The 56,860-nt window shown below is 64.3% G+C and carries 51 protein-coding genes and 1 pseudogene (1 of these 52 cut by a window edge); 34 read left to right on the forward strand and 18 right to left on the reverse strand.

Features of this window, described 5'->3' with window-relative positions; translation table 11 throughout:
* Positions 1–246: 246 nt before the first annotated feature.
* Positions 247–570, reverse strand: a complete 324-nt coding sequence (locus AC3WLD_RS07125) for a DUF1476 domain-containing protein (protein WP_492556255.1) — start codon at positions 568–570, stop codon at positions 247–249.
* Positions 571–1,497: 927 nt separating this feature from the next.
* A complete protein-coding gene (rpoH, locus tag AC3WLD_RS07130; protein WP_492556256.1) occupies positions 1,498–2,358 on the reverse strand; it encodes an RNA polymerase sigma factor RpoH in 861 nt (286 codons plus the stop codon).
* A gap of 590 nt (positions 2,359–2,948) precedes the next feature.
* On the opposite strand from rpoH, the gene AC3WLD_RS07135 reads away from it, so the two are divergent.
* The 3 genes from AC3WLD_RS07135 to AC3WLD_RS07145 all read left to right on the forward strand — a co-directional run bounded on the left by AC3WLD_RS07135 (position 2,949) and on the right by AC3WLD_RS07145 (position 5,909).
* Complete coding sequence (locus AC3WLD_RS07135) at positions 2,949–3,275, forward strand: hypothetical protein (RefSeq protein ID WP_492556257.1); 327 nt, start codon at positions 2,949–2,951, stop codon at positions 3,273–3,275.
* Positions 3,276–3,306: 31 nt separating this feature from the next.
* The gene (locus AC3WLD_RS07140) at positions 3,307–4,740 is read left to right on the forward strand and encodes a glutamate synthase subunit beta (RefSeq protein WP_492556258.1); all 1,434 of its coding nucleotides are present in this window, start codon (positions 3,307–3,309) and stop codon (positions 4,738–4,740) included.
* 218 nt (positions 4,741–4,958) lie between these two features.
* Positions 4,959–5,909, forward strand: coding sequence for an LptA/OstA family protein (locus AC3WLD_RS07145; RefSeq protein ID WP_492556259.1), 951 nt, complete (start codon positions 4,959–4,961; stop codon positions 5,907–5,909).
* Positions 5,910–6,042: 133 nt separating this feature from the next.
* Here AC3WLD_RS07145 and AC3WLD_RS07150 read toward each other — a convergent pair.
* Positions 6,043–6,154: pseudogene (locus tag AC3WLD_RS07150) on the reverse strand (histidine phosphatase family protein); the annotation flags it as partial.
* Between the two features lie 107 nt (positions 6,155–6,261).
* Complete coding sequence (locus AC3WLD_RS07155) at positions 6,262–6,921, reverse strand: HdeD family acid-resistance protein (protein ID WP_492556260.1); 660 nt, start codon at positions 6,919–6,921, stop codon at positions 6,262–6,264.
* A 203-nt stretch (positions 6,922–7,124) separates the two neighbouring features.
* On the opposite strand from AC3WLD_RS07155, the gene AC3WLD_RS07160 reads away from it, so the two are divergent.
* Positions 7,125–7,820: a Crp/Fnr family transcriptional regulator gene (locus AC3WLD_RS07160; protein WP_492556261.1), complete on the forward strand. Its 696-nt coding sequence runs from the start codon at positions 7,125–7,127 to the stop codon at positions 7,818–7,820.
* Positions 7,821–7,845: 25 nt separating this feature from the next.
* On the opposite strand, the gene AC3WLD_RS07165 is transcribed toward AC3WLD_RS07160, so the two are convergent.
* Positions 7,846–8,478 carry a hypothetical protein gene (locus tag AC3WLD_RS07165; RefSeq protein WP_492556262.1) on the reverse strand — a complete coding sequence of 211 codons (633 nt, stop codon included), beginning with the start codon at positions 8,476–8,478 and terminating at the stop codon, positions 7,846–7,848.
* Positions 8,479–8,806: 328 nt separating this feature from the next.
* Here AC3WLD_RS07165 and AC3WLD_RS07170 point away from each other — a divergent pair, with 328 nt between their 5' ends.
* Positions 8,807–8,992 (forward strand): hypothetical protein, encoded by a 186-nt coding sequence (locus AC3WLD_RS07170; RefSeq protein ID WP_066211525.1) that lies wholly within the window; start codon positions 8,807–8,809, stop codon positions 8,990–8,992.
* Positions 8,993–9,321: 329 nt separating this feature from the next.
* Here the strand turns inward: AC3WLD_RS07170 and AC3WLD_RS07175 are convergent, their stop codons facing one another.
* Positions 9,322–9,882: an Hsp20/alpha crystallin family protein gene (locus AC3WLD_RS07175; protein ID WP_492556263.1), complete on the reverse strand. Its 561-nt coding sequence runs from the start codon at positions 9,880–9,882 to the stop codon at positions 9,322–9,324.
* Between the two features lie 347 nt (positions 9,883–10,229).
* Between AC3WLD_RS07175 and AC3WLD_RS07180 the strand changes: the two genes are divergently transcribed.
* From AC3WLD_RS07180 to AC3WLD_RS07190, 3 genes are read left to right on the forward strand one after another with little or no spacing between them, the layout of a single operon-like run.
* The gene (locus AC3WLD_RS07180; RefSeq protein ID WP_492556498.1) at positions 10,230–10,703 is read left to right on the forward strand and encodes an Hsp20 family protein; all 474 of its coding nucleotides are present in this window, start codon (positions 10,230–10,232) and stop codon (positions 10,701–10,703) included.
* Positions 10,704–10,756: 53 nt separating this feature from the next.
* On the forward strand, positions 10,757–11,320 hold the full coding sequence (locus AC3WLD_RS07185; protein WP_492556264.1) for an NADH dehydrogenase ubiquinone Fe-S protein 4: 564 nt from the start codon (positions 10,757–10,759) through the stop codon (positions 11,318–11,320).
* Positions 11,313–11,678, forward strand: coding sequence for an SPW repeat domain-containing protein (locus AC3WLD_RS07190; protein ID WP_492556265.1), 366 nt, complete (start codon positions 11,313–11,315; stop codon positions 11,676–11,678). The genes AC3WLD_RS07185 and AC3WLD_RS07190 overlap by 8 nt, the downstream gene beginning before the upstream one ends.
* 107 nt (positions 11,679–11,785) lie before the next feature.
* Here AC3WLD_RS07190 and AC3WLD_RS07195 read toward each other — a convergent pair whose 3' ends face one another.
* Both AC3WLD_RS07195 and clpB read right to left on the reverse strand, forming a co-directional pair.
* Positions 11,786–12,244, reverse strand: a complete 459-nt coding sequence (locus AC3WLD_RS07195; RefSeq protein WP_492556266.1) for a thioredoxin family protein — start codon at positions 12,242–12,244, stop codon at positions 11,786–11,788.
* Between the two features lie 71 nt (positions 12,245–12,315).
* Positions 12,316–14,934, reverse strand: coding sequence for an ATP-dependent chaperone ClpB (gene clpB / locus AC3WLD_RS07200; RefSeq protein WP_492556267.1), 2,619 nt, complete (start codon positions 14,932–14,934; stop codon positions 12,316–12,318).
* Between the two features lie 488 nt (positions 14,935–15,422).
* Here clpB and AC3WLD_RS07205 point away from each other — a divergent pair, with 488 nt between their 5' ends.
* Both AC3WLD_RS07205 and AC3WLD_RS07210 read left to right on the forward strand, forming a co-directional pair.
* On the forward strand, positions 15,423–16,589 hold the full coding sequence (locus tag AC3WLD_RS07205; RefSeq protein ID WP_492556268.1) for an acetate/propionate family kinase: 1,167 nt from the start codon (positions 15,423–15,425) through the stop codon (positions 16,587–16,589).
* A 133-nt stretch (positions 16,590–16,722) separates the two neighbouring features.
* Positions 16,723–17,229: a hypothetical protein gene (locus AC3WLD_RS07210; RefSeq protein ID WP_492556269.1), complete on the forward strand. Its 507-nt coding sequence runs from the start codon at positions 16,723–16,725 to the stop codon at positions 17,227–17,229.
* Positions 17,230–17,360: 131 nt separating this feature from the next.
* Here the strand turns inward: AC3WLD_RS07210 and AC3WLD_RS07215 are convergent, their stop codons facing one another.
* Complete coding sequence (locus AC3WLD_RS07215) at positions 17,361–18,038, reverse strand: BON domain-containing protein (protein ID WP_066211555.1); 678 nt, start codon at positions 18,036–18,038, stop codon at positions 17,361–17,363.
* A 463-nt stretch (positions 18,039–18,501) separates the two neighbouring features.
* On the opposite strand from AC3WLD_RS07215, the gene AC3WLD_RS07220 reads away from it, so the two are divergent.
* The gene (locus tag AC3WLD_RS07220) at positions 18,502–18,993 is read left to right on the forward strand and encodes a Dps family protein (protein ID WP_492556270.1); all 492 of its coding nucleotides are present in this window, start codon (positions 18,502–18,504) and stop codon (positions 18,991–18,993) included.
* Between the two features lie 138 nt (positions 18,994–19,131).
* Positions 19,132–20,550 carry a cardiolipin synthase gene (gene cls / locus AC3WLD_RS07225; protein WP_492556271.1) on the forward strand — a complete coding sequence of 473 codons (1,419 nt, stop codon included), beginning with the start codon at positions 19,132–19,134 and terminating at the stop codon, positions 20,548–20,550.
* Positions 20,551–20,635: 85 nt separating this feature from the next.
* Here the strand turns inward: cls and AC3WLD_RS07230 are convergent, their stop codons facing one another.
* Both AC3WLD_RS07230 and AC3WLD_RS07235 read right to left on the reverse strand, forming a co-directional pair.
* Positions 20,636–21,466, reverse strand: coding sequence for a universal stress protein (locus AC3WLD_RS07230; RefSeq protein WP_492556272.1), 831 nt, complete (start codon positions 21,464–21,466; stop codon positions 20,636–20,638).
* Positions 21,467–21,516: 50 nt separating this feature from the next.
* Positions 21,517–23,286, reverse strand: coding sequence for a cation:proton antiporter domain-containing protein (locus AC3WLD_RS07235; protein ID WP_492556273.1), 1,770 nt, complete (start codon positions 23,284–23,286; stop codon positions 21,517–21,519).
* Between the two features lie 73 nt (positions 23,287–23,359).
* On the opposite strand from AC3WLD_RS07235, the gene AC3WLD_RS07240 reads away from it, so the two are divergent.
* Together AC3WLD_RS07240 and AC3WLD_RS07245 are read left to right on the forward strand one after the other, a co-directional pair.
* Positions 23,360–25,822, forward strand: coding sequence for an NAD-dependent epimerase/dehydratase family protein (locus AC3WLD_RS07240; protein WP_492556274.1), 2,463 nt, complete (start codon positions 23,360–23,362; stop codon positions 25,820–25,822).
* A 419-nt stretch (positions 25,823–26,241) separates the two neighbouring features.
* A complete protein-coding gene (locus AC3WLD_RS07245) occupies positions 26,242–27,051 on the forward strand; it encodes a universal stress protein (RefSeq protein WP_492556275.1) in 810 nt (269 codons plus the stop codon).
* A gap of 52 nt (positions 27,052–27,103) precedes the next feature.
* Here AC3WLD_RS07245 and AC3WLD_RS07250 read toward each other — a convergent pair whose 3' ends face one another.
* Positions 27,104–27,739 (reverse strand): helix-turn-helix domain-containing protein, encoded by a 636-nt coding sequence (locus AC3WLD_RS07250; RefSeq protein WP_492556276.1) that lies wholly within the window; start codon positions 27,737–27,739, stop codon positions 27,104–27,106.
* A 453-nt stretch (positions 27,740–28,192) separates the two neighbouring features.
* Between AC3WLD_RS07250 and AC3WLD_RS07255 the strand changes: the two genes are divergently transcribed.
* From AC3WLD_RS07255 to AC3WLD_RS07285, 7 genes are all read left to right on the forward strand, one after another.
* Positions 28,193–28,531 carry a DUF5335 domain-containing protein gene (locus AC3WLD_RS07255; RefSeq protein WP_492556277.1) on the forward strand — a complete coding sequence of 113 codons (339 nt, stop codon included), beginning with the start codon at positions 28,193–28,195 and terminating at the stop codon, positions 28,529–28,531.
* Between the two features lie 37 nt (positions 28,532–28,568).
* Positions 28,569–29,492: a YfdX family protein gene (locus AC3WLD_RS07260; RefSeq protein ID WP_492556278.1), complete on the forward strand. Its 924-nt coding sequence runs from the start codon at positions 28,569–28,571 to the stop codon at positions 29,490–29,492.
* 196 nt (positions 29,493–29,688) lie between these two features.
* Entirely contained in the window at positions 29,689–31,176 is a 1,488-nt protein-coding gene (locus AC3WLD_RS07265; protein ID WP_492556279.1) for an ATPase domain-containing protein, read from the forward strand.
* Complete coding sequence (locus AC3WLD_RS07270; protein ID WP_492556280.1) at positions 31,148–32,839, forward strand: ATP-binding protein; 1,692 nt, start codon at positions 31,148–31,150, stop codon at positions 32,837–32,839. The genes AC3WLD_RS07265 and AC3WLD_RS07270 overlap by 29 nt, the downstream gene beginning before the upstream one ends.
* 114 nt (positions 32,840–32,953) lie before the next feature.
* On the forward strand, positions 32,954–33,913 hold the full coding sequence (locus AC3WLD_RS07275) for a DnaJ C-terminal domain-containing protein (RefSeq protein WP_492556281.1): 960 nt from the start codon (positions 32,954–32,956) through the stop codon (positions 33,911–33,913).
* A gap of 59 nt (positions 33,914–33,972) precedes the next feature.
* Positions 33,973–34,557, forward strand: a complete 585-nt coding sequence (locus AC3WLD_RS07280; RefSeq protein WP_492556282.1) for an NADPH-dependent FMN reductase — start codon at positions 33,973–33,975, stop codon at positions 34,555–34,557.
* Positions 34,558–35,054: 497 nt separating this feature from the next.
* Positions 35,055–35,294, forward strand: coding sequence for a glutaredoxin family protein (locus AC3WLD_RS07285; RefSeq protein WP_492556283.1), 240 nt, complete (start codon positions 35,055–35,057; stop codon positions 35,292–35,294).
* Between the two features lie 106 nt (positions 35,295–35,400).
* Here the strand turns inward: AC3WLD_RS07285 and AC3WLD_RS07290 are convergent, their stop codons facing one another.
* The gene (locus tag AC3WLD_RS07290; protein ID WP_492556284.1) at positions 35,401–36,342 is read right to left on the reverse strand and encodes a YfdX family protein; all 942 of its coding nucleotides are present in this window, start codon (positions 36,340–36,342) and stop codon (positions 35,401–35,403) included.
* A gap of 438 nt (positions 36,343–36,780) precedes the next feature.
* Between AC3WLD_RS07290 and AC3WLD_RS07295 the strand changes: the two genes are divergently transcribed.
* Both AC3WLD_RS07295 and AC3WLD_RS07300 read left to right on the forward strand, forming a co-directional pair.
* Positions 36,781–37,008, forward strand: a complete 228-nt coding sequence (locus AC3WLD_RS07295; RefSeq protein ID WP_492556285.1) for a hypothetical protein — start codon at positions 36,781–36,783, stop codon at positions 37,006–37,008.
* 222 nt (positions 37,009–37,230) lie between these two features.
* Positions 37,231–37,404, forward strand: coding sequence for an AlpA family phage regulatory protein (locus AC3WLD_RS07300; protein WP_492556286.1), 174 nt, complete (start codon positions 37,231–37,233; stop codon positions 37,402–37,404).
* Here AC3WLD_RS07300 and AC3WLD_RS07305 read toward each other — a convergent pair.
* The gene (locus AC3WLD_RS07305; RefSeq protein ID WP_492556287.1) at positions 37,334–38,614 is read right to left on the reverse strand and encodes a tyrosine-type recombinase/integrase; all 1,281 of its coding nucleotides are present in this window, start codon (positions 38,612–38,614) and stop codon (positions 37,334–37,336) included. The genes AC3WLD_RS07300 and AC3WLD_RS07305 overlap by 71 nt on opposite strands.
* 252 nt (positions 38,615–38,866) lie before the next feature.
* On the reverse strand, positions 38,867–39,967 hold the full coding sequence (locus AC3WLD_RS07310; RefSeq protein WP_492556288.1) for an acyltransferase family protein: 1,101 nt from the start codon (positions 39,965–39,967) through the stop codon (positions 38,867–38,869).
* Between the two features lie 233 nt (positions 39,968–40,200).
* On the opposite strand from AC3WLD_RS07310, the gene AC3WLD_RS07315 reads away from it, so the two are divergent.
* Positions 40,201–41,691, forward strand: a complete 1,491-nt coding sequence (locus AC3WLD_RS07315) for a lipopolysaccharide biosynthesis protein (protein ID WP_492556289.1) — start codon at positions 40,201–40,203, stop codon at positions 41,689–41,691.
* On the opposite strand, the gene AC3WLD_RS07320 is transcribed toward AC3WLD_RS07315, so the two are convergent.
* A complete protein-coding gene (locus AC3WLD_RS07320; protein ID WP_492556290.1) occupies positions 41,688–42,449 on the reverse strand; it encodes a class I SAM-dependent methyltransferase in 762 nt (253 codons plus the stop codon). The genes AC3WLD_RS07315 and AC3WLD_RS07320 overlap by 4 nt on opposite strands.
* Before the next feature lie 109 nt (positions 42,450–42,558).
* On the opposite strand from AC3WLD_RS07320, the gene AC3WLD_RS07325 reads away from it, so the two are divergent.
* Genes AC3WLD_RS07325 through AC3WLD_RS07335 form a run of 3 tightly spaced genes read left to right on the forward strand, consistent with a single transcriptional unit; the run spans position 42,559 to position 45,103 of the window.
* Positions 42,559–44,082: a phospholipase D-like domain-containing protein gene (locus tag AC3WLD_RS07325; RefSeq protein WP_492556291.1), complete on the forward strand. Its 1,524-nt coding sequence runs from the start codon at positions 42,559–42,561 to the stop codon at positions 44,080–44,082.
* A 13-nt stretch (positions 44,083–44,095) separates the two neighbouring features.
* A complete protein-coding gene (folE, locus tag AC3WLD_RS07330; protein WP_492556292.1) occupies positions 44,096–44,704 on the forward strand; it encodes a GTP cyclohydrolase I FolE in 609 nt (202 codons plus the stop codon).
* A gap of 24 nt (positions 44,705–44,728) precedes the next feature.
* Positions 44,729–45,103, forward strand: coding sequence for a VOC family protein (locus AC3WLD_RS07335; RefSeq protein WP_492556293.1), 375 nt, complete (start codon positions 44,729–44,731; stop codon positions 45,101–45,103).
* A 209-nt stretch (positions 45,104–45,312) separates the two neighbouring features.
* Here the strand turns inward: AC3WLD_RS07335 and AC3WLD_RS07340 are convergent, their stop codons facing one another.
* Together AC3WLD_RS07340 and AC3WLD_RS07345 are read right to left on the reverse strand one after the other, a co-directional pair.
* Positions 45,313–45,669, reverse strand: coding sequence for a DUF3147 family protein (locus AC3WLD_RS07340; RefSeq protein WP_492556294.1), 357 nt, complete (start codon positions 45,667–45,669; stop codon positions 45,313–45,315).
* 2 nt (positions 45,670–45,671) lie between these two features.
* On the reverse strand, positions 45,672–46,151 hold the full coding sequence (locus tag AC3WLD_RS07345) for a peroxiredoxin (RefSeq protein WP_492556295.1): 480 nt from the start codon (positions 46,149–46,151) through the stop codon (positions 45,672–45,674).
* A 193-nt stretch (positions 46,152–46,344) separates the two neighbouring features.
* Between AC3WLD_RS07345 and ahcY the strand changes: the two genes are divergently transcribed.
* The 7 genes from ahcY to addA all read left to right on the forward strand — a co-directional run.
* Positions 46,345–47,760, forward strand: a complete 1,416-nt coding sequence (gene ahcY / locus AC3WLD_RS07350; protein ID WP_492556296.1) for an adenosylhomocysteinase — start codon at positions 46,345–46,347, stop codon at positions 47,758–47,760.
* A gap of 169 nt (positions 47,761–47,929) precedes the next feature.
* Positions 47,930–50,272 carry a sensor histidine kinase gene (locus AC3WLD_RS07355; protein WP_492556297.1) on the forward strand — a complete coding sequence of 781 codons (2,343 nt, stop codon included), beginning with the start codon at positions 47,930–47,932 and terminating at the stop codon, positions 50,270–50,272.
* The gene (tsaE, locus tag AC3WLD_RS07360; RefSeq protein ID WP_492556298.1) at positions 50,269–50,718 is read left to right on the forward strand and encodes a tRNA (adenosine(37)-N6)-threonylcarbamoyltransferase complex ATPase subunit type 1 TsaE; all 450 of its coding nucleotides are present in this window, start codon (positions 50,269–50,271) and stop codon (positions 50,716–50,718) included. Before AC3WLD_RS07355 ends, tsaE begins: the two co-directional genes overlap by 4 nt.
* Positions 50,709–51,695, forward strand: a complete 987-nt coding sequence (locus tag AC3WLD_RS07365; RefSeq protein ID WP_492556299.1) for an aminoglycoside phosphotransferase family protein — start codon at positions 50,709–50,711, stop codon at positions 51,693–51,695. Before tsaE ends, AC3WLD_RS07365 begins: the two co-directional genes overlap by 10 nt.
* Positions 51,692–52,414: a nucleotidyltransferase family protein gene (locus tag AC3WLD_RS07370; RefSeq protein ID WP_492556300.1), complete on the forward strand. Its 723-nt coding sequence runs from the start codon at positions 51,692–51,694 to the stop codon at positions 52,412–52,414. The genes AC3WLD_RS07365 and AC3WLD_RS07370 overlap by 4 nt, the downstream gene beginning before the upstream one ends.
* Positions 52,407–55,391 carry a double-strand break repair protein AddB gene (gene addB, locus AC3WLD_RS07375; RefSeq protein WP_492556301.1) on the forward strand — a complete coding sequence of 995 codons (2,985 nt, stop codon included), beginning with the start codon at positions 52,407–52,409 and terminating at the stop codon, positions 55,389–55,391. Before AC3WLD_RS07370 ends, addB begins: the two co-directional genes overlap by 8 nt.
* Positions 55,388–56,860 carry the 5' end (the start) of a double-strand break repair helicase AddA gene (gene addA / locus AC3WLD_RS07380; protein WP_492556302.1) on the forward strand. The gene runs 1,983 nt beyond the window's last position, so the window shows 1,473 of its 3,456 coding nt (coding positions 1–1,473); it begins with the start codon at positions 55,388–55,390; its stop codon lies off the right edge, out of view. The genes addB and addA overlap by 4 nt, the downstream gene beginning before the upstream one ends.

Consider the following 56,860-nt stretch of genomic DNA (forward strand, 5'->3'; position numbering starts at 1 on the left):
TTCGGCGAACGTTTCATCAGAGCCATGGCGGCCTGATGATCAACCGCCCGGCCGCACACGGAAATCCTGACAGTCCCGGCAGGAACGAACGGCCTGATCACGACCCGCTTGGGATCAGGCCACAGCGACGGGCCAAGGTCGTTTACCAGCGTCAGATCCAGCAAATCGAGCGCTCCGCCTGGTAGGTTCGATGTCGGGTTAAATCCGCTTCAGGGGATTCGGTTTCGTGCTCGGCAATCGTCAGGCTCAGGCGTCCCCCGCGAGCATGCGGCGCGCTTCATGCTGCTTGTCAGCGAATACGGCCCGGACCTCATCTTCTTCTATCTCGATAGCTGCGTTCAGCATGTCGCCGAGAACCTTTCGGATCACATCTTCATCCCCGGGTTCCTCGAAGTCTGCCCTGACGACATCGCCGACATAGCTCTCGGTCTCACCATCGCTGAGTCCCATTCGGCTCGCAGCCCACTGGGCAAGGAGGCGGTCGCGGCGTGCCTGTATCCGAAACCTCAGTTCCTCGTCGCGTTCGAATTTCGCTTTCTTGCTGCGTTCACGATCTTGGAAGGTCGTCATGTACCGTTTCGTCCTCCAGATATCGAATAACCGAGTGCGAAGCTTCCTGCTTCCATGCATTCGCTTCAGCGACGTACCTGCGGATGTCTCTCAGTGAGCGTAATGCATCAAGCCTGTGCGAGTTTCGCAGACGCGGAGATCGTGAGGCCGTAAGCTCGCCTCAGAGGAAATTTTCCCTGACGTAATCGCGGAACATCTTAGCTAGCCACATATTCGGAGAGGACCTGCACCGATTTGTGTCGGCTGACCGCGCATCTTGAAGATGGTCGCGGCCTGATTCGCGCCCCGGTGGGGGAGCCTAAGCGTAGCGAGTGACCGGCGAAAAGCGTGGGTCGAGACCGGCATCCGGAGCACAGCGCTCGACCAGACGGACAACCGCGCGGTTCGACATCGGGTGCCTGGTCAATTTCTCCGCCGCAGCTAAGCCGGCGGAAGAGCGGCCCCTCCTTGTCCTGCCGCTGCCATCCACGCGAGGAGAAGAGCCTTTTGCTGAGGGCGCCGTTCCTCCGGGATCGCGATCACCGCGCCTTCGCTTCAGCGGCCTGTCGATGATGATAACCAATTGAGGCCATGCGCCAGCCAATGGTTAGGGCTTTGGCCCCGGCGCCGGCCTCCGCGGCGAGAAAGGTGGCGACGGCGCCTGGACTTACCGGCAGCTTCTTCTGCCGCGCTGATCGCACCAGGCGACGAAGATCCGCCAGTCGGATGCGTAAGCGCGCTGCGTCTCCGGCGACCGCGACGCCCGCGCATAGTAGGCCGCGCGCTCGATCTCGGCGCGCAGGAATCCGGGACCGCCGTTTCGCCACCGCTGCGGGCATGCCATTTCGGGACCGTGAAATGCCCCTCTCGAGGTCACTATTATGTCCGAGAATCACACTTATCGGACACAAGGTGGGCGAGTGGGCGGAGGTTCTACTTTGCCAGTGGTCAGGCGATCAGCCGTCGTTCGGCGGCTAAGCGCCGGATCGCCTTCTCGAGCTTCTCGAACGCACGAACCTCGATTTGCCGGACGCGCTCGCGGCTGACGTTATAGACGTGGCTCAGTTGCTCAAGGGTCTTGGGCTCGTCGATCAGTCTCCGCTCGGTGAAGATATGACGCTCGCGCTCGTTGAGGTCCTTCATGGCTTCGGTGAGCAGCTCGCGGCGAATGCGCGCCTCCTCATCCTCGGCGATGAGGTCGTCCTGGAGCGGCGCGTCGTCGCGAAGCGTGTCCTGCCATTGGCTGTCCCCGTCCTCGCCAAGGGGCACATTGAGCGATGCATCGCCGCCTGTCAGCATGCGGCGGTTCATCGCCACGACGTCCGCCTCAGTAACGCCGAGAGCCTTGGCGATCGTAGCGACGTCGGCCTGCTTGAGATCGGTGTCCGCGTAAGCCTCGAGGTTCTTCTTCATGCGCCGCAGATTGAAGAAGAGCTTCTTCTGGGCGGCGGTGGTGCCTATCTTGACCAGGCTCCAGCTGCGCAGGATGAATTCCTGGATCGAAGCCTTGATCCACCACATGGCGTATGTGGCGAGGCGGAAGCCCCGATCGGGATCGAATTTCTTGACGCCCTGCATCAGCCCGATGTTGCCTTCCGCGATGAGGTCGGCGACCGGCAGACCATAGCCCCGATACTGCATCGCGACCTTGGCGACGAGGCGGAGGTGGCTAGTGACGAGCTGGGCCGCGGCGTCGGTGTCGCCGTGCTCATGGAAGCGCTTGGCGAGCATGTACTCCTGCTCGGGCGACAGGATCGGAAATTTCCTGATCTCGGCCAGATAGCGGTTGAGGCCCTGGTCCGTGTCCAATGGAGGCAGCGTCGGGAGGTTGTTGCTCGCGTAGTCCAATTTTCCAAGATCCCGCTAGCCGTTCGTTCGCTCGGTCCCGCATGCCTTCGGCTGCGAGGGGCAGTCTAATCATAAATTCCCTGCGACCGATTCCGTTTCAGAGGAAGTGCGAGATGGGGTTGGTCGCGCCACCCCTTCCGGTCCGGACGGTCGAGGGGTTGGCGACTGCTTAACCTCGGGACCGATCAGGAATGCTTGCGATATGAATATATACGCCTCAGCCACCACCTTCCGAGGTGGTAGCGCCTGGTGGCAAGCCGCTCAGTGCCCGCCTCTACGACGAGCTTGCCATGCAGAGGCGCGACAGCTGGCGGCCTAGCTGCTCATTCATTCCGCGCTCGCGCTCGATTACGCGCTGGTCGTGATGATCGACGATAGCATACGCACCTTCAGCGCCTGCGGATCTCGTGATGAACGACGCTGCGCGGCAGACGAAGCCGAGTCGGTGTCCCGTTCGGAAAATCAGGACGCGCCCGCGGAGCCGGGAATGCCGGTGTTTGCCTCCGAGCGGCAGGCAGCGATCGACTCCTTCTTCGCGGCAATCCTAGCCGATGACCGACTTCACCCGCGCCGAAGTGCTGCTGCCCTCGGTCGAGATCGACGCGATCATACGCAACGCCCCGGCCGACGTGTCCGCTTCCAGGATGTTGCAGCGGGAGTGCTGCCTCCCGAGGGGCGAGGATGACCGAATGGCTCCGAACGTTCAATGCGGGACCGCTCGATGCAGGCCTGATGAATGTTCGCGGCGGCCGAATCCCTCAGAGCGTCCAAAATTTCGCCGAAAACTGAGGTTCATCATTGTGGCGCAGCAGGGCCGCTTGGAAATTAACGACGGCTTGGAGCCCGCGGCCGCGAACAGCATTTCCTTCAGCGCCTAGCCATTGAAGTCTCGTTTTCAAGGTTACGTGTATGGGTAAGGAAACCGGATTTCTCGAACTCGACCGCCACGATCGAAGCGCCGCGGATCCCAAGGACCGGGTGAAGCACTACAACGAATTCATCGTGCCGCTGCCCGAGTCCGAGCTGCGTGCCCAGGCTTCGCGATGCATGAACTGCGGCATTCCTTTTTGTCACGCCGGCTGCCCGGTCAACAACATGATCCCGGACTGGAACGATCTCGGCTACGAGGCCGACTGGAAAACGGCCCTGGACAACCTGCACTCGACCAACAATTTCCCCGAGATCACCGGCCGGGTCTGCCCGGCTCCCTGCGAGGCCGCTTGCACCCTCGACATCATCGACCAGCCGGTCACGATCAAGACGATCGAATGCGCAATCACCGACAAGGGCTGGGAAGCAGGCTGGATTGTGCCTCAAATCCCCGCCCGGCGCACCGGCAGGGCGGTGGCCGTGGTCGGATCGGGCCCAGCAGGTCTCGCTTGCGCGCAGCAGCTCGCGCGCGCCGGTCACAACGTCACCGTGTTCGAGAAGAACGATCGGATCGGGGGGCTGCTTCGCTATGGCATCCCCGACTTCAAGTTGGAAAAGCACCTGATAAACCGCCGGATGACCCAGATGTTGGAGGAAGGGGTCGAGTTTCGCACGTCGACAGAGGTCGGGCTCAACCTCTCGGTCAAATCGCTCAAAGAAAACTATGACGCGATCGTGCTCGCCGGCGGAGCCGAAGAGCCGCGCAGGCTCGCCATCCCTGGCGTGGAGCTGCCCAGCGTGCGGTTCGCGATGGAATTCCTGGTCCAGCAGAACAGGCGCAATGCTGGCGATGACGAGCTGCGGGCCGCGCCCAACGGCTCGCTTCTAGCAACCGGCAAGCATGTCGTGGTGATCGGCGGCGGCGACACCGGCTCGGACTGCGTTGGAACATCGAACCGTCAAGGGGCAGCCTCGGTCACGCAGATCGAGATCATGCCCAAACCGCCGGAGAAGGAGAACAAAGCGCTGAGCTGGCCCAACTGGCCCCTAAAGCTACGCACCTCCACCAGCCATGAGGAAGGCGTGACGCGCGAATGGGCGGTGCTGGCAAAGCGCGTCCTCGGCGACAAGGACGTGACGGGTCTGGAATGCGTGCGGCTCGAATGGGCGGAGGGCCGGATGCGCGAAGTGCCAGGCAGCGAATTCACCCTGAAAGCCGACCTCATCCTTCTCGCGATGGGCTTTGTTGGCCCGCACAGACAGGGTCTGCTCGATCAGGCAGGCGTCGCTTTCGACGGCCGCGGCAATGTCGCTGCGAGCGCGGTTGACTACCGGACGAGCGATCCCCGGATCTTTGCATGCGGCGACATGCGGCGGGGGCAGTCGCTGGTGGTCTGGGCGATCCGCGAAGGGCGCCAGGCCGCTCATGCCGTGGATGCCGCACTGATGGGAGTAAGCGATCTGCCGCGCTGACCGCCGCCGCGAGCCCGGCGGCTGCGCGTTCGCGCGAGATCGGCACACGCCTTGAGCATACCCAGCATGAAAGCGACCCCATAGGTTCGAACCGGATCGCCCAGGCCGACGTCAGAAGTCGACGGCGCGCGAGGGCGGCACCGGGCGGCTTCCGCGACCGTCTCGTTTCTTTTCTGAACGGGGCGCTGCCGGCGGCTATCGGCCTGGTTTTCGCCATCATGGTCCTTCTACCGCTTTGGCAACGCCGCGAGATCAGCTTCCTCGTCGATCGCAACAAAGTGCCTGTGGCCCACGAGCGCCTGCGGGTCGACGGGGCTTCGTATCGCGGACAGGACCGGCAAGGCCGCCTATTCGGCATTACGGCAGCGCGCGCGGTGCAAGCTTCCGCCGAGCGTGCAGTCGTGGAACTGACGAACCTGGCGGCGTGGATCGAGATTGCGGACGGCCCGGCCCGCATCTGGGCACCGGGGGGCTCGTACAATTTCGAGATCGACAAGATAGCCATTGGAGGACCGGTCCGGTTCGAAGCCGCCAATGGCTATCGCATGCTTACCGACTCCGTCGTGATCGACCTGACTACGCGTCGCGCCATCGGCAGCAGCGGTGTCGAGGGGCGATCTCCGGCAGGGACTTTCAGTGCCGAGCGCATGGTCGCGGTTCTCGACGAGCAGGTGATCGCCCTCGAGGGGAATGCCCAGCTGCACATGCTGCCCGGGGCGCTTGATGCATCTCGTCTGCCGCAGGCGAGTGCTCCCCCGAGCAGACAGCCGCCGGTCCACTTGGCCGCCGAGCGGATCGAAGTGCGAAACCGAAGCAAGCGCGTGGATCTTTGCGGCAATGTGAAGGTCACACAGGCAGCTGTGGCACTGCGAGCTAGATGTGCAACGGTTGCTTACAGCGATCGGCCAGCGCTGGACGTCCAGCGGATCACAGCCACCGGAAATGTGATCGTGACGCGTGGGAATGAAAGCGCGCGCGGCAACCAGGCCGTTTATGAATTGGATCGCCGGGTCATCATCTTGCAGGGCGACGTGGCGCTACGGCGAGGTGCCGACACACTCAAGAGCGGCAGTATTTCAATCGACCTGGCGAGGGACGTCGCCAGAGTCGAGGGAAGCGGCGGAAGAGGAGGGCGCGTGTCGGGTACCTTTTCCGTTCCAAGCGGATAGGGGATCATTCCGGGCCGGGAAAACGCCAGGTGGCGCGACCAGGCGCACCGCGGTGAGTCGCTCCGTGGCGTCCTCAAGAGCTTGTCGACGCCATACGCAGTTCGATGTAGCAGGTCGGCGACAGGGGAAGAGGCTTAGCCTCCCGTATTCCGGTCTCCGTGAGGTTCACATCCCACCAGCCGGCGAAGCGATTCTCGAGATTCCAGACTGACTGTCCGTGGGCGGATCAGCACAAGCTGGGGCATGACTACTCCGGACTATGCAGTGGCCATCGAGCAATTCTCAAGCGCGGCGCCCGCCAAGGCAGCGCCCGGCCTGACTGTATGGCAAAGCGCAACGTCGTGGGCCGCGGCTACTCGGTCCGAATGGGAATCTTGCGCGGACGGCTCCGTCTGGCGGTGAGCTTGCGGAGGCGGAATCCCAGCACAATGAGCAAGGTCCCGATCATGATGAAGGCGATGCCCAGCATCCAGGCGTACGACACCAGCGTGGCAGCGGGCTGCAATATCCAAAGCACCGGAATAGCGGCGCCGATGAGAATCAGAAGAATTCCGGAGGTCGCGAGCAGCCATTCACCGTTGATCTCCTTGCGAAGCCGGATCGCGGCCGAAAGCTCGGCTATTCCGCCCAGGAACGCCCAGGCGGCCAGGAGGATCGTCGACACCACGGCGTAGCTTACCGTCATCGGGAAGGGCCACAGGACAAAGAGTGCGCCGATGACGATGCCGAAGACGCCGCGAAGGATGAGGCTCCACCAGCGCCCGCCCTTCTTCCTGTCAGCCGTGAGGCCCGTCACGAGCGCGAGGATGCCGTCGATGAACGAATAGCCGGCAAAGACCAGGGTGAAAGCGAAGAGCGCGCTTATCGGGAAGAGCAAGCTCACCACGCCCAGGATGAGCGTCAGAACACCCCGCGCTACTGTCCATTGCCAGCTGAGGCGAGTTGGGCCTGCCAATTCGTCCGTTTCGGCCATATCGTTCGCCGCCGAGACTGCTCCACCATGCTGGACCATTGCTTCAACTCCCGCGCGTCTGCATGTCGGCCAGCCGCGCTATCCTCTCGCGCGCGACTAGCCGGTCAGCTGCTGCCACCAAAGGAGGGCTGCATTTCTGCCCGTGATGTGACATATGTCTCCTTACCTGCTAGCGCGCATCGACCTCAAGGACGGGTGTGCCGATGAACTTTGTGCCATGTGACGAATGTGCCCTGAGGCGGATGGCGCGCTTCAAACAGTTCACGCTTCCCGAGCTTGCCTTTGTCCGTAACCTCAAGTCGGGCCAGATCGATCTGCCTGCACGCCACACCATCATCCGACCGGGCCAGTTCGAAGGAGGGCTCTATACGCTCTATTCGGGCTGGGCCTTTCGCTATCGCCTGACCGAAACCGGGCAGCGGCAAATCGTCGACATTCTGCTTCCCGGCAGCACCATCGGCTTGCAGCAGCTGGTACTGGGCGCGTCGGACAGCGGGGTCGAGAGCCTGACTCCTGTGACCTTGTGTGTGCTTTCCGGCCGCACGCTCGACGATCTGTACGCTGAGTTTGGCGCTCTGACCGGAGCGATGGTGCTTGCTCTGCTCGAAGACGAACGGCGGGCCGATGCGCGGCTGGCGCTGATATCCAGAATGACCGCGCCGGAACGCCTTGCGTACTTCTTGTTGGAGCTGTTCGACCGTCTCCAGGCTCTTGGCATGGCAAGCGATGGCTGGTGCTACTTCCCATTGCAGCGCCGCCACCTCGCCGATCTGCTCGGTCTCTCCGACACTCATATCAGCCGCTCCATGCGCGAGCTCCGTCGGCGCGAGCTCGCGTCAATCTCTTTGAACGGCCTGAGGATTGTGGACAGGACCGGAATGAGCGCCTTCTCGGGATATTCGCTGCCCCAGACCCGCTCAGCACGTCTGTTGCTGTAGGGGGCAGCAGCGTAGGGGACTGCTGCTACAGCCATGGGTCGGGCTGGATCGTGGCGAGGGGCAGCTCGTCCAGTGTCTTGCGAATCTCAATCTCATGGACATGAACGTTCAGCGCACCATGTTTGCGCATGATCTCCTGCGCCTTCTTTTCCCGCGCTTCATCGCGAACCCGGACAAAAAGGACGAGGCCCCCGTTGCGCAGGTCCCATGCCAGAGTGTCGGGATCGGCATCTTTCGTCAGGATCTTGCGAACCTTTCCGGCGATCGCGGCGCCGGCCAGTCCGCCGCCAGCGCTGCCGGCGATCGCCGTCGCCAGCGCCCCGCCGGAGGCTAGGAGAGGCAGCCCCACGCCAAGGGCTCCAAACGCCACCAGCGTGCCGAACACCACTCCGGTGATCGTCGCGCGCTCATCCGGGGTGATGAGTTTGCGACGAGGCAGTTCGGGTACTTCCGCCAGCTGGATAGGGTCGGCGTAGATCCGCCCCAATTTTGCGCGAACCGTTTCTGGGCTCGCCATCAAATCTATATCGGCGTTGTCGAAGCCTGCCGATGTGAGCGCGCTCACCATGCTCTCGAGCAATGGCAGGTTCGAGACCGTCCCGACGACCTCGCGCACCCGCACGGTATCGACGACTTCGTGCTCCTGCGTCTTCGACACTCTTGTCCTCCAAAGCAGCGCCCGCCGCGGATGACCAAACGTGCGGAAGGATCCGCCCGGATAATCGCCTAGGAGGATAAAGATTCGATTGGCATGGACGCTGACATAGCTCAGGCAGGCATTGCGATTTCTCGCGTAAGTTGCATTTCCGAAGAGCCAAATGGATCGCTGCTCAGGTCGCAGTGTCGCTCGTCTGAAACTCCCGAAACAAACTTGGCTCGGGGATGTTCAACGGCTCGGCGGGCTAAATCTATGGCGTGCGGCGCCGCGCACCGGCCATGATCCCAGAGCTCCGCCGTGGCACTGTGCCGATCGTGAGGAGGAAACGTTGACCGAAAACGACGAATCTGTGGATGCCGACGCGAATAAGCCGCGAGCCGCTGCCGGAACTGAAAAGGACCCTAAGAACAAGACGGCGGACGACGAGCCGGCGCCGCCCGGTGGCCTTGATCCGGTCGAGGAGGCCGGCATCGAATCGTTTCCCGCGAGCGATCCGCCGAGCTGGATGCCCTAGCGGCAGTTTCCTTCGGCCGGCGCACTTTTGAGACCCGCTGGACTTGCGCGTCACCGGGCGAGCATTATCAGGAGCCAAACCGCCAAGGCAGCGCGCCGCGCATCGCCGCAGAAGATCTTCTCACCCGGCAGGCTCAGGCACGGAGATTCGATCGGTCAGGCTCGCTCGGCCAAGTCTCTCGAACACAGCCCATCCCACGCTGAAAGTGACGCCTAGCGGCGCGCGGAGCCTTGTAAGACGATCCGGCGAGAACGATCGGCCGTCAGCAACGTGGCGGCCGATCTCTGTCTATGGCGCCCGCTCGCCACCGATCGAGGCGACCCGGACGGTTACGATTTCGCGTTGATCGGAATGCGGCGGGTGCTCTCGATCACCTCGGCGGATTTGGGCAAGGTTATGGTCAGCACGCCCTTGTTGAAGGTGGCGGTCGCCTTGTCCTGCTCGACGCCGGCGGGCAGGCCGATCTGGCGTTCGAAGCGCCCGTAGGAGCGTTCCGAATAGCCACGCTCCTTGTCTTCGGTTTCCGACTTCTTTTCCCCGCGCACGGTCAGGACGCCCTCCTCAACGGAAACCTCGACGTCCTTCTCATCGAGCCCGGGCAGTTCAGCGGCAATGCGGACCTCCTTGTCAGTCTCGCTGAGCTCGAGCTTGGGCCAGCTGAGGCTGCCGCTTGCGCCGCCAAAGGCCGGAAGGTTCATGGACCGAAAGACGTCGTCGAAGACACGGTTCATCTCGCGGTGAAGCGCAAGGAAGGGATGGGTCGATGGTTGATCGCCCGACACGATCTCGCTGCGATCTTGCTGTCGCCCCCACGGAATCAAATCACGAATGGCCACGCAGTCTCTCCTTTCGTATCCGAATCGGATTGCTCGCGAGGCGTGCACAGGCACGTCTCTGATCTCCTCATCGTCCGGTTGGCGCTGCCCCGCTCTGACTTATCTCAGACGGTCGAGGGATGCGCTGGTGCTCTCTGGGGCAATCGGAGGAGACACGGCGGAAAAGAGGTAAGAGTGGCGACCCTCGGCAGGATTGGTCCCCAGGGGAAATCGCGCCACGGGGCGACCATTTTTCAGCAAGATTTTCAGTGCTTGAACGCCCCTTTTCGTCTTGAACTCGGAGGTCGTCTGCCTACATTTTTGCTAGCTGGACGCCACAATGGGTCCGGCTGGGACAAGAGGGCGTCGGCTCTCTATTCCGACCCCTCTCATGCCCAAATTGCTCAATGGAGGATTTGGCTATGAGGACTACGAACTATTTGGATCTGGCGCCCTACCGGCGCTCCACAGTGGGCTTCGACCGCCTGTTCGACTTCATGAACAGTGCCGGTTCGAATTCCGACGACGGATACCCTCCCTATGACATCGAACGGCTCGACGAGGATTCTTACCGGATCACGCTGGCCGTGGCGGGCTTCCGCCCTGACGAAATCGAGATCGTCGCTCAGCAGAATCTGATGACGATCTCGGGCAAGAAGGCCGAGGACGAAAAGCCCGACAAATTCATCCACCGCGGCATCGCGCGACGCTCCTTCGAGCGGCGCTTCCAGCTCGCTGACTTCGTGCAGGTCAAGACGGCCGAGTTCGCGAATGGCCTCCTCACCATCACGCTGCAGCGCGAGGTCCCGGAAGCCATGAAGCCCCGCAAGATCGAGATCGCCAGCAACCCGGCTGGATCGGGAAAGCAGCGCGCGACCGAAAACGCGGCTGCTTAAGTCTCGAAAGCGCTTTGCCGCTCGCCGTCCCGCATCGGCGCGGCGGCAAAGCCGTGTCGGAGGAGGATTGGGATATGCAAGTTGAACGCATAGCGGATTGCCAGCCCCTTTCATGCGCCGCCGAGCAGAAGGGGGTAGAGCGGCAGGCGCTGATGGGCGCCAACGACAACCAGGCCGCCGCAAAAGGAGCATCGCTCGACCGTTCGTTGGGGCGCTATGCGAGTTCTCTGCCTAACGATGCCGTCGCGATCATCGAGCCGTTCCCGCTCGCAACGAACCAGGGCGGGCGGGCTCGGCGCGGCGAGTGGCGGCTGCGCTTCCGTCCGCGCGAAAAGCCTGTCATTGATCCGCTGATGGGCTGGACGGGGAGTCGCGATCCGCTCACCCAGGTCGAACTGCGATTTGCAGATCGCGACGCTGCCGTGCGGTACTGCGAGCGTCTGGGCCTCACGTACGAAACGAGGGACCCACCGCGCTCGTCGAGCCGCGCGCCAGCCACGAAGCAAGCCTTCGAGCTCCAGCCGATACCGCCTCTCTGCTGCTGGCCGACCGGACCGCATGCGCTGTGCTGCGGCAATTATCCCGCACTAAAGCAGATGGAGGACGTTCATGCCTGACAATGCCTCACCGAAGGCCCGGGCGGTGCAGATCGGTACGGTTCTCGTCGCTATGGGTCTTTTCTTCACTCCGTGGCTGTTCGCGTTCGCTGAACATGGCATTGCGACTGGGAGCGTTTGGGCGCTGTCCGCGCTTTTCCTTCTCGTGGGGGCCGCGAACTCCGTCGGACCCGCCACCTGGACCCCGCTGGCGCTGCTCGTGCTTGGACTATGGGCCCTGATCGCGCCGGCGGTTCTAGGCTTCGGATTCGATATTCCGGCGGCCTTCCGCACTCACATTCTTGCCGCCGTGCTGGCATGGGTGGGCGCCATGGCGACGTTCCGTGACCGGGGCTGGGGCAACTATCTGCCCGGCTGAAGCCGCCGAGGCGACCTCATGGCCGCCTCGGCAGCCAGGCTTGATGGCAGGGCCGAAGAACTTGCCTCAGAGGAGGCCTTCCAATCTCGCCGCTTCTGCTGTTGGTGTCACGCCCTCGCGTGCGGCCCAGAAGAGGAAGCCGCGAGGCGATCGACCCAGCCTCGTAGCATTCCGAGATCCGCTATGCCGGAGTGCCGAAAAGCGACCTTGCCGCCCTGGAAGGCGAACAAGGCCGGTATACCCTGAACGCCAAATTCGTTCGCCAGCGCGGCGTTCGCATCCACGTTGACGAACCGTGCATGCGGTTCCAGCATTTGAGCTGCGCGGTCGAATGTCGGCGCCATGCTCCGGCAGGGCCCGCACCACGGCGCCCAAAAGTCCACGATCAGCGGCACGTCCGAGTTCGCCAGGTGCTTGTGGAACCGCGGCCCTTCAAGCTCGACCGGCCCACCCGAAAACAGCTTCTGATGGCAGCGGCCGCAACTTGCCTTCTGGGCGGGGCGATCGCCAGGAACCTTGTTGATCGCATCGCAGTGCGGACAAATGATTTTTCGCTGAACGGGCATTTTGCTCTCCTGGGGAAGGCCGGATCCCTCAAAGGGTCATGGCAGCGCTGGGCTGCCATGACCCTGTGTGGTCAGGCCGCCTGAGCTTGCGGTTGTTCGGCTGCCTGGCCGTTCTGAGGCACCAATCTGAGCTCACCATCCGCCTCTTCGACCCTGACGGTCGATCCATCAGGCACCACGCCGCGCAGAAGAAGCTCCGACAGTGGGTCCTGCAGGTACCTCTGAATGGCTCGCTTCAGCGGCCTCGCCCCGTAGACGGGATCATACCCGACGCGGCCGAGCCATGCCCGCGCTCCATCGGTCAGCTCGAGCCGGACCTTGCGATCCTTGAGCAGGCTCTGGATCCTCGCGACCTGAATGTCGACGATCGGCGCCATGTGCTCCTGGCTGAGGCGGTGGAACAGGATGATCTCGTCAAGCCGGTTCAGGAACTCCGGCCGGAAATGGGCACGAACGATCTCCATCACCTGCGGCTCGACGGACTCGACCTGCTGGTCATCGGTGAGATTCGAAAGGAACTGGCTGCCGAGGTTCGAGGTGAGGATGATGATAGTGTTGGCGAAATCGACCGTATGTCCCTGGCCATCGGTTAGCCGGCCGTCATCGAGAACCTGAAGCAGCACGTTGAAGACGTCGTTGTGCGCCTTTTCCACCTCGTCGAACAGCACCACCTGGTAGGGCCGCCGGCGAACCGCCTCTGTCAGCACGCCGCCTTCCTCGTAGCCGACATAGCCGGGCGGTGCGCCGATCAGGCGCGCGACCGAGTGCTTCTCCATGAACTCGGACATGTCGATTCGGACCATCGCCTGCGAATCGTCGAACAGGAACTCGGCCAGGGACTTGGTGAGCTCGGTCTTGCCGACGCCCGTCGGACCGAGGAACAGGAACGAGCCCATCGGTCTGTTCGGATCCTGCAGCCCGGCGCGGGCGCGGCGGATCGCGCGCGACACGGCTTGCACCGCCTGCTCCTGGCCAATTACGCGCTTCCCGATCTCGTCCTCCATGTGGAGCAACTTCTCGCGCTCGCCTTCGAGCATCTTGTCGACCGGAATACCCGTCCAGCGCGATACCACCGCGGCAATATCCTCGGCGGTCACTTCCTCGCGCAGCATCGCGCCCTGACTGGCCGCCTGAGCCTCCTCGAGCTGCTTTTCGAGTTGCGGGATGCGGCCGTAGGCAAGCTCGCCGGCCTTCGCGAGATCGCCCGACCGCTGCGCCTGATCGAGCTCCAGACGGGCCTGGTCGAGCTGCTCCTTGAGCTTCGCTTCCGACTGGATCTTCTCGCGCTCGGCCTGCCACCGCTGGGTCAGCTCTGCGGCCTGCTGCTCGAGCTGCGCCAGCTCGTGCTCGAGATGGCTCAGCCGGTCCTTAGATGCCGCGTCGCTCTCCTTCTTGAGCGCCTCGCGCTCGATCTTCATCTGAATGACGCGGCGATCGAGGATTTCGATCTCCTCGGGCTTGGATTCGACTTCCATGCGGATGCGGCTTGCCGCCTCGTCCATCAGGTCGATGGCCTTGTCGGGCAGGAATCGATCGCTGATGTAGCGATGGGAGAGCGTGGCGGACGCGACGATCGCCCCGTCCGTGATCCGCACGCCGTGGTGCAACTCATACTTCTCCTTGAGACCGCGCAGGATCGAGATCGTGTCCTCGACCGTCGGCTCGCCCACGAACACCGGTTGGAAACGCCGCTGCAAAGCCGCATCCTTCTCGACGTGCTTGCGATATTCATCGAGCGTGGTCGCGCCGATGCAATGCAGCTCGCCCCGAGCGAGCGCCGGCTTCAGGAGGTTGGAGGCATCCATAGCGCCTTCGCCCTTGCCAGCGCCGACCAGCGTGTGCATCTCGTCGATGAACAGGATGACCTCGCCTTTGGCTTGCTTTACCTCGTCGAGCACGCCCTTCAGTCGCTCCTCGAATTCGCCGCGATATTTGGCGCCCGCGATAAGCGCGCCCATGTCGAGCGCCATCAGCCGGCGATCCTTCAGCGAATCCGGGACGTCGCCGTTGGCGATCCGCAGCGCGAGGCCTTCCGCGATTGCCGTCTTCCCCACACCGGGATCGCCGATCAGCACCGGGTTGTTCTTCGTGCGGCGAGCGAGGATCTGGACAGTGCGCCGAATCTCCTCGTCTCGACCGATGACCGGGTCGAGTTTGCCGCCACGCGCAGCCTGGGTGAGGTCGCGCGCGAACTTCTTGAGGGCATCATACCGATCCTCGGCGCCCGGCGTATCGGCGGTACGACCGCCGCGCAGCTGCTCGATGGCGGCGTTCAGAGCATCGGCCTTCAATCCGGCACTCGCGAGCGCCTTGCCGGCCGCAGTGGTGGAGGCAAGCGTGAGCGCCAGGAGCAGCCGCTCCACGGTGACGTAGCTGTCGCCCGCCTTTTGAGCGATCTGCTCAGCCTGATCGAGGACCCGGACGGCATCGTTGTCGAGCCCGGGCGGTTGCTGCGCGCCCCCGCCCGAAACCTGCGGGTGCTTGCCAAGCGCGATATCCGTTTCACGCAGCGCCGCCCTGGCATCGCCACCCGACGCTTGGATGAGCCCCGACGCCATGCCCTGTTCGTCTTCAAGCAGCGCCTTCAGCAGATGCTCGGGGGCGATCCGCTGATGATTCATTCGGATCGCAACGGTTTGGGCCGATTGAAGGAAGCCCTTGGCGCGATCGGTGAACTTTTCAAGATTCATCGCTAGCTCCTTATCGATTCTTGATCTGTGCGTGTGCCTTTGCGCGAAGGCACAGCCAGACGCTGATCAAACACCACATTCGGCATCAGGTGCCCTAAACCGCTCCATAATTGAGAGGTGCGCCTCAAGGTTGGCTCATGTCGTGCGGATAGCTCGCGCAGCGCCGGGCGCGACAGGCTCGGCGATGAGGGAGGGCGCGTGTTCGGCGCATTAAGCAGCTCCAAAGCCTTCGGGTTCGCTGCCGGCAAGACAGTGACAGGTGCCTTCCGAAGCGGACGTAGCTCGGCCAAGGCTAGTCATTGTTCCTGCAGGGGCGCTGACCTGTGTCAGCTCGTGGGCGGAAATGGGAGCTATGTTTGGGGCTTGACGGTTTTGCGTCAGCGAAGTTGGTGAGGCACATTCAAGCGAACGCGGCAACAGAAGCGGCAGCCGGGCGCGGTCGACCAGGCGTTAAGGTGATGGCAAACGCCGCAGGGTAGATCGATGCGATGATCCTGGCGCTCAACATCGGCTCCTCGAACATCAAGTTCGCGCTCTTTCGGACGCGGCCCGAACTGCAGGAGCTGCTGCGCGGCTCGCTCGACGAGTTCCAGGGTTTCCCGCAATTGAAGGTGGATGGCCCGCTCGGCACGCGTGTAGCGAGGGACCAGTGGCAGCCTGCTGCGCACGAAACGCTCATTCTCCGGCTGCTCGACTGGATCCAGCATCATCTGTCGACGCCGTTGCGTGGGATCGGGCATCTGGTCCTGCATGGCGGCTCGCGGTTCATCGATCCGGTCCTGGTCGACGAGGAAGTGCTCGAAGAGCTCGCCGAGCTGGCCGTCCTGGCGCCGGGGCAGCTGGCCTGCCTCCTGCCCATCAAACTGTTGCGTGAACGCTTTCCCAGAACCCCTCAGGTCGCCTGCTTCGATACCGCCTTCCACAGCACGATTGATCTGCCGGCGCTTCGCTACGCAGTTCCGCGAGCATCGGAATATGAGGGCGTGCGCCGCTTCGGCTTCCACGGCCTTTCCTATGAAGCCGTGGCGGAAGCCCTTTCAAGTCGGAGCGACGGTGCCGAGCGCGACCGCATCATTGTCGCACACCTTGGACAAGGAGCCAGCCTTTGCGCCATGCACGGGCTGAAGAGCGTCGATACGACCATGGGCTTTTCCGCGCTGGGGGGACTGGTGATGGCGACTCGTCCCGGTGCGATCGACCCGGGCATTCTCCTGTGGCTGCTTCGCAAGAAACGCTTCACGGTCGATGAGCTGGAGCACTTCCTCTACAACGAGTGTGGGATGCTTGGCGTGTCCGGCATCGCGGCGGATGCGCGGACCCTGCTTGCCTCCGAAGCGCCGGAGGCTCGGAAAGCGCTCGACCTGTTCGCCTTCCACGTGGTGCGTCACATCGCAGCGCTGGCGGCCACACTCGGCGGATTGGACCGGCTGGTTTTCACCGGCGGCATCGGGGAGAACGTCCCCGCGCTCCGTGAACGGATCTGCCGGCGGATGGAGTGGATGGGTGTCACTCTCGACGAGAAGGCTAATGCTGAAGGCTCGGCGGTGGTTTCAGATGCCGAGAGTCCAATCCGCGTCGAGGTCGTTCCCACTGATGAGGAGCGCGTGATCGGCCGACATACCTATGAGCTGGTGGGCCCGCGGCTTGCTGCCTGAGAGAGCTCGACTGGCTGATCGCGTTCCTCTGCAGCGAGTGGAGCGATGACGGCGCGCCGGCGTTTGCTGACTCATGTCAGGGCGCGCGCAGCAACACAGGATAGCTATGCGACCACCTCGGCAGGAGAGGGCGATGCGAACAGTGCTTTTCCTTTCGGCCGTCGCCGCTGCGCAAGTCGCTATTGCCGCCCCCGCCGCGCGCGGCGGATTGCCGATCGTCGAGATCGAGGCACAAGGACCGCGGACCTTCGAGTTCCGCGGTTTGGCGCCCAACAGCTGGAGCAGCGACACCGTCCGTAACATGATGCTCAGGCGCTCTGCCGAACTTGCCGCCGAGAGAGGCGAAAGCTGTTTTGTCCTTCGAGAGGCGCGGCTGCAGAGAAGCGTCGCCTACATGCCGATCAAGTCGGGACATGTGACCGTCACCACCGGGGAGGGCAGCTCAGAATGGCGGCATTACTGGCGTCTCTACCGTCAACTGTTCCGCGGCCCCGGCGTGCGGCTGATGGATCAGCCGAGGTCCAGCGACAAGCTTGCTCGGGTGATCGAGGCACGAATGATCGTCGAGTTGTGTAATGGCGGAGCAGCCCAAGGCGGCGGCACGCGGTTTGAGGTGAGCCGCATATTGGCCCGTCGCTAGCTGCAAGCGGCGATATGGCGCCCTCCCAAGGCAACACGCCGGGTTACAACCCTCGGCGACAAGCATGACCTCGTCTCGCGGAGGCTGGAGAGGGGGCTCGCCGTCCTGGAAGCGACGAGTCCCCCTCTCGCCTAGGGCACGATCGTGATGTGATTATCGACGCTCGTCACCCCGGGCGCGGCCCAGGCCGAGCGTTCGGCTTCGCGCCGCTCGGCCCACGATTTCACGGTGCCCTTGAGCGTGATCTTTCCGCCGTCGGTCTCAACGGTGATGTGCTGCGCATCCACTTGGGCGCTGCGGACAAGCGCGTCCTCGATCTTCCTTTTGACCTCGGTCGGGCTGACCCGCGGCTTTACCCGGATGAGGTTGGTGACGCCTTTCACGCCCCTGATCGATCGCACGCCGCGCGCTGCCCATTCCTTCTGGAAGTTCCATTCCACTTCGCCCTCGAGGGTGATGAGCCCGTTCTTGACGGTCGCCTTCACCTTGTCCGCGCAGTAGGGGAGTTCGCGCTGGATGGCTTTGACCGCATCCTCCGCGATTTCCGGGTCGAGACGGTCGCTCGACAGCTTGACCTCAATGTCGTTCGCGACCGCCCTGACGCCGGCGACACGTTTCGTTGCCTTCTCGGCGTAGTAGGAATCCATGTAGGTGTTCGTCACCCCCGTCAGAGTGACGACGCCATCCTTCACTTTAACCGCGATGTTCTCATCGTGCACGATCGAGGGATCATATTTGATTTCACTCTCGACATCCTTCTGGATCTTGTCGTCGGTGCGCGTCTTGTCATCAGTCTTGAAGATAGACATGGGTTGGGTCCTTTCTTCTAAGCGCCGGGGTGATAACCCGGCGGTTGAGGCTCCCCCGCGCGTGAAGAATTAGTGACGGCACCGCGTCCGGCGCTGAGCAATGTCAGGCGCTTAAAAAATTCGGAGTGCCCGAGATTGCGCGCCACGCTTCCTAGCTTGCGGCAAGCGTGGGATCGCCGATCGCACGACCTGATCGACGCCCGCGGCAAGATGTCTGGACACGAGGCCAGGCTAGGCCCCGCGATGCGAAATGTCTGATCTAGGTCAAGTCCTACAGGATCGTTGAAGACTAAACTCCTGCCGGGAACTTCTCCATCTGCGCCGCATTGCCCATGCCGGAAAGCGGGCTCGCACTTGGAGCAGCCCAACACAGAGACCGGCATCACGGGCATGGGTGAGATCGCTCGGCCCCCCGAGCTACGCTCGCCGCCCATCGGTGCCTGCATCATCTTTGGAGACCACTATGCAAGACGCGCAAACTGTGACGAGGAACATCGGGATTAGCCCTGAAGACCAAGCCGCCATCGTCGATGGGCTTGGGCATCTGCTGGCGGACACTTACACGTTGTATCTCACCACTCACAACTTCCACTGGAACGTCACCGGGCCGATGTTCAACAGCCTCCATGCGATGTTCATGACGCAATACACCGAGCTGTGGAACGCAGTCGATCCCATCGCCGAAAGAATAAGAGCGCTGGGCTGTCCCGCTCCCGGGTCCTATGCGCAGTTCGGCTCGCTGAGCTCGCTGCCTGACGCGCCAGAGCTGCCACCGAAAGCAGAGGAAATGATCCGTATCCTGGCGGAAGGGCATGAGACCACGGCTCGCACGGCGCGCAAGCTCTTTCCCACCGCTGACTCCGCGAACGACGAAGCGACCGCGGACCTTCTAACGCAGCGCATTGGCGCTCATGAGAAGAACGCGTGGATGCTTCGTGCTTTGCTGGAAGGCTGAGCGCTGCGGCACTCTGCCACTTGAGCTTAGGGCCGTCTCGCGCGGCAAGGAAGCTGAACGGCGAAAGCATCGGCGCGGGCCGGGAGCGCTCTGCCCGGCTGGGACCGTAATGCTGCGCGCCTGCTCGCGGAAGGAGTCGTGACTGGCCACCTTTGGGAGTGGTTGCTCCTCGCAGCAACCTGGGCCATTCGCCTTGGAGCGCTCGTCATCGTTCCCTTCAGACGTTCGCCGACGGCGACACAAAGTTGGCTGCTTCTCTTCTTCGTCGCTCCCTGGGTTGCGCTGGCCCTCTATCTCGCCATCGGCCGCCCGGTTCATCCCCGCTGGCGCCGACAGCGGGTCGCGCAGCTGGGGCCGGTCATCGAAAGGGCCATCGCGCGGATTGAATGCGCCGCCCGGCCACCTGAGCTGTTGCCGGCGCAAGCGTCCGCGGTCGCCTTGATCAGGGGCATCGGCAGGATGCCGCTGCTCGAGGGCAATGCTGTCGATTTCCTGACCGATTATGACGACACCATCAACAGGCTCGTCAAGGACATCGATGGCGCGCGGGATCAGGTCCACCTGCTGTTCTATATCTTCTCGACGGATGGGACGGGGGATCGGATCATGTCGGCGCTGGTCAGGGCCGCGGCGCGCGGAGTGACCTGCCGCCTGCTAATCGATGCCGTCGGCTCGCGGCAATGGGCTCACGCCATAGTGGCGCGGCTGCGACCCCGCGGGATTGAGGTGCACCGTATCCTGCCGATCCGCGTGCTAGGGCGGACGACCCGGATCGATCTTCGCAACCATCGCAAGATCGTCGTGATCGATGGTCGCATCGGCTATACAGGGTCCCAGAACGTCATCGATGCCGAGCATGGCTTTGGTTGGCCAAATCACGAATTGATGGTTCGCGTCCGGGGGCCCGTCGTCGGCGAACTGCAGGCGGTATTCGTGGCGGACTGGTACCTCGAAACCGAGACGGAGCTTGCCGAAACCGTGCTTTATCCTGCTCAGGAAGAGGTCGGTACGAGTCTCGCCCAGGTCTTGCCGAGTGGTCCCGACCTCGAGGCGGGCGGGATTGACGAGCTCTTTGTCGCGCTCATCCACTCGGCCAGAGAACGGGTGGTGATTTCGACACCCTACTTTGTTCCGAGCGAGCCGCTGCTTCAGGCACTACAAGTTGCGGTTCTCCGCGGCGCTGAGGTTCATCTCCTGCTGTCCGGCCGGTCTGACCATCCGCTGGTTCACCTGGCGCAGCGGTCGTATTACGCCGAGCTGCTCAGGGCCGGCGCTGCGATCCACCTCTACCAGCCGGGCTTTCTCCATGCCAAGCACATGAGCATCGACGGCACCGTCGCCGTGGTAGGCTCCAGCAATGTCGACATGCGCTCCTTCGCGCTCAACTCCGAGATCAGCCTCGTGCTCTATGATCAGGAGGCGGCAACCGCTCTTCGAACGCTCGAAGCATGGCGCATGCAGCAGAGCACTCAGCTCATGCCGGATGAGTGGAAACGCCGCGGCCTGGCCGTGAAGACGGCCGAGAACATCGCCCGGCTGTTCAGCCCATTGCTCTGACGGCGAGCGGGGCGCCGGCGCGCCTTGGAGCATTTGGGGGTGCAGGCGGCCGATCCTCAGCGTAGCGGCAAACGGTTGGCTTGCATCAGTGTGCCATAAGGACGGGCAAGTCCGCCTCCGCCACGACGGTCCTCGTTGCGCCGCCCAAGATAAATTCCCGCAGCTGGGAATGGCCATACGCTCCCATCACCAGCAGCCCGGCTCCTGAGCTTCGGCAGAACTCGAGGAGCGCCGATCCGGCGTCAGCACCCGCTGCCGGGCGCTCGATTAGGTCCGCCTCGATGGCATGCGCCTTGAGGTGGCGCCTGAGGCCGTCTTGAATGTCACGGTCGAGCGCCTTGTCGCCAGTAATCGTCACGACCTTGACGGAAGCGGCTCGAGCGCAGATCGGCAGCGCATCGGCTAGCGCCCGCGCAGCTGCGCGGCCTCCATCCCATCCAACGACAACATGATCGAAACTCGGCTTTGGGGCGCCCTCGGATACGGGCAGAAGCAGGACCGGCCGCCCGGAGTCGAACACCAGGTCCTCGGCAATCGGACCCGTATGGCCATAGTTCGGAATGATGGTCATGTCGGCGACCCTTGCTTGCGCGGCGATATCGAGGGAGGACACCATGGCCCCGCAATCGATCTTCAGCTCCTCGCCGCAGTGCTGCGGGGGTACAAGTTCTCTGAATCGAGACAGCAGGTTTTGTGCGTTGTCCTCGCTTTTCTTGTTCGCGGCAGCGATCGCTTCATTGGCATCGACCAGCGCGTCAGCGAGAAAATTGGAAACCGCCGGCATCTTGACCTTGCAAACGGCGCCCGACACGCGTGCATCGAACAATCCTGCGATCGCCACAGCCGCTTCGATCGCCCAATCCGGCGTGGGCACAGGATAGGTCGTCAATTGAAGCAATAGATCCCGGACTTGCATGGAAGCTCCTCGTTGCTGTTTGTCTTACTGATCCGCTCGCGGCACTGTCTTCACTCCGGCAGCGCCCGCAGTTCGGGGTTCAGCTGGACTCGCGCCGCTCGAACGCGGGCGAGCGCATCACCCGGAGGAACGCCCAGCACCACAAACGTCTGCACTGCCAACGCAAGTCCTGCCGCATGGTTCTCGGGAAATATGTGCGTGGCGCCTGCCTTCACGATAGGAGTCAGCCCCCGGTCGTCCCTAGTGCTGACGAGAATGGGGATGGAGGGGTTGAGGTGCCGCGCCTGGCGCACGAGATGCTCGATCCGGGGTGGGCTGTTCAACAGGGCGACGACGGCACCAGCATCCTTGATGCCTGCAGTTTCGAGTACGCCGCGACGGGTAGCGTCCCCGAACATGACTCGATGCCCCTCTCGCTGGGCGAGCCGCAAGCGTTCCACGTCTCTTTCGATCGCCAGATAAGGCACTCGGTTCGCCTCGAGAACGGTGCAGATAAGGCGACCGACGGGGCCGCATCCCGCCAGGATGACATGACCGCGAAGGCCGGGCTGTATGCCGCCGCTGGAGCGGTCGTTGGCCGGCTCATCTGGATGGAAGGCGGAACTTGAAAGGGCGCCAAGGGCGATCCGCTGGTTGAACTGGATCAACATGGGTGCCAGCAATATGCTGGCTGCTGTTCCCGCCAACGCCGCCTCGGCCACGTTCGTCGGCAACAGGCCGCCGTCGATCGCCTGGGTGAGGATGAGCAACGAGAGCTCGCCCCCATGCGCAAGGATGACGGCCGTGCGCAGCGCGATCCCGCGATCCGCTCCACCAAAGCGCACGATCATGAACACGATGATCAGTTTGACGACCAAGAGCAGGAGCAGCGCGCCGATGGTCACGGCTGGCTCGGTGAGGACCACCGTCCAGTCAACGCTCATGCCTATCGTGAGGAAAAAGAGTCCAAGAAAAAGGTCGCGGAATGGCCGAAGCTCATCGGCGAGGTGATGACGGTAGTCGCTTTCGGACAGGACAAGGCCGACCATGAAAGCGGCAATCGCGAGCGACAGACCGACCGATTCGGCCAGAAGAGCGACGCCAACGATGAGGGCAAAAGCCGCGAGCATGATCGGCTCGTTCGATTCTGTTCTCGCTATCCAGTCGAAGAGCTGGCCGACCGTGCGCCGGGCAAATAAGGCAACCGCCAGGAAAATGACCACGACGCCGGCCGTGCGCAGCAATGCCGGGCCCGCTTCGAGCTCGCCGCCGGATGCGAGTTCGCCGATCATCAGGAGCACCGGAAGCGCCGCCAGGTCCTGGAACAGTAGTATGCCTGTCGTCGAGATTCCGTGAGGAGCGGCGACCTCGTCCTGGTCGAGCAGCTGCTTGTGGATGATCCCTGTCGACGAGTGCGCCAGCGCGAATCCGAGCAGCAGCGCACCGGGGAGAGGCACGCCCACGATCAGAGCTGCTGCCGCGACGACGAGGGTTGTCAGCACGACCTGAAGCAACCCGACTACGAAGACCAGCCGCTTCGCTGCCACGATCCGCGGCCATGAAAAGTCGAAGCCAATGACAAACATCAGGGCGGCAATGCCGAGCTCGCCTAAAAAGCGAGACCCCTCGCTCGCCTCGACAAGGTTCAGGACATGCGGACCAACCACTATGCCTGCGATCAGATAGCCGACGATCGGCGACACCCGCAGCCTTGTGAACAGCGCGACGATTGCCAGCGAGGCGAGAATGAGCACGAGTGCGTCGATCAGCAGATGGTGCAGCATGACGCCTAAACGCGCACCGCACGGATTGTTCATTCTCCAGACGACGAACCACGCCACGCGGCGTCACCGCGTCCAGGGAACTTAGGCTTTCGTTCGGCGTAACCGCCAAAAATTGGATTGAACGGGTGCGATGGAAAAACCACTGCTCATCATCACGGGTGCTGCGGGCAATCTCGGACGCTCGCTCGCCGCGGCCTTCGAAGCTGAATATCGCGTTGTTGGGTTAGACCGAGCGGGCAAAGGCGATTCCTTTCCGCTCGTCACCGTCGATCTTGCCTCTGATCAGTCCGTTGACGACGCCCTCAGCCACGTCCGGGAACGCTTTGGAGCGCGCGTCGCTTCAGTCATCCACCTCGCCGCCTATTTCGACTTCACCGGCGAGGAACATCCTCTCTACCGCACGGTGAACGTCGAGGGCACGCGGCGTCTGCTGCGAGCGTTGCAGAGCTTCGAGGTCGAGCAGTTCGTCTATTCGAGCACAATCCTCGTACATGCCCCGTGCCGGCCCGACGAACGGATCGACGAAAGCTGGCCGATAGAACCGCGCTGGGCCTACCCCCAGTCCAAGGCTCTGGCAGAGGAGGTCATCCGTCAGGAGCACAAAGCGATCCCGTTCGCAATCCTGCGCTTCGCCGGCGTGTATGACGAGGAAACGGCGGTCCCAACGCTCGCCAATCAGATCGCCAGGATCTACGAGCGGGACTTCGAGAGCTATTTCTATTCCGGCTCACCGACGGTGGGTCAGTCCATGCTTCACCGCGATGACCTGCTCGAGGCTTTCCGCCTAGCGGTCGAACGGCGCAAGGAGCTGCCGCCCGAGACCGAAATCCTGATCGGCGAGCCAGAAGCGCTAGGCTACGACGCTCTGCAGGACGAAATCGGCTATCTGGTTCATGGCATTGACGATTGGCCGACGCTGCGGCTCCCCAAGTCCGTGGCCGCTCTCGGCGCCTGGGCACAGGAGAAGCTCGAGCCCGTGGTGCCGGACGCGATCGATCAAGGCGAGAAGCCGTTCATCAAGCCGTTCATGGTTCGCCTCGCCGACGACCACTATGCTTTGGACATCAGCCGCGCCGAGAGGCTGCTCGGGTGGCGCCCCCGACACAGGCTGAAGGACGAGCTTCCCAGGATGATCGCGGCGCTGAAGCGCGACCCGCTAGGCTGGTACAAGAAGAACGGACTGCGGCCGCCCGCGGAGCTGGAGGAAGCGGCCGCGTTGGGCGAGCACCCCGAAGAGCTCAGGCAAAAGAGCGACGAGCGCTATCGAAGGGACTACACCGAAACGCGCTGGGCGCATTTCGTGAACCTCATGTTGGGCACTTGGCTCATCACACAGCCGCCCCTGATTGGCGTTACAGAGCCGGCCCTGCGCTGGACCGAGATAATCTCGGGCGTGCTGCTAATCGTCTTTGCGGGCCTGTCGCTCAGCTGGCATGCGCATTGGGCACGCTGGGCTTCCGCGGCCATCGGGGCGCTGGTCATGGCAGCGCCCTTCGTGTTGTGGACGGAGAATGCAACCGCCTACCTGTCCGATACCTTGGTCGGGATGCTCATCTTTGGCTTCGCCGTGGGCACAAAGCCCGAGACGGGGCCCTCGCATCTCGCCCGCGTTGCGGGCCCTGAGGTTCCCCCCGGCTGGACCTTCAACCCCTCGAGTTGGACGCAGCGCATTCCGATCATCGCACTTGCACTGATCGGCCTTTATGTCTCCCGCTACCTTGCCGCATACCAGCTCGGCTACGTCTCTGACGTGTGGGAGCCGTTCTTCCAAGGGCGACCGGACGACCCTCAGAACGGTACCGAGGAGATCATCACAAGCCACGTCTCGGAAGCCTGGCCGGTGTCTGATGCCGCGCTTGGGGGGTACACTTACGCGCTCGAAATTCTCACCGGGATTGTCGGCTCGCGGGCGCGCTGGCGGACCATGCCTTGGCTCGTCCTGCTGTTCGGTTTGATGATCGCGCCGCTAGGAATCGTGTCAATCTTCTTCATCATTATCCAGCCGATCGAGATCGGCACCTGGAGCACGCTCGCGCTCATTGGCGCGGCCGCGATGCTGATCCAAATCCCCTATTCGCTCGATGAACTGGTAGCCGTATGCCAGTTCCTGCGCCGACGTGTGCGGGCCGGAAAGAGCTTCATTCGTGTCCTCTTGTTCGGCGACACCGACGAGGGCCATCCGCCCAAGGAGAAGCGAGACGAGCTCGAGCGAAACCCGGGTGAGATCGTTCGGGACATCTTCTCGGGCGGCGTGAACCTTCCCTGGAACCTTGCGGCAGCGGCGGCGATCGGCTTTTCGCTTCTGTTCACACGGCTCACCTTCGATGCCGATGGCACGATGGCGAACGCTGACCACCTGGCAGGTTCGCTGATTCTCACGGTCGTCTCGATCGCGGCTGCGGAGGTCGCCAGAGCCGCCCGCTATCTCTTGATTCCCGTGGGCCTGTACCTGTGCGTCACGCCCTTCGCTTACGATGCAAGCGTAGAGCATCTGGTCGCCAACGTGGTCGCCGGCATTCTGATCGCGGCTCTCAGCTTCCGGCGTGGTCAGGTAAGAAGCCGTTACGGCGCGTGGGACCGGTTGATCGTTTAGCCTGAACGGGGTCGCGCGCGTTGCTGACATCCTCAGCGCGCGCCTTCACGGTTGATCGAGTAGAGGCGAATACCTCTTTGCCGTGCTCTCGCACCTTGGGCCGATCCATGGCGAGTCGGCAGGCAAGTGGTATGTTGAGAAATTCTTTTCGCAGGTGATGGATCATCCGCGCACGCCCTTTTTCAGCTTGAACGGACTGGAACAATGGATCGCGGATCATACGGAACAGCGAAAGCACGCTTCCAGCGTATGACCGGCTTGCTGTTGGCACGCCCCCCGCACTGCGATGGACTACGCCCCATCCCAACACATCGCTACGCCAGGGGGCGGCGGCGGAGGCCGTACTGACTTATATCAGCAATGGCTGCGGGCTCGTGATTTAAATGACCTGCGACTGCCGTAACCATCTGGAGGGTCCTATGAAAACGGTGATGCTCTACGTGGCCGAAGATGCCCGCCAGGCCGCTAGCTACGAGGCAGCCCTGACGCTGGTAAAAGCACTCGGAGCACACCTGACTTGCGTCCAGGCGGCACCTTTCTCCGCTTTCGTGGTGACGGATCCCTTGGGCGGAATCCATCCCTCCGTCGAACTCCTGTCGAATCTCGAAGAACAACAAGACGCCAGCCGGGCGCGAGTCACATCGCGTCTCGCAGAGGCGGGCGTCGATGCCGAATGGGTGCGCGACCAGGGACCGCCAGCGAGCGTTCTGCTGGATCATTCCCGCTTGAGCGACCTCGTCATCCTCGGTCATGGTTCGCAGGAAGACCGGTGGAACCAATCTTTGGAGCTGGCCGGCGACCTGGCCGTCCACAGCCGCGCCCCTGTTCTTTCGGTCCCACACGCGTCAGGAGGCTTCGCTCCTTCGGGTGTCGCCGCGATCGCCTGGAATGGATCGTTCGAAGCAGCCCAGGCGGTAAGGCTCGCCGTGCCGCTCCTGCGCCTGGCCTCGAGCGTCCGCATTCTCACCGTGGCGGACGGCAATGTCGCGGTCCCCGCCTCAGCGGCCTCTACCTATCTTTCACGGCATAGCGTTCAGTCCGAAGTTCTCACGCTCGAAAGAGGGACCGGGTCCGTTTGCGAGCGCTTGCTGAAAGCGCTGCAAGAAGAGCGTGCGGTCTATGCCGTCCTCGGCGCTTACGGGCACTCCCGGATCAGGGAGCGGCTGCTCGGAGGCGTCACGCGCGGCATGTTGCTCGGAAGTCCAATCCCTCTACTGCTGGCGCACTGAATAGTCTTCCGCTGCACCCCGGGCCTCCCCTAAATGCGAGACATGTGGCGCGCTAGGTTGAAACGATGTCTCCGGCGTGAAACAACAGGCGGGGACGATCCACGATCGAGACTTCCTTTCCGCGGACGGCGATGCAACCACTACGCTGCAGGTGCGTGAAGGTTCTCGTGACCGTTTCACTGGTCAGCCCGAGATGGTCGCCGATGTCCGCGCGAGACATCAGAAGCGAAAAGTCGGACCGGCCGTCCAGGCGGTTCATCATGTCGATGAGGAAGAACGAGAGCTTCTCGACGGCGTTCGATCGCGCGAGCAGGAAACCCCACCTGTGGGACACTGAATAGGATCGAAGCAGCCAGCCGCGGGCGGCCGCCGAAATCGCGTCGTCGTCGCTCAGCAGCGCTTGCATCATCGAGCCGTCGACGATTGCGAGCGAAGAAGGGCAGAGGGCCTCAGCGATCTGGCTGCGGACACTCGCCCGATCGAGCCATATCAATTCGCCCTCGAGGTGGAAGGCACTAATCCACCGCCGGCCGTCTTCGGCGATAACGCTTGTCTGGAGAACACCCGAGAGAACCCGAAAGAGGCCGCTGCCTGCAGCCACGGGAAGCTCCTGCCGCTCGGCCAGTTCAATGACCCGGAGCTTGCAGATGCCCCCTACGGCCAGCCTTGGTGCGGCCCCCTGGTTCATGATTCAAGTGCTCTCTCCACGTGTCATCCGTCATGCTGTGTGACATATGTCACTATCGATACTTTGCAAGACATTGATGCCGTCAAGGAGAAGGAATCTGCCTGATCTAAGTCAGGGCACCTCTGCGCCAGCATGTCAGACTGGCTGCACCCCTTTAGTTCTGGAGGCGAAGGACGTGGTGTGAACCGGGACAGTATCGGCCGATTGGCCAAGGCGAACGGCCGATTTCGCGCCAGCCTGACTTCTTCCCTCCCCGATCGCGGGCGCCAGATACAGCCGACTCGAGTTGCGGGCGTTCGCCTCCCCACAGAGGCCATCCAGCTCCACCGGGCAGGTGGCCGGGCGTGGCGCCCGGCTCCTCTGTCTGTGGGACCGCGGCGCCTGCGCGCGTGCCTGGAACCGCCGTCAGTGCAACCAACAAATCAGCAGCCACTACCCGAAGAGGAGCTCGCCATGAGAACTATCCCTAAGGACCAATGGAAGGCCTATTGCGATAGCGTCACCGACGCCCTCACAGGCCTTCGTGCTGAAATCGAGGTCCTCTCACTCGATCTCGGCGATCAGATCGAAGCCGAATGGCTGCCGGTGTTCGGCATTACTTACGACCACAAAGATGATCTGTTCGAGGTCGCACTCGAGGGAGTCGACCATCTAATCAGACGGCCGCAGGAACTGCATGTCGAAGAAGGAACAACGGGCCTCGATGCCATTCTGGTGATCGACCAGAATTCGGTGCGTCACGTGGTTCGCTTCAAGGAGCCGCTGATGCTTCCGGCACCAGGTCGGCAGTGAACAACCGTCTCGAGCCACCAATCAGCAAGGAGGACACATGATGCGATCGCTAGCCAAATCAGTACCGTTGCTAGCTCTTGCGCTCGTCGGGGCGGTTTCTTGTTCCGATAACGAGACGAAGGATCAGCAAAATCGGAACGGCACGGGAGCCCCGGCGACCGGAAAAGCGAAGGACGCAGCGGCAGCCAGCGCGGGGACGGCGGCAGACAGCAGCAAGTTGCTCCAGGAGGCGATGGCCGCCCTGCAGGAAACCCAGACGGCGCTCACAGCGATCGATCAGAAAAAGCCGGATGACGCCATCGCCGCGCTCGAACGCGCCACCGGGAAGCTTGAGATCCTTCTTGCTCGTAGTCCCGATCTGGCGCTCGCGCCGGTCGACCAGCACGTCGTGACGCACAACATTCTGGCGGATGTCAATCAAGTGAAGGCGCTGCGCGAGCAGGCGGAGGAGGCGCTCGAAGATGGCCGTATACAGGAGGCAAGACACCTTATTGATGGGCTGGCCAGTGAGACGGTGATCAGCGTCAGCAGCCTCCCGCTTGCGACCTATCCCGATGCGATCAAGGAAGCAGCCGCGCTCCTTGCAAAGAACAAGCCCCAGGACGCGAAGGAAGTGCTCCTTACCGCCCTCAGCACGATCGTCGTTCGCGACACGATCATTCCGCTGCCGATGACGCGGGCGCAAGCGGCCTTGAATGAGGCCAAGCAGCTCGCTGCGAAACGGTCGCGATCCGCTGCCGACAACGATCGGATCAAGTCCTTGATCAGCACTGCGCGTCAGCAGCTGGAACTAACCCGAGCGCTTGGTTACGCTACCAAAAAGGACCTCGACGAACTTTCCGATACTCTGGAAGAGATTGAGCGCGAAACCGGGGAGAAGCGACCGGCCCGGCAAATCTTTGACCGAATCGAGCAGCTTTTTGAACGCGCGAAGCAGGCAAGCCAACCCAAGGAGAGCTGAAAAGGCGCAGGCACAACGCTGGCGTGATGGGTCGAAGCGGGGCTCGTGCTTCCGCACCTTCGCCGCCACTTCATCCACGAGGGTACGGGGGTATGGACTCGGTGACACGGCTATGGACAATGCGCACCATGCGAATCCTGTGGAGGCAACAATTTAGCAAGCCGGCCAGCCGCCACTCCGGCCGGCGAGCGCGGCCGTGATCGGCGCTACTGCCGGAACCGGCATCGTCGGCCTTGACGCCGTCGTGCTCGGGGGACTCGAGCGGCGCCGGCTCTATTTGATCGAGGGAACGCCGGGCTCCGGGAAGACGACGCTTGCGATGCAGTTCCTGATCGAAGGAACGCAGCAAGGCGAACGTAGCCTCTTTGTCTCGCTGTCCGAGACGGAGGCAGAGCTTCGCTCAAGCGCTGCGAGCCACGGCTGGTCCCTAGAAGGCGTCACCATTCTTGATGTGCCGCCGTTGGAAGCCGATCCCGATCGGCAGCAGGCCCTGCTCCATCCATCCGAGGTCGAGCTGGGCGAGACCGTCAAGGTCATCCTGGACAAGATCGATGAGGTGAAGCCCGATCGCCTCGTGATCGACGCATTGACCGAGCTGCGGCTGCTTGCCGAAGATCAGTTCAGTTACCGGCGTCAGATCCTCACGCTGAAGCGCTACTTCTCCGAAAGGGATTGCACAGTCCTCGCGATCGACGACCTTACCGAGATAGCGTCGGGACTGCAGCTTCACAGCGTCGCGCACGGCGTCCTCAGCCTAGAGCAGCGCAGGATGGAGTATGGCGTGGTCCGCCGGCGCCTGTCGGTGATCAAGCTGCGGGGCGTGAATTTCCGAAGCGGTTTTCACGACTATGTCATCGAGACGGGCGGGATCAAAGTCTATCCCAGCCTTGTGGCGTCGGAATACGCGTCCGAGTTCCCCAGCGACTCCATATCGAGCGATGTCGAGGCTCTCGATCAGCTTCTCGGCGGCGGCCTCCGGCGGGGGACGAGCACCCTTGTCATGGGACCCTCAGGCGTCGGCAAGTCGACGTTCGGTATCCAGTACGCGTTGGCAGCGGCGAAACGCGGCGAATCGGCCGCTTTCTTCGCCTTCGACGAGAGCTATCGCACGGCTGCCGATCGCGCCGCGGGGCTGGGAATGGATCTCGCCGGCGCGATCGAAGACAAGCGGCTTTCCTGGTGCGATCTCAGCCCCACCACTCTGTCGCCCGGCGAGTTCGTCGACCGGGTTCAGCGCCACATCGCCGCCGGCGTCCGCATCGTGGTGATCGACAGCCTCAACAGCTACATCGCATCGATGCCCGAAGAGCAGGCGCTCATCCTGCACATGCACGAGTTGCTCACATATCTCGGCAATCAAGGCGTGGTGACCATCCTGATCATGGCGCAGCACGGGCTGGTCGGTGAAACCCATGCACCGATTGACCTCAGCTTCATGGCGGATTCTGTCGTGGTGCTCCGGTACTTCGAAGCCGAGGGAGAGGTGCGCAAGGCGATTTCCGTGCTCAAGAGCCGGAGCGGCTTTCATGAGAAAACAATAAGGGAATACAGCCTCACCTCAAGCACCGGCGTGCATGTTGGGCCACCTATCCGCTCGTTCCAGGGGGTGCTTACCGGCGTGCCGACTTTTGTCGGCGGCCCCGGCTCGTTAGCGGATGCGAACGGTCGTGCCCCAGGAAGCTGAAAGCCGGGAAGAGCGAATCATGATATTGGCGCCGTTGCGCCGCGACGGGCCAGCCGTCGCGAAAGTCATTTCTGGCGCCGGCATGATCCCGCACCTTTGCGAAACGGTCGACGAGCTTTGTAAGGCGATCGGGGAGGGTGCCGGCGCGCTTCTCATCGCAGAGGAGGCCCTGTCTCGGCCGAAGCAGGTATCGGCGCTGGCAAACTTTCTGAAGAGCCAGCCACCCTGGTCCGATCTCTCCGTCCTTCTGGTGACGGCGAACGGGCGCGCGCCCGCGAAGTCGGCAGAGACGAGGATCGGGGGATACGAAAACGTCATTCTCCTGGAGCGCCCGCTTCGATCGGGGCCTCTCGTCAGCACGCTCGGAGCGAGCCTGCGCGCACGCCGCAGACAGTACCAGTTCCGCGAGCACCTTCTCGCGCGCATGCATCAGGAGGAAGAGCTCAGACGCCTGAAGGACTCGCTTGAACAGCGAGTCCAAGAGCGAACCCGGGACCTTGAAGAGGAGATGCGGCGCCGGGAAGAGGCGGAAAAGGCACTGCGCCAGTCACAGAAGGTCGAGGCGATCGGCCAGCTGACTGGAGGGCTCGCCCACGACTTCAACAATCTCCTCCAGGTCATAAAGGCTGGGCTGGACATGCTGGACCGGACGACCGATCCGGACAGACACGAGCGTTTGATGGATGGCATGCGGCAGGCCGCCGAACGGGGCCAGGCGCTGGTGGGCCAACTTCTTGCCTTCGCCCGTCGCATGACGCTGACGCCCGAGGTTCTCGATCTTCGGGCGTTGCTCGACGGCATGAACATCCTCGTCAGCGGGGCCGTTCGCGAGAACATCGCGATCAATTTCGATCTCGAAGATGATCTCTGGCCAGTCTTCGCCGATCGCACGCAGCTTGAGCTCGCGCTGTTGAATCTTGCCGTCAACGCCCGTGACGCCATGCCTTCTGGGGGCACCCTCTCGATAAGAGCGCGAAACGCGCGGGAGGAGGCATCCGAGGGTGGCAATCTCACTGGCGATTTCGTGCGGATCGAGGTCGAAGACACCGGCTCCGGCATTTCTCCCGAGCATATCGAACGGGTGTTTGATCCCTTCTTCACGACCAAGCCAGTCGGCAAGGGAACCGGCTTGGGCCTTAGTCAGGTCTTCGGCTTTGCGACTCAATCCGGCGGCACCGTGTCGGTGCGCAGCGAGCCGGGGCAGGGGACAACGATCGCCCTGCTGCTGCCCAAAGCCCTGCCCGAGGGGAGTTCGGCTCGGAATGCTGCGGCGATCCAGTCCGTCCGGCCGGTGGCGAATGGAGACAGGTATGTTCTCCTGGTGGAAGACAATGACCAGGTCGCCGACTTGGCAACGCAAATGCTCGAGTGCCTGGGCCTCAAAGTGCAGCGGGCGTCCACGGCAAAGGACGCGCTGAAAAAGCTTGAAAACGGCACAAATTTTGACCTCGTCTTTTCCGATGTCGTGATGCCGGGAGGGATGAGCGGTATCGATCTAGCCCATGAACTGAAAAAGCGAACGCCTCAGATGCCGGTGCTGTTGACAACCGGTTATGCGAACCCATCTGCCGGACATGCGCCTCCCGAAGGCTCAATCATCATCAAGAAGCCTTACGGCCTTCAGGAGCTCGAGACAGCTATTCGGGGACTGCAGGCCGAATGATCCGGCGATGTAGCAAGCAGCCGCGATCTTCGGATCAAGGTGCATCGATTGGCGTTACACTCGCTGCCGCAGCTCTGCGGCAGCAAATCTTCTCAATTTGCTTTAGAGCGAAACATGGCGAATCCCTACGAAGTCCTGGGCGTCGCGCGTGACGCCGATGAGGCAACGATCAAGAAGGCCTATCGCAAACTGGCCAAGTCGTTGCATCCCGACCGAAACGCTGGAAATGCCGATGCGGCCGAGAAGTTCTCGGCCGTCACCGCCGCTTACGATTTGCTGACCGACAAGGAGAAGCGGGCGCAGTTCGATCGGGGTGAGATCGACGAGAACGGTAACCCCAGGGCCCCCTTCGGGTTTGGCGGTGGCTTCGAGGACACTGGGGCCTATGCCAGGAGGGGTGGTGGCTTCCGGACCGGCGGCGGTCCAGGGGCGGCAACCTTCGAGTTTTCCGGAGATCCGGATGCTTTCGCCGATATCATTGAGGGCTTCTTCGGGAGTGCGGGGGCGCAGGCATTTGGAGGCGCGCAAGGGCGCTCCTCGAGGGCCGCACGAGGGGCGGATATAGCCTACCGGCTTGCCGTCAGTTTCGAGGACGCGGCTGCCCTGAGGCCGCAACGCGTAACCTTGGCCAACGGCAGAACGGTCGAGCTCAAACTGCCGGTCGGAGTGGAGAGCGGTACGCAGGTGCGGCTTCCCGGTCATGGCGACAACGGCATGGGAGCGCCCGGTGACGCTACCATCACCATCGAGATCCAACCCCATCGCTTCTTCACGCGGGAGGGGGACGATGTCCGGCTCGACCTGCCGATCCGGCTCGATGAGGCGGTCCTTGGCGCCAAGATCAAGGTGCCGACCGTCGATGGACCGGTGCTACTCACAATTCCGAAGGGTTCGAGCTCGGGCCGCGTTCTCCGCGTGAAGGGCAAGGGGTTTCACCGGCGCGATGGCAGCCGCGGCAATCAGCTCGTGCGCCTTCTCGTCGATCTGCCCTCCGGAGACGAGCAGCTTGAGCAGTTCGTACGGAATTGGTCGACTGGAAAGAAGATCAACCCACGCGCGCCGCTGGGCGTCTAGACCGACTGGCAAGCGGGCGAGGCGATGAAAGGACATTACGACCGCGATGCGGTTCTCGGATGCAGCACGATGGCGAACACAAAATGACGCAGATTTTAGGAGTTTCGGGAAGCCTGAGGCAAGGATCCTACAACAGTGCGCTCCTGCGCGCCGCGCAACAGCTTGTGCCCGCGAATGTCGAACTCGTCGCCGGCAGCATCGCCGGAATTCCGCTGTACAACGGCGACGATGAAGCGGCGACAGGCCTCCCGACCGCCGTCGAGACGTTGAAGGAGCAGATCGTCGCCGCCGACGGCCTGCTGCTGTTTACGCCCGAATACAATGGCTCGATCCCCGGCGTATTCAAGAACGCGATCGACTGGGCGAGCCGGCCGCCCAAGGACGTCGCTCGGATTTTCGGCGGCAAGCCGGTGGCTGTGGTCGGCGCCTCGCTTGGCGGCTTCGGCACCATCCTATCGCAGGATGCCTGGCTGGGAGTGCTGCGTGCTCTGGGCACGCGCCCGTGGTGCGAGGGCCGGCTTATGGTCGGGCGCGCTGCCGAAGTATTCGACGACGAGGGCGTCCTGGCAGATGAGCAGCTGCGCAACAGGCTGAAGCAGTATTTGGCGGGCTTTGTGTCCTTCGCCACAAGGCAAGGCGATTGAGTACCTCTGCCGCAGCCGACGGCGCTGCTCCGTCGCAGAACGGTCGAAATCCAGCTACGATTTGTCTCGGACGGCTCAGGTCGGCGGGAATGTTGCTTCGCTGATCGTGCTGCTGGGAAGCTGGCAGCAACCTTCGCAACCTCCCGCCATGCCGGAGGACGGCCGGATCAAACGGAAATGACAACGCATCTTGCCATCAGGTCTGCTCAGGTTGCCGAGCACTCGACCAGTATAGTGGGTGAGGGTGCTCCGGCTTGGCCCCAGTAGCTCCAACCGCGCCACCGCCAGCGATGACCCCAACCTGTCCACACCGGGCCCAGCTCGTCGATGGTCGTCTCGCGCGTGACGTGGAAAAAGGGTCCGGAGTAGGTGGCGCCGCCGCTCAGTACCGCCGTCATCGTGCCGGTCCTTGGTCCTCTTGAGATCCAGGTGAAGGTTGCGCCGGGCGCGCCATCTCTGCCGACGCCTATGGCGGGCGCAGGAGCGCCCCGGCCGAAGTGATCGTCTATGGTAGCCGCTGGCGCGGCATCACCATGATGATGCGGCGCTATCTCGATCGGGCGGGCGTCCCTTATCGTTTCGTTGACTGGGACGCCTACCCTGAGGTGCGATCGCAACTCGAATGGGCCCCGGGTGGTCGCCTCGCCAGCCTCACGATCAAGGTCGGCGGGCAAGTGCTGGTGCAGCCTTCGACACGCGAGCTCGCGCTGGCACTTGACTGGTCCGGCTACCGCTAGGCTGCTACATCGCCGCCAAGCCGGACGGTCGTACCATCCCACCGCCAGCCGGCCCATATGGAATGTGGCCGGAGTTTTTCGCTCCGGCCGCTTCCAAGCCGCATCCCTAGTTCGACTTCGGTGGCTGGCTAGCCTTGTTCGCCGCGTCGAACATCGGCCGGGTCGGCTCGACCATGCCTCTGGCCTGCTGCTTGCCGCTGGTTCGCCGCTCCATGTCCTCGACGGCGCGAACGAGATCGCTCATCTCCTTCTCGGTCGCATAGCCAAGCGCCTGGCCGAGGCGCAGTTGATCGCGCGCCCGAGCAAGAAGCGAGCCCAACCTGACGCTTTCAGCATCAGTCCGGTTGGACTTCTCCATCAACGTGCGGCCTTCTTCGATTGCGGACTGCGCTCGTGCAAGCGGCAGCGGCATGATCGTTCTCGTAACGACGAACGTGTTCAGTGCCGTCTCGAGCACCCGCTTCGCATCCTGGGGCTTGCCCTGATGCAGCAGTGCTGCCGCTTCTTTGAGAGCGGCGGGATATGTGCCGAGCGGCATGTTGGTGACGCTGAGCACGGTCTCGCTCGCCAACCCGTCCATCAAGCGCCTGGCTTCCTGCATGCGCCCCCGGTCGAATGCCGCCTTCGCCGCAGCGCGAATCCTCTCGACATCCTGCACCGTGCCGATGACGTCGTAGGTGATGACTGCATCGTCGATGGGAGCAAGCGCAAGATCGGGCGTCCGGGCCAAAACGATCTCGAGCTTGCCGGTCGCGCGCTCTAGCGCGGAGATTGCGTCAGCCGGCTTGTTCTGGTCGATCGCGCGAACGGCGTTGCGCGTTTCCCGGACGGCAGTCACAGCCTCCTCGATCAGCTTGCTCCGATCTGCCGTCGGCTGCTTGCTTGTCGGCTGTTGCTCTGGTTTGGATGACGGCGGGTTTGGTTGCGACTGTGGCTGGGCGGGATTTGCCGTTGGGGCTTTTTGTCCGGAGCCTGATTGGGCCGAAGCTGTCGACGATATTGTCGCGAGGCACGCCAGCGCGGTAGCGGAAAGCAGTTTAGCTATCATCTTCAACCTCCTCTCGTCGAAGCTCCTTGGAAGTCGGTGACGTGCCGAGCGGTGGGGCACGTCCACCTTCGCGAGGACTCGTTCTGGGGGCGATGGGATCAGCCCGAAGCTCACCGATCTTGATGAAGCGACGCAGCGGACCGACTTTCCATCTCAACCCGACTGACGATACGGGTATGCCCGCGTGTGGTTTGGCGCGCTGACATAGCTCAGTGTACAACAGTTCCCGCGGAGCTAGTGCAGAGCACATGCGTGCCGGCAGGAGGTGTGACATCATCTTGCTAGAATGCCGATCACTCCGACACGTCTACTGTCAGCGCGTTTGCCGACGGCGGTCGGCTGCGGATCGACGATGAGGCGCGGAATACAGGTGATGAATTATGGGGCCCGGATTGCGGCACCGGCGTTATGATCGGGTGGTCCGTTGAACTAAGGGAGTTGCCGGACGATATGGCACGATCGGTCGAAGAGATCCTGAGCCATGAGCAACTGATGGAACTGGAGGCCAATGGCTGGGTCATTGTGCATCGCGAACCGACGGAGGAAATGGCTCGGGCCTTTCTCGGCAGTTCGTTCGCCAAGCAGGTTCCATTTACGGAAGGCTACCACCGGGTCATTGCTGCGAGCATTCGCATCCGGACACAACGGATGCGTCGGCCTGATTAGTCTTCTACCCTGAAGGCGAAGGTATGCACTTTGCAGCATCAAACCGAGCGATACTCCGCCGCATCCAGATGAACATATTTGATGATTATTCGACGAAAGCGACGTCTGTTCCTATAACTCATTGATTTTGTTGGTAAGTAACCCCTCAGGGGAATCGAACCCGTGCTTCAGCCGTGAGAGTCATTGCTCGAGTTGGTCAAACGCTCCGCTATCTCTCAGCGCTTGAGCGATAGGACCTTTCCGCGATCGCGGTCACTGGAGCCGAAGTGCGCGTTCTCGGTGGAAGCTGAAATAGACGCCTGGATTCAAGAGGTCGTTCAGCTGTCTAAGACGAGTTCTGCCGGGCAGGGCGCTCCTGCGTCGATCGCGGCTCAATCTTCCCCTTCACAGTCCTAGCCTTGCGCGGTGCGCCCGTATCGTATTTGCGGACGACACCGGCGAGATGCTTCGCCCACGCATCGAGCGCAATGCGCTTCTCCGCTTTCCAATTGTGCCTCTGGTACACCCCCGCGATCCCGCCCTTGGCGCCGCTGATGTGATTGAGGACGGCCTCGGTCACTTCGAAGCGAACGCCCAGGCGCTGCAAGCCTGTTGCAACCGTGCGGCGGATGTCATGGAGCGTCCACCGCTCGGCAAGCTCGCGCTTCAACGTCTCGTTGAGTGACTTGCGAAACCTGGCTAGAGCTCTGCTGTGTCCGCTGGCGCCATTCTCCGGATTTCCCATCGCTGGAAACAGCTTCGGGCTATCGTCGCTTGCCGGGATGGCCTTAATGACGGCCAGCGCCTCGGCCGACAGCGGTACGATATGGGGAAGGCCATTCTTTGCTCTCTCGGCCGGAATGGTCCATTCTTTGGCCTTGATATCGATTTCGGATCTGTCGGCTTCAAAGACCTCGCTGCGCCGGGTCCCCGTCAGCATCAACAATTTGAGCGCCGGGCCCCAGGGCAGGGCCTCGCCGTCTGCTACCCTCCAGAGACCAGCTATTTCGGGATCGGTCAGCACGCGATCGCGCGCTACTGGCTTGGGTGGTCGACCGGCATCGCGGCAGGGATTGGCGGCGAGGTTGTCGAGCTGCGGTAGCGCCCAGCTGTAAAATGCCGACAGTTGGGCAAGGACGTTTCGCGCGCGCGTCGGGCGGGTCTCGGCAATCTCTGCGATGAAAGTGCTGATCTCACCACGGGTAATGCTGTCAGCGAAGCGGTCTCCAAGCCCCGGCAGGATGTACTTGTTGACGACGCTCTTGAGATCGTGAGCGGAGCGGAGCTTTTCCTTGCTGCGAAGATATGCAGGCATCATCGAACGGATCGTGCCAGCTTTCGTGCTGGAGACCCGGGCGGGGGCAGGCGCTGCCTTGCCCGCCTCGAGATCGCTTATCAGCGAGCGCGCTTTCTTGCGGGCATCGGCTAGCCCAAAGCGAGGGCCGTAGCGACCGACAGTGATATTGTGGATTCGTTCCCCGACGCGTTTGCGGAGAATGAACGTCTTTGCACCAGAAGCTCCGATCCGAACACGCAGTCCGGGGACGTCGCTGTCGCTGTGCTCGGCCTGGCCTTTCTCAGGCGCTTTGAGTCCCTGGAGTTTGGCATCGGTCAGCTTGGTTGCCATCGGTGAAATCCTTGCCCGGAGCTTCCGCCACCTGTTACCTTAGGTAACATTTGAGGGCAAATACTATCGAACATATGAAGAACATACCGGACTTTGGTAAGAGATAAACTATTGAAACATAGACATACACGGACGCATCCGGAAGCATCCAATATGGACTACGAATCTGAGGGTCGGACGTTCGAATCGTTCCGGGCGCGCCACATACCAAAAGAGGTCTCCTGCAAAGGGGGCCTCTTTTGGTATGTGGCCTCATCTGGCAACGAGCGCGCCAGGCGCGCTGCGCTTGCGCCGCCGGGCCAGCCATCGGCGCACCGGCATGTCGAACAACCGTGAGGCCAAAATTGCCGCAATCGTGATGGCCGCAACCTCGCCCAGCAGGAACAGGCGGGTGTGCGAGGGCCACTCGCCATGCCAGGCGGTGAACGTCACCAGCAGCGGCATGTGCAGGATGTAGACGGGATAGGACAGTTCAGCCCCGAGCTTCGCGACCGGAAGCGTGAACCGGCCTGGCTCGTTCTGCAACCCGGCCGCGACGATCGCCGGGAACAGGAGCACGACGCAGAGCAACTGGTACGCCAGCGTCCACCCGGCTCCGAGCGGGGGGACCAACGCGAGGCTCGCGATCAGGACCAGCGCCAGCACCCATGCCGGGATCTTGATCCTGGGTAACGCGCCCTCGATCCACAGGCGGTGGATCAGTGCGCCGATCAGGAACGGCGCGGCCATCCGCACCATGCCGAGCGGCAGGTCCGTCCATTTGAAGCCGACAGAGATGTCGCCGTGAACCAGGCCGACAACCAAGAGGCCGGCAACTGCGGACGCAGTAAGCCAAATCAGCCGGCGGCGGTCGAGGACCGGAACCAGCGCCGCGAAGACGAGGTTTCCGGCAACCTCGAAGAACAGCGACCACGAGGGCCCATTGATCAGGAACGGATCGTCGAACCAGGGAACCGGCAGAAGCGAGAGGGCCAGCGGCCACGCTGCGACGATCCCGGCTATATCATCAGCGCCTCGTCCTGCGGCGAGCGCCGCCAGCATCTGCGCAATCACGCCGAGGGTCGCACCGACAGCGACAAGCGGGCCAAGCCGCTCGGCGCGAAGCCGTGTGAAGGAGCGGAGAGACAACTGCCGCGCGGCCAGCCGCTTCCAGTAGGCATGGGCGATCACGAAGCCGCTCAGGACGAAGAAGAAGTCGACCGCGAGGTAGGCGAAGTGGAGCGCGCCGGGTGCGATCCACCAGCGCCGATGAAAGAACAGGACGGCGAAAGCCGCGACGCCGCGCAGACCGTCGAGCGTCACGAAGTGCGCTGCCGGCGCGGCCGTGCGGGCCGCGCCCGATTCGTCGTTCATCGATACCCCCATCCGCCAAGGTGTGATGCGAACCGCATCGCCATGTCGAGAGAGTATTGTCGGGACGTGTCGAGACTGGACAGGATTTGCCCCTACGGTTGCAATCTGCGGTAGCGGTGGTCATCGATGGCCGGTAAGCGCGGCAGGCGCACTGGTACGAGCGTGCCGCAAGGGGTCTGCATGTCTGCCATCGCCTGCCAGTTCCGGCGAATTACCGGGGTCAGCGCCCGGGCATGAGCGGACAGGGCCATCTCGTCATCAAGGGCGCTGCGTGGGTCGCGGCGACACGGATTCTTGTCGCGCTGACGGGTTTTGCGAGCACGCTCCTGCTCGCGAGGCTCCTGATGCCTGCCGACTTCGGCCTTGTCGCAATTGCGGTTGCGGTCAGTTCGATCCTTTCCGGCGTAACCGAGTTGTCGTTAGCCCAGGCCCTGATCCACAAGGCCGAACCGGACGACGAGGATTACCATACGACCTTCACGCTCAGCCTGCTCCGCGGCGCGGGATTGACGCTGATACTTTCCTTGGCCGCGTGGCCCGTGGCCTCGATTTACGGCGACCCGCGGCTCGTTCCGGTTCTGCTGGCGATAGCGGCCGGCACGCTGGTGACCGGGCTGTCGAACCCTCGCATGGTCGTGTTCAAGCGTAAACTCGACTTTCGACGGGAGTTCATCGTCGTCGTTTCGCAGAAGCTGGTGGGCGTCGTCGCGGCCGGCTTGGTCGCCTGGTACACTGGAAGCTACTGGGCGCTCGTGATCGGGTCGATTGCCACCGAAGTCTGGGGAGTCGCGCTCTCATATGTGCTTATCCGCTATAGTCCCCGCCTGACTCTGGCGCGTTGGCGCGGGCTGCTCGCCTATTCGGTCTGGCTCACTCTCTCCTTCCTTGTGCGAACGCTCAATTTCCGGATCGACACGCTTGCACTTGGCCTGTTTGCGCCGACCCGGACGGTCGGGCTGTTCACGATGGCAGACAACCTTTCCGGCCTCGCCACGCGCGAAACGATCGCCCCGATCGCTACCACCATGTTTCCCGCATTCGCCCGCATCGCCGACGAGCCGGACCGGCTGCGCGAGGCGTATCGACGGTCCAGCGGACTGCTGGCGGCGATTGCGCTCGTCGCGGGGTTCGGCCTGGCCGCGAGCGCGCAGGCCGTCATCCCCTTGCTGATCGGCGAGAAGTGGCTGGAAGCCGTGCCGATGATACGGCTGCTCGGCGTGTCCGTGGCGATCTCGTCGCTGGGCTGGTCGATGATTCCGCTGGGTTCCGCCGTGGGACGGACCCGTTCGGTGTTCATCTACGAGTTTTCCGGACTGGTCTGCCGCGTGGCCTGCCTTGCGGCGGGCGTTGCGATCGGGTTCGCCACTTCGATGGGGCCGGTCATGGGGCTGATCGCCGGGCGCTCGGTCGGACTGGTCGGCGGCATGCTGATCAATCTGCACCTCGTGCGCAGCATTCTGGGCGTGAGCGTCCTGCGCCAGCTTGGCGAAATCTGGCGCGTTGCAGCGGGTGCGGCAGCGATGCTCCCGATTTGCGCCATCGTGGCAGCGGGCTTCGTCCCCGCGCATGAATTCGCGGCGCACGCCGTGCAGGCGGCCGCTCTGGTTGCCACCGGGGGAGCGGTCTTCCTCGCTGTCACCGGATCGTTGTGGCTCTTTGCCGGGCGCCCTGCCGGGCCGGAGAGCGAGGCGGTGGCCATGCTGGCCAGGCTGCGCCGTCGTTAGCCGATGGCGGTGCCCCCGGCCGGCGCCTTGGTGAAAAACACCTCGGAATAAGCGCCATTGGTCTTCCGATCATCGGGGCCGTACAGCAACGTAAGCGGATCGCTGCGGGTCCACGGCAGCGCTTCTGCCGAATACCGCCCCGCCAAGGCCGTATCGGCAAAGCGGAAATGCCCGTTCCACAGCGCGAGAATCCCGCCGGGGCGCAACACTTCGTCGAGCATCGCCACGCCCTGTTCGAAGCGTGCGAACGGCAGGATGCCGGAACAGCTTTCCGGCTGATCGCGCTCCAGTTCGCCATGGCGGAACACGGCCAGTGCCAAGACCGCATCGAACGTCCCGTCGCGCGCCGGATTGACGGCGGGTGCGCAGCGGAAGCTGGTCAGCGGGTCAGGCTCTGCGATCAGCCGATCCTGCGCTGCGGCGATGGCGCGGGGGTTGATGTCGATGCCCACGATCTCGGCGCCGGGGATGACCCGCCGAAGGGAACGGACCTCCGATCCGTCCGCGCAGCCGAACGAGAGAATGCGGGGGCGCGGTAGGCCGGAGAGACGCTCGGCCAGTGCGGCGAAGAGATCGGGATAGCGATCCTCGGCGGTCGTGGGGAAGGGCTGGAACAGCGCGTCGCCCTGCCGCTCACGCAGGCGGGCGATCGTTCGCAGCTCCGGGTCCAGCCGCCGCCGCAGCCATCGGCCCGCAGCCATCATGCCCGGTATATGCCCGGCCATCCGGCGCAAGGGGTCGAGGCGATCACGCTCCATCACGATCGTCGTGGCGCTCCGCCGGGGCGGTGTAAAGTCTTCCTCGCGGAACAATGCGGGGCGAGCGGCATTTGGCTTTGCAATCGACACGGGGGCGTCCGATCATGCTATGGACCGGCCGCACCCTACCGCTTGGGGACGGATGACGGCGCTGCCACCAGAAGAACTGCCCGCCGACTCGCCCTCGGTCTGGCGCTACGCCCACGCCACCCGCGCCCACGCGGTGGTCGATGTCGCTCCGTACTTCGAGCTGATGCGCGATGCGATGCTCGGTGCGAAGCAACGTATCCTGCTGATCGGGTGGGATTTCGACACGCGGATCAAGCTCGGGCGAGGGCGGCGATGGTGGAACCTGCCACGCAAGGACGTTCCGCCGGCTCGGCTCGGCTCGTTCATAGTCTGGCTCGCCAACCGCAATCCGAACCTCGAGATTCGCGTGCTCAAGTGGAACTTCGGCGCGCTCAAGGCCTTCTTCCGCGGCTCGATGATGCTCGACCTGATACGCTGGTGGCGGCATCCCCAAATCGACTTCAAGCTCGACAGTGCCCACCCGCTGGGGTGCAGCCATCACCAGAAGATCGTGGTGATCGACGACAAGTTCGCGGTGTGCGGCGGGATCGACATGGCCGGTGACCGCTGGGACACGCGCGACCATATCGAGGACGATCCCCGGCGACGGCGACCGACCGGGCGGCTCTATGGCCCCTGGCACGACTGCACGATGATGCTGGAGGGCGAGGCGGCCAAGGCTCTCGGTGATTATGGCAGGACCCGCTGGGAGCAGGCCGGCGGCCAACACCTCGAGCCCTGCCGGCCGCAGGAGTCCAGTCCCTGGCCCGAGAAGCTGCGCGCCGAATACCGCGACGTGACTGTGGGCATCGCCCGTACCCGCTCGCAGTACAACGCCATCGGCGAGGTCCGCGAGGTCGAGGCGCTGTTCCTCGAGCAGATCGCCCGGGCCAAGCGGTTCATTTACGCCGAGAACCAGTACTTCGCCTCGCGCAAGATCGCCGAGGCCATCGCCCTGCGCATGGAAGAGCCGGACCCGCCCGAGGTGGTTCTTGTCAATCCGATCACCGCTGACGGCTGGCTTGAGCAGGCCGCGATGGACGGGGCCCGCATCCAGCTCGCCCGGGCGATCGGAGAGAAGGACCGTGCCGGGCGGTTCAACATCTACTATCCCAGGAATGCGGCCGGAACGCCCATCTACGTCCATTCCAAGCTGATGATCGTCGATGACGAGATCCTGCGGATTGGCTCGTCCAACATGAACAATCGCTCGCTGGGTCTCGACAGCGAGTGCGATGTGTTCATCGACTGCACCCGGCCCGGCAACGCGGAATGCGGATCGACGATCCGGCGACTTCGCCTGTCGCTCCTGGCCGAACACTGCGGGATCGGGGTCGAGGATGTCGAGGCCTTGATCGAACGGCAAGGCAGCATGTGCGGGATGATTGCCGCGGCGGACCAATCAGGGCGCCGCCTCGAAAGATTCCAGTTGCATGAATTGAGCGAAACCGAAAAGGCAATCGCCGACAACGCAGTTCTCGATCCGGAAGCGCCGGAGGAAATGCTGCGGTTCTACAGGCGGCGCGGGCTGTTCAGCAGCAGGATCCTGCGCCGACCGCGCTAGGGAGACACAGGGTATGAGCAGTCTGGTTGGCCCCGACGAGGATGTCGAGCGGGGCAAGGTTCCGGTACCCGACGATGTACAGGATGCGATCCGCACGCTGATCCGCTGGGCCGGCGACGAACCAACCCGCGAAGGCTTGCTCGATACGCCCAAGCGCGTGGCGCGGGCGTGGAAGGAATATTGCCTCGGCTACGGCGAGGACCCGGCCATCCACCTATCCCGCCAGTTCGAGGAAGTGGGCGGATACGACGAGCTTGTCCTGCTCAAGGACATTCCCTTCCAGTCGCACTGCGAGCATCACATGGCGCCGATCATCGGCAAGGCTGCGATCGCCTATATGCCGCGCAACAGCGTGGTCGGCATCTCCAAGCTGGCCCGCGTGCTCCACGGCTATGCCCGCCGCCTGCAGATCCAGGAGCGGCTGACCGCCGAGGTGGCGCAGTGCATCTGGGACAACCTCCAGCCGCACGGTGTTGCGGTGGTGATCGAGGCAAGCCACGCCTGCATGACCGCGCGCGGGGTTCGTACCCCGGGTGTCGGGATGGTGACGAGCCGGCTGCTCGGGTGCTTCCTGGACGATTCGCGCAGCCGCAAGGAAGTGATGAGCCTGATGGGCTACTGATCTCGCAAACGAACGGAGGCCAAGATGCCGGTACTGGGAATGGGGGGATATTTCTTCCGCGCGCAGGATCCTGCGGCGGTGAAGGCGTGGTACCAGAAGCACCTTGGTGTCGGAGGCGGCTACGGGGTCGATCCCGACACCGGCCAGAGCAACGAATGGGTCTGGTTTCAGCAGGCCGGGCCCACGGTGTTCGAACCGTTCAAGGCGGACAGCGACTACTTCGCGGCGGACCGCCAGGCGATGATCAACCTGCGGGTCAGTGACCTGGCCGGGCTGCTGGCGTCCTTGCGGGAAGCCGGCATCGCGATCGAGCGCGAGGAAACGATGGACGGAGTCGGGAGCTTTGCCCGGATCCACGATCCCGAAGGCAACCCGATCGAACTGTGGGAGCCGTCCTGACCCGGCAAGGTTACACAGGGTGACACTGTGTCACCCTGCATTCACCCAAGATATCAGCATCTTGCCCCGCCGGTGACGGGTTACACGGCCGCGAGAAAACACTTCGCGCGCCTGCCGAATGCACAGGGCCTTGATCAGGGCTTCACTGGGTCAAGGAGCGACCCCGTCGTGCCACGAACGGCATGATGTAGGACAGCGATATTGCGGGCTCAGACTGGCCAGCCGAAACGCCGGCCGGCGACCTGCATCAGCCAATACCCGAGCCAGCCGGTCACCGCAAAGGCGGCGAGCGATAGCGGAAACGCGGCTCCCTTGCGCAGCAGCGTGGCAATCACCACGAACGCAGGAAGCGAAGCGAGGACATAGAGCGTCGAGGACAGTGCGAAATCGGCCACGCGCGCGCCGTCGCCCGTGTCGCGCCACAGCCAGATGATCGCGAGCGTCGATACGAGAGGGAGGCTCGCGATCAGGCCGCCCCAGCCCGGGCTGCGCCGGGCGAGTTCTGAGGCAGCGGCGATGACGACGCCCGAAAGCGCCGCCTTGATCGCCAGCTGCCCCCAAATCATGCTCAGAGCTGGCCCAGCATGTGTTCGGCCGAGCTGACCTTGAAGTCACCGGGCGCCTCGACGTTGAGCTGCTCGACCTTGCCGTCGTTGACGATCATCGAGAAACGCTGGCCGCGCTTGCCCAGGCCGAAACCGGAGCCGTCCATCGTCAGGCCCAGCGCTTCGGCGAAGTCGCCGTTGCCGTCGGCCAGCATGGTCACATCCGGCGACCCGGTGGCCTTGCCCCACGCGCCCATCACGAACGGATCGTTGACCGCGGTGCAGACGATCTCGTCGACGCCCTTGGCCTTCAGTTCGGCGGCCTTCTCGACAAAACCCGGCAAGTGCTTGGCCGAGCAGGTCGGGGTAAACGCACCGGGGACCGAGAAGAGGGCAACCTTCTTGCCCTTGAAGTAATCCGCCGCCTGGACCGCTTCGGGTCCCTGGTCGGTGGCCTTGACCAGCTTCACATCGGGGAGGGCATCGCCAACGCCAATCGTCATGGGGCATTCCTTTCCTGGGTAAACTCGCCTGCGGATATAGGCACGCGGGGAAGGGGTGCAACCGGCATCTGCAGCGCCCTGTCGCAAGCCATATAAAGTTTTCTTTATATTTGCCTTGGCGACGGCGAGCGGGTAAGGCCGCGCCATTCGCGCGTGGCAGCCCCGCGCCGTCCGATCATCAGGAGATTGCCTCGTGGCCACCGCGCTCGACGCCCAGAAGGATTACGTTGTCGCCGATCTCAGCCTGGCCGATTTCGGCCGCGCCGAGATCCGCATCGCTGAAACCGAAATGCCCGGCCTGATGGCCCTGCGCGAGGAATTCGGCGCGTCGCAGCCGCTCAAGGGTGCGCGGATCACCGGTTCGCTGCACATGACGATCCAGACCGCGGTGCTGATCGAGACGCTGGTCGCGCTGGGCGCCGAAGTCCGCTGGGCGACCTGCAACATCTATTCGACGCAGGACCATGCCGCCGCCGCGATCGCCGCGGCCGGGATCCCGGTGTTCGCGATCAAGGGCGAGAGCCTGGCCGATTACTGGGACTATGTCGGCTCGATCTTCGACTGGGACGATGGCACCGGCCGCACCGCCAACATGATCCTCGACGACGGCGGCGACGCCACCATGTTCGCGCTGTGGGGCGCGCGGGTCGAGGCGGGTGAGCCGCTGTTCGAGCCCTCGAATGCCGAGGAGATCGAGTTCGTCCGCGCATTGAAGGCGTTTCTCAAGCGCAAGCCCGGCTACCTTTCGGCTTCGGTTGCGCACATCAAGGGCGTCTCGGAAGAGACCACGACGGGCGTCCACCGGCTCTACCAGATCGCCAAGGACGGCAAGCTGCCGTTCCCCGCGATCAACGTAAACGACAGCGTCACCAAGTCGAAGTTCGACAACCTCTATGGCTGCAAGGAAAGCCTCGTCGACGCGATCCGCCGCGCCACTGACGTGATGCTCGCCGGCAAGGTCGCCTGCGTCGCCGGGTTCGGCGACGTCGGCAAGGGCTCGGCCGCCTCGCTCCGCCAGGGCGGCGCGCGCGTCATGGTCACCGAAGTCGACCCGATCTGCGCGCTGCAGGCGGCGATGGAAGGCTATGAGGTCGTGACGATGGAAGAGGCGGTCACCCGCTGCGACATCTTCGTCACCGCCACCGGCAACGAGGACGTCATCACCGCCGAGCACATGAAGGCGATGAAGCCGATGAGCATCGTCTGCAACATCGGCCACTTCGACAGCGAGATCCAGATCTCGGCGCTTTCGAACTACAAGTGGACGGAGATCAAGCCGGGCACCGACCTCGTCGAGTTCCCCGACGGCAAGCAGATCCTGATCCTCGCCAAGGGCCGCCTGGTCAATCTCGGCTGCGCCACCGGCCACCCGAGCTTCGTGATGAGCAGCAGCTTCACCAACCAGACGCTGGCCCAGATCGAGCTGTTCACCAAGAACGACAGTTACGAGAACCGCGTCTACGTGCTGCCCAAGCACCTCGACGAAAAGGTCGCGGCGCTGCACCTCGACAAGCTGGGCGTGAAGCTGACGAAGCTGTCCGACAAGCAGGCAGCCTACATCGGCGTCTCCGCCGAAGGGCCGTTCAAGCCGGAGCACTATCGCTACTAATTAGCGATAGTGCGGCGCCCCCGCGCAGGCGGGGGCCTCGTGTCGCCAAGCACATTGCCGAACAATAAGTCGTCCCGGGCCCGACCCGGGGCGACGTATTTCTGCCGGTTCACAAGCAAATCGCCCGCTCCGCTTGCCATGAAACGCGCCCCCGCATAGCGGTAGACCCATGATCCTCGAGCAGACCGCGCTTGTCCTGATCGGCCTGCTGGTCGCGGCGTGGACGCTGGCGGCGGGCTGGGCGGTGCTGTGGGCGCGCGGCCGGGTCCGCAAGGCCGAGCAGGGACAGCGCGCCTCGCGGCGGCTGTCGCGGATGATCGACGAATCCCCGGCATTGCCGCTGCTGGTGCGCACCGACGGGCGGATCGAGGGACCCAGCCGGCTGGCGGGCTGGTTCGGGCTCGATGCGATGCCCGGATACCTCAGCGAGCTCGACGCCGGGGACCGGGGCCTGCCGGCGGAACAGCTCGGCCAGCTGCTCGAACACGTCCGCCGCGTGCAGAAGAGCGCCGCGTCGTTCCGGATGGTGGCGACCCCGCGCGGTTCGGCCAAGAACCTCGCGCTGCGCGGCCACTTGGCGGACCCCCAGGTTTCCCCCGGCGGAGCCGCGCTCGTCTGGGTGTTCGACTTTTCCGACAGCGAGGCGGAGATGCGCCGTCTTCGCGCCGAGACCCGCACGGCGCAGAAGGACTTCGCCGGCCTTTCCGGCCTGATCGAGGCCGCGCCGCTGCCGATGTGGTTCCGCGGGCCCGACGGAAGCCTCCGGATCGTCAACAGTGCCTATGTCGCCGCCGTAGGCGGGGCCAGCGCGGAAGAGGTCGTCGCCGGCCAGATCGAACTGGTGGAGCCGACCGACGGCCTCACCGCCGCGCAGGTTGCCGGGCAGGCACGTGCGCGCAGCCTGCCGATCGAGCGCATCGTCTCGACCACCATTGCCGGCCAGCGCCGGGCCATGCGGGTCAGCGACCTGCCGCTCGGCGATGACGGGATCGCCGGCTATGCGGTCGATATCGAGGACCTCGAGGAACAGACCCGCCAGTTCCGCCGCTTCCGCGACGCCCAGCGCGAGATGCTCGACAATCTGTCGGCCGGGATCGTCCAGTTCGACGCCAAGCGCGCCCTGACCTTCGCCAACCAGCCGTTCCAGCGCATCTTCGCGATCCAGCCGGCGTGGCTGCTCGATTCCCCGCCGTTCGAGCGCGTGCTCGACCGGATGCGCGAAACAGGCCGAGTGCCGGAAGTCCGCGACTTCCCCGAATGGCGGCGCGAGCACATCTCGTGGTTCCTCGCCAGTGAGGCACAGGAAGAGGCGTGGCACCTGCCTGACGGCACCCACCTGCGCGTGCTTGCCCAGCCGATGCCCGATGGCGGGCTGCTGCTGATCTTCGAGGACCGGACCGAGCAGCTCCAGCTTTCCGCCACCCGCGACACCCTGCTGCGCACCCGGACGGCGACGTTCGACAGCCTGTTCGAATCGCTCGCGGTGTTCGGGCCGGAAGGCCGGCTCCAGCTGTGGAACCGGCGGTTCGCGGCGGACTGGGGGCTCGACGACGAATTCCTCGTTACCCATCCCCGGGTCGACTCGCTGCTGCAGAAGGTCGCCGACCGGCTCAAGCGCCCCGCGCAGATCGCGACGATCGGCCAGGTCATCCAGGCCGCCGCGCTCGACCGCCGGCAGAAGAGCGGGCGGGTGGAACTGGCGGATGGCCGCCACTTCGAGTTCGCCGGGGTGCCCTTGCCCGACGGCAACGGGATGCTGACCGTGCTCGACGTGACGGACTCGCAGAAGGCCGAAGCCGCGCTGCTCGAACGCAACGCCGCGCTGGTCGAGGCCGATGCCGTGAAGACCCGCTTCATCGCCAACATGAGCTACGAATTCCGCACCCCGCTGACCTCCATCGGGGGTTTTGCCGAGATGCTGGCGAACGGCATCGCCGGCGAACTCTCCCCGCAGGCGCAGGATTACGTCGCGGCGATCCTCGCCTCGGTCGACCGGCTCGGCCAGCAGATCGAGAACGTGCTCGACCTGTCGCAGAGCGAGGCCGGGACGCTGCCGCTGGCGGCGGAGCCGGTCGAACTGTTCCCGCTCGTGACCGACACGGTCAAGGAGCGCGCCGAGCGGATCGCCGCGGCGGGCCTCACGCTCGACGTTCGCGGCAACAAGTCGATCGGCCGGATCACCGGCGACGCCCGGCGGCTGAAGCGGGCGCTCGGTCACCTCGTCGACAACGCGATTGCGGCGACGCCTGCCGGGGGCAAGATCCTCGTCCAGTGCGAGCGGCGCAGCGGCAAGGCGATGATCGTCGTGTCCGACAACGGCAAGGGCATGGAACCCGCCGCGCTCGCCCGGGCCCTCGACGGCCTGAGGATGAGCGCCGACGGCAAGACCATCGAGCGCCGCCAGGGCCTCGGCCTCCCGCTCGCCCGCCAGCTGATCGAGGCGCACGGCGGCACGCTCGAGCTGGTGTCCGAGCCCGGGCAGGGCACGGCCGCCATCGTGACGCTGCCGTGATTGTGGCCTTGCCGGACCAGGCGGCGAGCGAGGCGCTCGGCAGGCGAATCGCGCACGCGCTGCGGGCGGGCGACGTGGTCGCGTTGTCCGGCGGCCTCGGCGCGGGCAAGACGACGCTGGCACGCGCGGTCATCGCCGGGCTTGGTCACTCGGGCGAGGTCCCGTCGCCGAGTTTCGCGATCATCGAACTTTATGAACCGCCCGCCGTCCGGCTGCCGCTGGTCCATGCCGATTTCTACCGCCTCGACGATCCGGCGGAGGTCGAGGAGATCGGCCTCGACGACTACCGCGAGGGCGCGGCCCTGCTGGCGGAGTGGCCCGAGCATGCCGGCGGCTTTGCCCACGAACCCGCGTGCCTGTCGATCCGGCTCGAACCTGCCGAAAACGGGCGGATCGCCATTGTCGAGCCGGGATCGGATTGGCTAGAGCGGGAGGTATGGACGTGAACTTGCCCGATGGGCTCGAAGCCTTCGTCGCCGCTGCGGGTTGGGAGGGCGCGGCCATCGAGCCGTTGCCCGGCGACGCCTCGTTCCGCCGCTACTTCCGCATCCGTCACGCCCGCAAGGGCGACGCCATGCTGATGCACGCCCCGCCGCCGCACGAGGATCCCGAACCGTTCCTGCGCGCCGCCCGCTGGCTCGACGACAACGGCATGCGCGCGCCGGTCGTGCTGGCCGAAAAGATGGGCGAGGGCTGGGTCCTGCTCGAGGATTTCGGCAACATCCGCATGCGCGAATACGTCGATGCCTGGCCTGACGACGAAATCGAGGTCTACGCCAGGGCGGTCGATACGCTGGTCGCGCTCCACCGCCTGCCGCCGGGGCCGTTCCGCGATTATTCGATGAGCGAATACCAGCGCGAGGCGAGGTTGTTCATCGACTGGTACTGCCCGGCGGCCGGGCTCTACGTCGATGGCAAGGGCTGGACCTCGGCGTGGGAAGAAGTGCTCGCCCCGCTGCTGCCCCGGCAGCGCCCCGGCGTGACCGTGCTGCGCGATTACCATGCCGAAAACGTCATGCTGCTGGGCGGCGTGGACAAGCAGGGCCTGCTCGACTTCCAGGACGCGCTGGTCGGACATCCGGCCTATGACCTCGTCTCGCTGCTGCAGGATGCACGGCGCGATGTGTCGCCAGAGATCGAGGCGGCGATGTTCGACCGCTATGTCGCCGCTGCGCAGCCGGGGCGGGACTTCATGGCGGATTACGCCCGGCTTGGCGCGCAGCGGAATGCCAAGATTGTCGGCATCTTCGTGCGCCTGTGCCGCCGTGATCACAAGCCGCGCTATCTCGACATGATCCCGCGCGTCTGGGCGCTGCTGGAGCGCGACCTCGCGCACCCGGCGCTCGCACCGGTCGCGCGGTGGTTCGATGCCAACATCCCGGCCAACTTGCGGGAAACGGGCGGAGGGCCGATCTCCGCATGACCGACAAGCTCGCGTCCGACGTGGCGATGGTTCTCGCCGCGGGCCTTGGCAAGCGCATGCGTCCGCTCACCGCGACGCGGCCGAAGCCGCTGGTGCGCGTCGCCGATCGCCCGCTGATCGATCATGCGCTCGACAAACTGGCCGAGGCCGGGGTCGCCCGCGCGGTCGTCAATGTCCACTACCTCGCCGATGCCATGGCCGCGCATCTCGAAAGGCGCACGGCACCTGCGGTCTCGATCTCGGACGAGCGCGACCTGCTGCTCGAGACCGGCGGCGGGATGGTCCAAGCGCTGCCGCTGCTCCGGTCCGACCCGTTCTTCTCGCTCAACAGCGACAACATCTGGCTCGACGGGCCGCAGGACGTGTTCCATCACCTCAGCAGCGCATGGGATGCGGAGCGGATGGACGCGCTGCTGCTGCTGGTGCCGCATGCCCGCGCGCTCAATTACCGCGGGAAGGGCGACTTCCACCTCGACCCGCTCGGCCGGATCAGCCGCCGCCGCAGCGGGCGGATTGCGCCGTTCATCTTCAGCGGGATCCAGCTGGTGTCGCACCGCCTGCTGCGCGATGCGCCGGAAGGGGCGTTCTCCACCAACGTGTTGTGGAACCGCGCGATCGAGGAAGGGCGGCTGTACGGAGTGAGCCATACCGGCCTGTGGTTCGAGGTCGGCACGCCCGAGATGATCGCCCCGACCGAAGAGGCGCTGCTGCGTGTCTGACGAGGACGCCAGCGACGACAAAAAGCCCAGCGTCTATTCGATCGCCGCGCACCGCGGGTTCGCCGACGCGCTCGTCGCCGGACTGATCCCGCGATATCGCGAGGGCGAGCTCGGCCTCGCCCGGTTGACCCTGCTGCTGCCGAGCCAGCGCGCGATCCGCACCGTGACCGAGGCGTTCGTCAGGGCCAGCGAAGGCGGGCTGCTGCTGCCGCGCATGGCGGTGGTAGGCGATCTCGACCTCGATGAAACGCTGGGCCCGCTGCTCGATCCGATCGGAGCCGGGGCAGACATTCCCCCCGCTGTCGACCCGGTCCTGCGGCTGCTTCGTGTCGCGGAATTGCTGCGCGGCGAACTCGGCGACACCGCACCGGGCGAGGCGGGCTTGCTGCGCCTGGCGCGCAGCATCGTGCGCAGCATGGACCGGATGCTGGTGGAGGGCGTGGACCCGGCACGGCTGCTCGAGATCGACATGGTCGGCGAGCTTGCCGGGCATTGGCAGGACTCGCTGCGCCAGTTCGCCCGGGTGCAGCAGATGTGGCTGGCCGAACTCGATGCAATGGAGGCGCTCGATGCCGCGGCGCGGCGCAACCGGCTTCTCGATCACGCGGCGCTCCGATGGAAGGCCGCCCCGCCGCCGCACCCGATCGTCGCAGCAGGCGTCACGTCCGCGTCGCCCGCGATCGCCGGATTGCTGCGCGTGGTGGCGGAGCTGCCGCGGGGGGCGGTGATCCTTCCCGACCTCGACCTCGCGATGCCGCGCGAGGTCTGGGATGCACTGGGAAGCGCCGGGGCCGCGGAAGTCGAGGGCGGGGCGCCGTTCCAGCGCGGCGACGCGGTGACCCACCCGCAGTACCACCTCAAGCTTCTGCTGAACCGCATGGGCATTGCCCGCGACGAAGTTCGCCCGTGGCACCGCGCCGGCATGACCGCCGCGCCGCCGGAACGCAGCCGCGCCATCTCCAGCCTGTTCCTCCCGCCCGAAGCCAGCGCGGGCTGGGCCGACCTGCCGCCCGAGCGCCGCCGCCTGGGCGGGGTGCGGGTGATGGAGACCGCCGGGCCGGAAGAGGAAGCGCAGGCGATCGCGCTGATGGTCCGCGAAGCGCTCGCCGAGCCGGAGCGCCGGGTGGCTGTGGTGACGCCCGACCGTGGCCTTGCCTCGCGCGTGGTCGCGCACCTTTCGCGCTGGAACATCGCCGCAGACGATTCCGCCGGCCAGCCCTTGCCGCAGACCCCGGCGGGGCGGCTGTTTCTCCAGATCGCCGAAGTCATGGCCGAACGCGCTGCGCCGGTGCCGCTGCTGGCACTGCTCGGCCATCCGCTGGCGATGGCGGGAGAGGCGCGGCCGGAGTGGCTGGAGCGGGTTCGCCAGCTCGACCTCGCCTTGCGCGGGCCGCGGCCGGGGCCCGGTCTTGCCGGAATTCGCGCCGGTATCGAGCAGGCACGGCGTCGCCATTCGGGACTGTCCGAATGGTGGGCGCAGGTCGAGCCCACTTTCGTGCCGCTGCTGGACATCGATGGCCCGGCTCCGCTGGGCACGCTGCTCGACGCGATGTCGTGGGTGGCGGAAATGCTCGCGGGCGAAGGCGTCTGGGCGCAGGCCGACGGGCGCAGCCTGTCCGCTTTCATCGAACAGTGGCGTGATGCCGCGGCCGCGGCAGGCTCGCTGGTGGAGCCGGCTGAACTGCCCGCCCTGCTGCGCGACGCGATGGACGAGGTTGCGGTGCGCCCGCCCTATGGCGCGCATCCCCGCCTTGCCATCTACGGCCTTCTTGAAGCGCGAATGAGCCGGGCCGACCTGGTGATCTGCGGCGGATTGGTCGAGGGCACATGGCCGGCGTCCCCCGCGCCAGACCCGCTGCTCGCCTCGCCGGTGCTGCGCGCGCTGGGCATACCCGGCGCGGACTTCCGCATCGGCTTGTCGGCGCACGACCTCGCCGCCGGGCTGGGTGCGCCCGAGGTCGTCCTCAGCCACGCGATGCGCGACATGAGCGGGCCGGCGATCCCCTCGCGGTTCATCCAGCGGGTTCGCGCCATGGCGGGCAAGCAACTGGTCACCGAAACGCGGGCCGTCGAACTCGCCCGGATGATCGACCGCGCACCCGCGGCGCCCGCCTATCCCCGGCCGAAGCCGATGCCATCGGCAGAGCAGCGCCGCGTCGACATCGCCGTCACCGCGCTCGACCGGCTGCGCGGCGATCCCTACCAGTTCTATGCCCAGGCGATCCTCGGCCTGCGCAGCCTCGACCCATTGGATGCCGAACCGACTGCGGCGTGGAAGGGCAGCGCGGTCCACGAAATTCTCGAGGAATGGCACGAGACTGGTGGAGCGCCCGGCACCCTGGTGCCGATTGCCGAGCGGCGGCTCGAGGAAATGAGCGCGCATCCCTTCATGCGCGGGCTATGGCGACCGCGCCTGCTCTCCGCGCTGTGCTGGATCGAGCAGGAGACCGACCGCCTGCTGGGCGAGGGGCGCGAGGTCGTGGCGTGGGAGAAGAAGGGCGAGATGCGGGTGGACGGCATCCGCATCCACGGCCGCGCCGACCGGATCGACCGGCTCGCCGACGGCACGCTGGCGGTCGTCGACTACAAGACCGGCACGCCGCCCAGCGGGGCAATGGTCGAGAAGGGCTTCGCGCTGCAGCTCGGGCTGATCGCGCTGATCGCGCAGGACGGCGGAATGGAGGGCATTGCCGGCGAGGCGAGCCGCTTCGAATACTGGTCGCTCGCCCGCAACAAGGAGCGCGGCTTCGGCTACATGGCCGAGCCCGTTCTGGAAGGCTCGCGCCGCACCGGCCTGCCGCGCGGGGAGTTCGTCGAACGGACCGGGGACTACCTGCGCGACGCCATCGCCCGCTGGATCCTCGGCAACGAACCCTTCACCGCGCGGCTCAACCCTGACTTGCCGGGTTATGCCGACTACGACCAGTTGATGCGGCTCGACGAGTGGCAGGGGCGCGGCAAGGGGGAGGAGGCGTGAGCAAGGTCTATCCCCTGCAGGACAACCAGCGCCATGCGGTCAATCCCGACCGCACGGTGTGGCTGTCGGCCTCGGCCGGGACCGGCAAGACGCAGGTCCTGTCGGCGCGGGTGCTGCGGCTGCTGCTCCAGCCCGGCGTGCGGCCCGAGCACCTGCTGTGCCTGACTTTCACCAAGGCCGGCGCGGCGGAAATGGCGATGCGAGTGAACGAGGTGCTGGCGCGCTGGGTGCGGCTCAAGGACACCGAACTCGCGGCGGACCTCATGGCCATCGGCGCGGACTATGGGCCGGCCTCGGTCAAGCGCGCCCGCAGTCTGTTCGCGGCGGTGCTCGATTGCCCGGGCGGCGGCCTCAGGATCGAGACGATCCATGCGTTCTCGCAGTGGCTGCTCTCGGCCTTCCCGGTCGAGGCCGGGCTGACCCCCGGCTCGCGCGCGATGGAAGACCGCGACCGCGACCTCCTGCTGCGCCGGGTGCTGGCGGACTTGCTGATCGAGGCCGAGGCGCGCGGCGACGACGCACTGTTCGAAACGCTCGCCGACCTCAGCCTGCGGCTTGCGCCCGACCAGGTCGAGAACTTCCTGCTGCGCTGCGCGTCGGCGCGGGACCTTTGGCTGGGCGATGGCGCGTGGCAGCCGCCGTTTGCGGCGCGGATCGCCCGATTGCTCGGCCTGCCGGACGATCCCGACGGCGGGCTTTCGGCGATGTGCGGCGATGACGCGTTCGACGTCCGCTCGCTGCGGGCCTGCCTGGAAACCAACGCGGCGTGGGGAACCAAGACCGGGATCGATGCCGCCAATGCGATCGGCGACTGGCTGTCCGGCGACCCGGCGACCCGCGCCGCTGCGCTCGATGCGATGGCAAAGGTCTTCCTGACCGCCAAGGGCGAGGCGAAATCGACCAGCCAGATCGAGAAGAAGTTCCCCGACTATCCCGAACCTTTCGCCCGGGTCGTGTCCTGCATCCTTGCGGTGCGAGAGCGGCAGCGGCTTGTTGCGCTCGCCCGCTTCCTCGAACCCGCGCTCGTCCTCGGCCGCCGCTTTGCGCTGGGGTGGGAGGAGGCCAAGGCGCGCGAGGGGTTCGTCGATTTCGACGACCTCATCCGCCACACCGCCGCGCTGCTCACGCGCGACGGGATCGGCGCGTGGGTGCGTTACAAGCTCGACCGCAGCTTCGACCACATCCTCGTCGACGAGGCGCAGGACACCAATGGCGCGCAGTGGGAGATTATCGACGCGCTGGTTGACGATTTCTTCACCGGCGAGGGCCAGCGCGGCGACGTGATGCGCACGCTGTTCGTGGTCGGCGACTACAAGCAGGCGATCTTCCGCTTCCAGGGCACCAGCCCGGAGAATTTCGAGGCCGCCCGCCGCCGGGTCGAGGCGCAGCTCCGCCTGCTGGCCGAGGCCATGCGCGACGATACGCGCGCCCTGCTCGACCTGGGACTGGGCCGGTCGTACCGCTCGTCG

The organism is Novosphingobium sp. FW305-C-111, assembly GCF_058783565.1.

Excerpts from the sequence above, each read along its gene's own strand:
- AC3WLD_RS07180 (WP_492556498.1), top strand. The coding sequence starts at position 10,230 with ATGAGGACTACGAACTATTTGGATCTGGCGCCCTACCGGCGCTCCACA.
- AC3WLD_RS07315 (WP_492556289.1), top strand. The coding sequence starts at position 40,201 with ATGAGCGGACAGGGCCATCTCGTCATCAAGGGCGCTGCGTGGGTCGCG.
- AC3WLD_RS07210 (WP_492556269.1), top strand. The coding sequence starts at position 16,723 with ATGCGAACAGTGCTTTTCCTTTCGGCCGTCGCCGCTGCGCAAGTCGCT.
- AC3WLD_RS07270 (WP_492556280.1), top strand. The coding sequence starts at position 31,148 with ATGCGAACGGTCGTGCCCCAGGAAGCTGAAAGCCGGGAAGAGCGAATC.
- AC3WLD_RS07345 (WP_492556295.1), bottom strand. The coding sequence starts at position 46,151 with ATGACGATTGGCGTTGGCGATGCCCTCCCCGATGTGAAGCTGGTCAAG.
- folE (WP_492556292.1), top strand. The coding sequence starts at position 44,096 with ATGAGCAGTCTGGTTGGCCCCGACGAGGATGTCGAGCGGGGCAAGGTT.
- AC3WLD_RS07160 (WP_492556261.1), top strand. The coding sequence starts at position 7,125 with ATGGCGCGCTTCAAACAGTTCACGCTTCCCGAGCTTGCCTTTGTCCGT.
- AC3WLD_RS07280 (WP_492556282.1), top strand. The coding sequence starts at position 33,973 with ATGCAGCACGATGGCGAACACAAAATGACGCAGATTTTAGGAGTTTCG.
- AC3WLD_RS07230 (WP_492556272.1), bottom strand. The coding sequence starts at position 21,466 with ATGCAAGTCCGGGATCTATTGCTTCAATTGACGACCTATCCTGTGCCC.
- AC3WLD_RS07205 (WP_492556268.1), top strand. The coding sequence starts at position 15,423 with ATGATCCTGGCGCTCAACATCGGCTCCTCGAACATCAAGTTCGCGCTC.
- AC3WLD_RS07195 (WP_492556266.1), bottom strand. The coding sequence starts at position 12,244 with ATGCCCGTTCAGCGAAAAATCATTTGTCCGCACTGCGATGCGATCAAC.
- AC3WLD_RS07250 (WP_492556276.1), bottom strand. The coding sequence starts at position 27,739 with ATGAACCAGGGGGCCGCACCAAGGCTGGCCGTAGGGGGCATCTGCAAG.
- AC3WLD_RS07135 (WP_492556257.1), top strand. The coding sequence starts at position 2,949 with ATGACCGACTTCACCCGCGCCGAAGTGCTGCTGCCCTCGGTCGAGATC.
- AC3WLD_RS07305 (WP_492556287.1), bottom strand. The coding sequence starts at position 38,614 with ATGGCAACCAAGCTGACCGATGCCAAACTCCAGGGACTCAAAGCGCCT.
- AC3WLD_RS07335 (WP_492556293.1), top strand. The coding sequence starts at position 44,729 with ATGCCGGTACTGGGAATGGGGGGATATTTCTTCCGCGCGCAGGATCCT.
- AC3WLD_RS07290 (WP_492556284.1), bottom strand. The coding sequence starts at position 36,342 with ATGATAGCTAAACTGCTTTCCGCTACCGCGCTGGCGTGCCTCGCGACA.
- AC3WLD_RS07220 (WP_492556270.1), top strand. The coding sequence starts at position 18,502 with ATGCAAGACGCGCAAACTGTGACGAGGAACATCGGGATTAGCCCTGAA.
- AC3WLD_RS07215 (WP_066211555.1), bottom strand. The coding sequence starts at position 18,038 with ATGTCTATCTTCAAGACTGATGACAAGACGCGCACCGACGACAAGATC.
- AC3WLD_RS07260 (WP_492556278.1), top strand. The coding sequence starts at position 28,569 with ATGATGCGATCGCTAGCCAAATCAGTACCGTTGCTAGCTCTTGCGCTC.
- AC3WLD_RS07365 (WP_492556299.1), top strand. The coding sequence starts at position 50,709 with ATGGACGTGAACTTGCCCGATGGGCTCGAAGCCTTCGTCGCCGCTGCG.
- AC3WLD_RS07255 (WP_492556277.1), top strand. The coding sequence starts at position 28,193 with ATGAGAACTATCCCTAAGGACCAATGGAAGGCCTATTGCGATAGCGTC.
- AC3WLD_RS07145 (WP_492556259.1), top strand. The coding sequence starts at position 4,959 with ATGGTCCTTCTACCGCTTTGGCAACGCCGCGAGATCAGCTTCCTCGTC.
- AC3WLD_RS07355 (WP_492556297.1), top strand. The coding sequence starts at position 47,930 with ATGATCCTCGAGCAGACCGCGCTTGTCCTGATCGGCCTGCTGGTCGCG.
- AC3WLD_RS07190 (WP_492556265.1), top strand. The coding sequence starts at position 11,313 with ATGCCTGACAATGCCTCACCGAAGGCCCGGGCGGTGCAGATCGGTACG.
- AC3WLD_RS07275 (WP_492556281.1), top strand. The coding sequence starts at position 32,954 with ATGGCGAATCCCTACGAAGTCCTGGGCGTCGCGCGTGACGCCGATGAG.
- AC3WLD_RS07320 (WP_492556290.1), bottom strand. The coding sequence starts at position 42,449 with ATGGAGCGTGATCGCCTCGACCCCTTGCGCCGGATGGCCGGGCATATA.
- AC3WLD_RS07140 (WP_492556258.1), top strand. The coding sequence starts at position 3,307 with ATGGGTAAGGAAACCGGATTTCTCGAACTCGACCGCCACGATCGAAGC.
- AC3WLD_RS07310 (WP_492556288.1), bottom strand. The coding sequence starts at position 39,967 with ATGAACGACGAATCGGGCGCGGCCCGCACGGCCGCGCCGGCAGCGCAC.
- AC3WLD_RS07325 (WP_492556291.1), top strand. The coding sequence starts at position 42,559 with ATGGACCGGCCGCACCCTACCGCTTGGGGACGGATGACGGCGCTGCCA.
- AC3WLD_RS07245 (WP_492556275.1), top strand. The coding sequence starts at position 26,242 with ATGAAAACGGTGATGCTCTACGTGGCCGAAGATGCCCGCCAGGCCGCT.
- AC3WLD_RS07155 (WP_492556260.1), bottom strand. The coding sequence starts at position 6,921 with ATGGTCCAGCATGGTGGAGCAGTCTCGGCGGCGAACGATATGGCCGAA.
- AC3WLD_RS07240 (WP_492556274.1), top strand. The coding sequence starts at position 23,360 with ATGGAAAAACCACTGCTCATCATCACGGGTGCTGCGGGCAATCTCGGA.
- AC3WLD_RS07370 (WP_492556300.1), top strand. The coding sequence starts at position 51,692 with ATGACCGACAAGCTCGCGTCCGACGTGGCGATGGTTCTCGCCGCGGGC.
- AC3WLD_RS07340 (WP_492556294.1), bottom strand. The coding sequence starts at position 45,669 with ATGATTTGGGGGCAGCTGGCGATCAAGGCGGCGCTTTCGGGCGTCGTC.
- clpB (WP_492556267.1), bottom strand. The coding sequence starts at position 14,934 with ATGAATCTTGAAAAGTTCACCGATCGCGCCAAGGGCTTCCTTCAATCG.
- AC3WLD_RS07125 (WP_492556255.1), bottom strand. The coding sequence starts at position 570 with ATGACGACCTTCCAAGATCGTGAACGCAGCAAGAAAGCGAAATTCGAA.